This is a genomic window from Streptomyces sp. WI03-4A, assembly GCF_033792105.1.
GTDB lineage: Bacteria > Actinomycetota > Actinomycetes > Streptomycetales > Streptomycetaceae > Streptomyces > Streptomyces collinus_A.
This window is the reverse complement of record NZ_JARAUO010000022.1, coordinates 65688-122521: the sequence shown is the minus strand read 5'-3', so window position 1 is coordinate 122521 and position 56834 is coordinate 65688. Positions and strand designations below refer to the sequence as shown.

Genomic DNA, 56834 nt, shown 5'->3' with positions numbered 1-56834 from the left:
GTCAGCGACTTCGACTACGAACTCCAGATGGCCCAGATGAACAACGGCCTCACCGGCGTCGAGACGCTGTTCGTGCCGACCAACCCGACGTACAGCTTCCTGTCCTCCTCGCTCGTCAAGGAGGTCGCGGCCTGGGGCGGCGACGTCTCCCACCTCGTGCCCGCGCCCGTCCTCGAGGCCCTCAACGGGCGTCTGCGCAAGGACTGAACGGGCTACAGTCGTCCCGTCCGTCTCCAACACAGCGGTAGAGAGTGGCGAGCACAGGTGGACGTCCAGAAGAAGCTCGACGAGATCGTCTCCACGGTCTCCGGCGCCCGGTCCATGCCGATGTCGGCCTCGTGCGTGGTCAACCGCGCCGAACTGCTCGCGTTGCTCGAAGAGGTGCGCCAGGCGCTGCCGGGTTCCCTCGCGCAGGCGCAGGAGCTGATCGGCGACCGCGAGCAGATGGTCGAGCAGGCCCGCATGGAGGCCGGCCGGATCATCGAGAGCGCGCACGCGGAGCGCGGCTCGCTGATCTCCGACACCGAGATCGCGCGCCGCTCCCAGGCCGAGGCGGACCGGATCCTCGACGAGGCCCGCCGGGAGGCCGAGGAGGTCCGCGCCGACGCCGACGACTACGTCGACTCCAAGCTCGCCAACTTCGAGGTCGTGCTCACCAAGACCCTCGGCTCGGTCGGCCGCGGCCGCGAGAAGCTGCTCGGCACGGGCCCCGGTCTCGACGAGAACGGCTACGAGGACGAGGACGCCCCCGAGCGCAGCCAGGACCCGGAGACCCTGCGCCACAACGCCGACGCGTACGTCGACGCCAAGCTGGGCGCCTTCGAGGCGGTCCTCGCCAAGACCCTGGAGGCGGTGGGCCGCGGCCGGCAGAAGCTGCACGGCCGGATCGCCACCGACGACCTGGGCGCCCTCGCCGACGACACCACGACCTTCCAGCACTCCAGCGACGCGGACTACCTCGCCGACCTCGCGTCCCTCGCGGACACCCCGGCCGAGCGCCCGGCACCGGCCCAGCAGCCGAGCCGGCCCGAACCGCCGGCGCAGCCGTCGTACGAGCCGCAGCCCGCCTACTCCTCCACCTTCGACTACGCTCCGGCGGGAGGTGCCCCCCTCCAGCAGCCCGACCCGTACGCGGGCTTCCCGCAGCAGCCGGACTACGCCCAGCAGGACCCGTACGGCTACCAGCAGGCCGACCCCTACGCGGCCGGCTACGCGCAGGCCGCCGACGGCTCCTTCCAGGGGTACGACCAGCAGCAGGCGGCCTACGACCCGCAGCAGGCGCAGCAGCAGCCGGCGCACCAGTCCGCGCCGGGCTACGCCCTCGACGAGACCAGCCTGTTCGACACCAGCATGATCAGCGCGGAGCAGCTGCGCGCGTACGAACAGGGCCGGGGACTGTAGCCGCGACGGCGGGACGACCACCGGATTGGGCCCTGAGCGAAAGGTCCAGTATCCTGGCTGTTCGGTCGCGCCTACGTCCGCGATCACCGCTGCCCGGACACCGCGGGCGGCGGCCCTCCGAGTTCGAAGATCGAAAGCAGGAATGGCTTCCCACGCTCGCCTCGACCACCGCAACCCCCTCGTGTTCGACACACACGAGCTGGGTCGGCGTCCTGGCGCGCTGCAGCGCCTGAACCGCACGATCGACGCTCCCGCCGATCTCGGCATCCAGGGGGTCATCGGAGTGCCGGAAGGCGCGCCGGTGGAGCTCGAACTCCGGCTCGAGTCGGTCATGGAAGGGGTGCTCGTCACAGGCACCGCCCGTGCACAGGCCGAGGGGGAGTGCGTAAGGTGTCTGGAGCCGGTCGGGCTGGAGCTCGAAGCGGACTTCCAGGAGCTGTTCTCGTACCCTGACGCCGACGACCGGGGCCGCGTGATCGCGGAACCGGGCGACGACGCCGAGGACGACGAGGACAGGTTCCACCTCGAGGACGGCTTGTTCGACCTCGAACCTCTGCTGCGCGATGCGGTGGTGCTCGCACTGCCGATGCAGCCGGTGTGCCAGGAAGACTGCCCGGGCCTGTGCTCCGAGTGCGGAGCGCGGCTCGCGGACGACCGGGACCACCATCACGACGCCGTCGACATTCGTTGGGCGGCTTTGCAGGGACTCGCCGGTTCACTCGAAGACGGCGAGAAGGACGAGATGAGCGGCGCTGACGCGGAAGCGGGCGTCGACGAGAAGCAGGAGAAGTAGCCGTGGCTGTTCCGAAGCGGAAGATGTCGCGCAGCAACACGCGCCACCGCCGGTCGCAGTGGAAGGCTGCGGTCCCCACCCTGGTTGCGTGCGAGCGCTGCCACGAGCCCAAGCTGCAGCACATCGCGTGCCCGTCTTGCGGCACCTACAACAAGCGCCAGGTCCTCGAAGTCTGAGCGGGCTGGTGAGAGGCACTGTGTCCAGTCCCAAGAAGGCGGAAGACGCCCCGGCGGACGCACCCGCCAAGAAGAAATTGGACAACCAGGCCTCGTCCCACACGCTTCTGGAAGGGCGGCTCGGCTACCACGTCGAGTCCGCCCTTCTGGTGCGTGCGCTGACCCACCGTTCCTACGCGTACGAGAACGGCGGTCTGCCGACGAACGAGCGGCTGGAGTTCCTGGGTGACTCCGTCCTCGGTCTCGTCGTCACGGACACGCTGTACCGCACCCACCCCGATCTCCCCGAGGGCCAGCTGGCCAAGCTTCGGGCCGCGGTGGTCAACTCGCGTGCGCTGGCGGAAGTGGGTCGCGGTCTCGACCTGGGCGCCTTCATCCGGCTCGGCCGGGGTGAAGAGGGCACGGGCGGCCGGGACAAGGCGTCCATCCTTGCCGACACCCTAGAAGCGGTGATCGGCGCGGTCTATCTCGATCAGGGCCTCGACGCGGCCTCCGAACTGGTGCACCGCCTGTTCGACCCGCTGATCGAGAAGTCCTCGAACCTCGGAGCCGGCCTGGACTGGAAGACCAGTCTCCAGGAGCTCACCGCGATCGAGGGGCTCGGCGTGCCCGAGTACCTGGTCACGGAGACCGGCCCCGACCACGAGAAGATCTTCACTGCTGCCGCCCGCGTCGGAGGCGTCTCGTACGGCACCGGCACCGGCCGCAGCAAGAAAGAGGCGGAGCAGCAGGCCGCCGAGTCCGCGTGGCGGTCCATCCGGGCCGCGGCGGACGAGCGGGCCAAGGCGGCCAAGGAGGCCGCCGAGGACGACACGTCGTCCGCGCCCGCCTGATCCGAGCACCACCCGAGCGCCCGCCCGGAGTCTCCACTCCGGGCGGGCGCTCGGTTCGTCCCACCGGTCCGTACGGGGGTTGTCGATGCCTGAGTTGCCCGAGGTCGAGGTCGTCCGGCGCGGCCTGGAGCGGTGGGTCGCCCACCGCACGGTCGCGGACGTCGAGGTGCTGCACCCGCGCGCCGTGCGCCGGCACGTCGCGGGCGCCGACGACTTCGCGCACCGCCTCAAGGGCCACCACATCGGCACGCCCAGCCGGCGCGGCAAGTACCTGTGGCTGCCGCTGGAGGAGACCAACCAGTCCGTCCTGGCCCACCTCGGCATGAGCGGCCAGCTGCTGGTGCAGCAGCATCAGGCGCCGGACGAGAAGCACCTGCGCATCCGGGTCCGGTTCGCCGACGGCCTCGGCACCGAACTGCGCTTCGTGGACCAGCGCACCTTCGGCGGTCTGTCGCTGCACGACAACACCCCCGAGGGCCTGCCCGACGTCATCGCGCACATCGCCCGCGACCCCCTCGACCCGCTGTTCGACGACGAGGCGTTCGCCGTCGCGCTGCGCCGCAAGCGGACCACCGTCAAGCGGGCCCTGCTCGACCAGTCGCTGATCAGCGGGGTCGGCAACATCTACGCGGACGAGGCGCTGTGGCGGGCGCGCATCCACTACGAACGCCCGACGGCGAACCTCACCCGCCCGGTCACGGCCGGGCTGCTCGGTCACGTCCGGGACGTGATGAACGCGGCGCTGGCCGTCGGCGGCACCAGCTTCGACAGCCTGTACGTCAACGTCAACGGGGAGTCGGGCTACTTCGACCGGTCCCTGGACGCGTACGGGCGTGAGGGCCTGCCCTGCAAGCGGTGCGGCACGCCGATGCGGCGCCGGCCCTGGATGAACCGGTCCAGCTACTTCTGCCCGAAGTGTCAGAGGCCGCCGCGCGTCCCGTCGTAACGGACGCGGGCCGCGAGCACGTCGTCCATGGAGCCCTCCACGCAGTGGATGAGGGCGAGCAGCCGCTCGGCGACCTGGCGGCCCAGGGGGGTCAGTTCGTAGTCGACACGGGGCGGGTTGGTCGGCTGCGCCTCGCGGTGCACCAGACCGTCGCGCTCCAGCGCGTGCAGGGTCTGCGACAGCATCTTCTCGCTCACGCCGTCGATCCGGCGGCGCAGCTCGTTGAAGCGCAGTGAGCCCTCGTACAGCGCGCCGAGCGTCAGTCCGCCCCAGCGGCCCGTGACGTGCTCCAGTGTGCCGCGCGACGGGCAGGCCTTCGCGAACACGTTGTACGCGAGGTCGTCCTGCTCCGGCTGCTCCTCGGTGATCCCGCTCATAGCACAAGCGTACGCGAGCGCAGCGCTGACCGACAGGTTGCACTAACCAGAAGTTAGTGCTTTCCTTTTGTCAGTGCCTTTGAGCTGCCCATCCGGGCGGCCTCAGTGCCACGTTCCGTCTTCCGTGCGTTCGAGGAGCCTCATCGTGACCACCCCTGTCGTGTCCATCGCCTACCACTCCGGTTACGGCCACACCGCCGTGCTCGCCGAGGCCGTGCGCGCGGGCGCCGCCGACGCCGGTGCCGAGGTGCACCTGATCGACGTCGCCGAGATCACCGACGAGCAGTGGGAGACGCTCGACCGCTCCGACGCGATCGTCTTCGGCTCGCCCACCTACATGGGCACCGCGTCCGGCGCCTTCCACGTCTTCGCCGAGGCCTCCTCCAAGCGCTGGTTCGGCCAGGACTGGAAGGACAAGCTGGCCGCCGGCTTCACCAACTCCGGCTCCAAGAGCGGCGACAAGCTGCACACCCTGCAGTTCTTCCAGATCCTCGCGGGCCAGCACGGCATGCACTGGATCAACCTCGGCCTGCACCCCGGCTGGAACAGCAGCGAGGCGTCCGAGCACGACCTCAACCGCCTCGGCGTCTTCGCCGGCGCCGCCGCCCAGACCAACGTCGACGAGGGCCCGGACGCCGTCCACAAGGCGGACATCGCCACCGCCGAACACCTCGGCCGCCGGGTCACCGAAACGGCCCGCACCTTCACCCGGGGCCGCGCCGCCGCGTAACGCGCGGGCAGGAGCGGGGCCGGGCGGAGGCGCCCGCCCTCAGGCGTCGGCGATCCGCAGTTCACACCCCGCGACACCGTCCGACGCGAAGAGCAGGAGCCGTTCCCCCTCCTCCTCGAGTTCGGCGCGACGGCGCCCGCTCACCGGTTGGAAAAGCTGGACGTCGAGCGTCGTGGCCCCGCGTGCCCCCTCGGTCCGCCACATCCCGGCGACGAACCCGTCGACGAGGATCGTCCCGGGAATCAGGCCGTTCTTCGTGGCGATGGCCTTGCGGTGCTCGTCGCTGATGATCCGGGTACGGTCCGCGTGGGACAGGATCGCGTTGTCGTAGGGGGCCAGGTACCGCACCGGCGCGGGCGTGCCGGCGTCCGGCCGCGGTGCGCCGGGCGGATCCCACAGCTCCCGTCCGTCCTCGTCGCGGAAGGAGACCAGGCGCGGGCGCAGGCGCTCGATCACCGCGCGCAGCCGGGTGAGCCCGGACCACGCCTGGACGTCCTTGACGGTGGCGGGGCCGAACGCCGTCAGGTAACGCAGGACCAGGGAGTCCAGGTCTGGCTCGGGGTCGAGTGGGGCGCCGAGCCAGTCCTCCGCCGTGGCGTACGTCGTCTGCCCGCTCAGGCCCCACACGCCGCGGGGCGGTGTCTGGACGACCGGCAGCAGATTGCGTACGACGTTGCCCAGCGCGGCGGCGGGACGGTCGGGCCAGGTCTCCCGCAGGGCGGCGCTCAGGTCGCCGACGGTCAGCGGGGACCGTTCCAGGAGCACCCGCCCGGCCGCCGCGACCTCGGCCGGATCCAGCCCGTCGAGATCCCTGCCGAAGGTGGTGGCCAGACTCCGTTCCATGAACGGCTGGAGACAGGGCCGGAGCCGGCGGCAGTCGGCGGCGGTGACCAGATGGATGGTGCCCCGCATCAGCGCGATCCGCACGGCCCGCCGCTCGGTGAGCAGACCGGCCAGCTCCGCGGGACGAAAGTCCGCCAGCCGGGTCCACAGGCCGAAGTACGGCGGCATGGGCGCCTGCGCCTGCAGCCCCACGAGCCGCTCCAGCGCCTCCTCCACCGGCATCGCCCGCCGCGCCAGCAGCGACTGACGCGCCAGAAAGGCCCGGTTGAGAGCCCGCCGATCGAGCACACCGGCGGGCGGGGGTGAAGTGACTGCCATCTGACCTCTCACTCCAGGAGAACGGACAGCGCGCACGCGCTACGGCACTTCTACCCGTCCGCTCCCCGGGAGGCGGGGGAGAGCGTCAAGTCTTCGGGCGAGGCCCCAGGACGGCCCGAGCGGCGCCGTAGGGGCTGACCTGCGGGAATCTCAGTAACCGAAGTCCTGGGTCCACCAAGGGCCGCCGGCGCCGAAGTGGACGCCGACTCCCAGGGTCTTGAAGTCGCAGTTCAGTATGTTGGCGCGGTGGCCGGGGCTGTTCATCCACGCGGCCATCACGGCCGCCGCGTCCGCCTGGCCGCGGGCTATGTTCTCGCCGCCGAGGTCGGTGACGCCGGCCTTCGCCGCCCGGTCCCACGGGGAGGCCCCGTCGGGGTCGGTGTGGTCGAAGAAGTCCCGCGCGGCCATGTCGCCACTGAAGGTCTCGGCCAGCTTGGACAGCGAGGAGTTCGCCGCCAGCGCGCTGCACCCGACCTTGGCCCGCTCCTCGTTGACGAGCTTCAGCACCTCCGCCTCGGCGGCGTTCTCGCGCGAGACCGTCACCGGGGGCGTGCTCGCCGTGGGCGCCTTGCTCGCCGTACGGGAGGGTGCGGGCGCGGCCGCCGTGCCGGCCGGAGCCGGCCTCCTGGAGGCCGGCCTCGACGGCGCCTCGGTGGGCGTCTTCGTCGGTGTCTTGGTGGCCGTCTTCGTCGGGGAGGGGGACGTCGAGGCGGACCTGGAGGCGGAGGCGGACCTGGAGGCGGAGGCCGACGGCTTCGGCGTCGCGGACGGCGAGGCCGGGTGGCGGGTGGCGCCGCTGGTGGCCGAGCCGCCGGTCGGCCCGGTCGCGGTGCCGGAAGTGCCGCCTTGCTCGGCGGCCGTGTTGCTGGGGGAGGCCCCGGCCGGTATCCGGTCGCCGCCCGTGGTGTGGGTGGCGCCGCCGAGCTGGTAGTTCTGCAGGCCGGGCACCATGCCGGTGGCCACCGCGGCCGTACCCGCGAGCGCCACGGCGGCGGATATCCCGAGCAGGCTGCTGCGCACCGGCCTCGCGGCCTTCTTGCGGCGCCCGTGACCGTCGGACGGGTCGCCGTCCGACGCGAAGTCGTTCCAGTCGGAGGGGTCGCCGTGCGGCGCGAAACCGAACGTCCGGGAGTCGTCCGTCCCGAAACCGTCCGTGGCGGATTCGTTCGCCCTGAAGGCGCTCGCCCCGAAGTGGTCGCCGTCCGGTGCGAAGTCGTCTCCGGCGGGGCGGCCGTCGGGCGGCGTGACGCCGTTCCCGTCGGGGGACGGCGACGGCTCGTCGCCGGTCGCGTACAGGTACGCCGTGCTCGCGGCGTTGGTCTCGGCGTACGCCTCCGGGTTCAGGTACGGCGCGATGCCCCTGGGCCGCTCACCCGCGGAGGAGTCCAGTGGGTGCTCGCCGCCCGTGACCGAGTCGTACGTGTGCGTGACCCCCGTGGCGCGGCCCTTGGCGGCGCGGCCGGCGGCGGAGCGTCGGTGGCGTCCCATGCCCTTGCCCTCTTCCTCGTCCGCGGTCGACCCGGTGCCCTTGTGGCGGTGACTCCCTCTGGCCAACCGAACTCACTCGATCGAGCGAGTTTCATATGAGATTCATTGGTTTTGGACGGTACCGCATCGCCCTGAGGCGGGATGTGTCCCAGACGACACCGGCCGGTTAGGTTGCACCCATGAGCGAGGATGTTCGACTGGTCGCCTGGGTGCGTGGACGCGTCCAAGGTGTAGGTTTCCGCTGGTTCACGCGGGCCAAGGCGCTGGAGATCGGCGGCTTGAGTGGTTTTGCTCTCAATTTGGGCGACGGCCGCGTGCAGGTGGTCGCCGAGGGCGCGCGGCACGGCTGCGAGGGACTGCTCGACTGGCTCCAGGGCGACGACACGCCCGGACACGTAGACGGAGTCACCGAGATCTGGGACACACCCCGCGGCGGCTACGAAGGCTTCGCCATCCGCTGAACCGATTCTGTAAATCCCCGCAGGCCCGCCCGGCGCAAGGTGTCAAGGGCATATGCCTCGCGCAGAAATGACCTGGTGGTTGCCAAGAAGGGCGTGGCGTGGCAGGCTCCGCTGGAAGAGCTGATCGTCACGCCCTGAGGGCCCCGCAGAAGCAGCAGCGCCGCCGTCGTCCGGCCGCGCGCGCCGGGTTCGCCCGCCAATACAGGGCGTGATCGTGTTGACCGTCAAACTTTTTGGTGAGACGCTGAAAGCCCCGCGCACCTTAGCTGTTTGGCATGTAAGAACTGCAGAGCACCACTCGAGTGTGCCAAGCACCGCGGGTGCGAATCCCTCACGACCCAACCGCATCGGTCGGTCACTCATTGTGGAGGACCATCCATCATGGCAAAGGCGCTTCTCGGTTACGTCGGCGGCTCCGACCCGCGACTCCTCGCCGAGATGCGACGGCTCCAGCAGCGCGTACAGGACCTGGAATCCGAACTCGGACGCATCCAGGCGGAGAACGAGGCGCTGACGGCTGCCGCTTCTCACGACAGGATCATGGAGAGCATCGACGCACACCAGGCGGAGCCTGCGCTCACCTGATCGCTGCATCGCTCCACGACAGCACACGCAGCGGTTGGGGTGCCCGTATCAACCGCACAGTGTCAGACAATCGCAACCCGGTTGTCAGAGTTGCAAGGGACGCTTCGGCGTCCCTTCTTTCTTTCCCCCGCGCATCCTTTCACTGTCTTAACGTCTGGTGTGCCCTGTCTGTTCAATGGCGAAACCGTGCGGTTGCGAGTGTTCGTGGAGTGGGATAGCGGCGCCGGGTAGAGTCCAGCGCCGTGCACCTCAAGGCCCTGACCCTCCGCGGATTCAAGTCGTTCGCCTCCGCGACCACGCTCCGGTTCGAGCCGGGGATCACCTGCGTGGTCGGCCCGAACGGCTCGGGCAAGTCCAACGTCGTGGACGCGCTGAGCTGGGTCATGGGCGAGCAGGGCGCCAAGTCGCTGCGCGGCGGCAAGATGGAGGACGTCATCTTCGCCGGCACCACCGGGCGGCCGCCGCTCGGCCGCGCCGAGGTGTCCCTGACCATCGACAACTCCGACGGGGCGCTGCCCATCGAGTACGCCGAGGTCACCATCACGCGGATCATGTTCCGCAACGGCGGCAGCGAGTACCAGATCAACGGCGACACCTGCCGGCTGCTCGACATCCAGGAACTGCTCTCCGACTCCGGCATCGGCCGCGAGATGCACGTCATCGTCGGCCAGGGCCAGCTCGACTCCGTTCTGCACGCCGATCCGATGGGCCGCCGCGCCTTCATCGAGGAGGCGGCCGGTGTCCTCAAGCACCGCAAGCGCAAGGAGAAGGCGCTCAGGAAACTGGACGCGATGAAGGCCAACCTCGCACGCGTGCAGGACCTCACCGACGAGCTGCGCCGCCAGCTCAAGCCGCTCGGCCGGCAGGCGGCGGTCGCCCGCCGGGCCGCCGTCATCCAGGCCGACCTGCGCGACGCCCGGCTGCGGCTGCTCGCCGACGACCTCGTACGGCTGCGCGAGGCGCTGACGGCCGAGATCGCCGACGAGGCGGCGCTGAAGGAGCGCAAGGAGGCCGCCGAGCAGGAGCTGCGCAAGGCGCTCCAGCGGGAGGCCCTGCTGGAGGACGAGGTGCGCCGGCTCAGTCCGCGCCTGCAACGGGCCCAGCAGACCTGGTACGAGCTGTCCCAGCTGGCCGAACGGGTGCGCGGCACCATCTCGCTCGCGGACGCCCGGGTCAAGAGCGCCACCTCCGTGCCCCCCGAGGAGCGGCGCGGCCGCGACCCCGAGGACATGGAGCGCGAGGCCGCCCGCATCCGTGAGCAGGAGGCCGAGCTGGAAGCGGCCCTGGAGGCGGCCCAGCGGGCGCTCGACGACACCGTCGCCCACCGCGCCGAACTGGAGCGCGCACTCGCGGCCGAGGAGCGCCGGCTGAAGGACGTCGCGCGCGCCATCGCCGACCGCCGCGAGGGCCTGGCCCGCCTCTCCGGCCAGGTCAACGCGGCCCGCTCACGCGCCGCGTCCGCCCAGGCCGAGATCGACCGGCTGGCGGCGGCCCGGGACGAGGCCCAGGAACGCGCGGTCCGCGCCCAGGAGGAGTACGAGACGCTCAAGGCCGAGGTCGACGGCCTCGACGCCGACGACGTGGAACTGGCCGAGCGGCACGAGACGGCCAAGCGGCGGCTCGCCGAGGCCGAGTCGGCGCTGAGCGAGGCCCGCGAGGCGGCCACCGCGGCCGAACGCCGGCGCGCGGCGACCCAGGCCCGCCACGAGGCACTCGCCCTGGGCCTGCGCCGCAAGGACGGCACCGGGATACTGCTCGGCGCCCGGGACCGGCTCACCGGAGTCCTCGGACCGGCGGCCGAGCTGCTGACGGTGACCCCCGGCCACGAGGCCGCCCTGGCCGCCGCCTTCGGCGCCGCGGCGGACGCGATCGCCGTGACGACCCCGGCCTCGGCGGTCGAGGCGATCAGACTCCTGCGCAAACAGGACGGCGGCCGCGCGGCCCTGCTCCTGTGGGCACCCCCGAAGCCCACCGACGCCTCGGCGACGGAAACACTCGCCCCGGGCGCCCCGGCCGCCCCGCGCATCCCCGGAGCACCGGACACCCCTGCCGCCGGTGCGGGCAGGGCCGGCCACCCGAGGGACACGATCAGCTTCCCCGCCCAGCCGGGCGCCGCCGACGACCCGGACCGGCCGGGTGCCGAGGGCGGCGCGAGCGGGACGGCGGCCGGGGACGGCGTGCCGGGCGGCTCGGCCGTCGGCCGCCCTGACGGCGTGTTCCGGGCCGGCCGCCCAGGCGGTACGCCCGGCGGACCAGGCGCCCCCGGCCTCGCGGGCCGGCCGGACACCGTCGGCGGCACGGCTGGGTGGCCGTCCGCGAACGGCCCCGTGAGCGGCGCGGCGCTCACCCCCGGCACCCCGGCCGCCCCTGCCATCCCCACCCAGTCGGGCGCCGAAGGCGCGGAAGGCACCGAAGGCGCCACCGGCGCACGCCCCGCGCACGAGGGTTTCCCCGATGCCGTCCTGCCCGGCGACGGCCTTCCCGGCAACGGTTCCCCCGAAGCCGCCCTGTCCGGCAACAGCTCACTCGCCGACGGCCTCACCCCCCGCCCCGGCGGGACGCCCTTCGCCGCTGATCTCGTTCGTGGGCCCGCCGGGCTCATGCCCGCCGTGCGGCGGCTGCTGCGCGGGATCGTCGTCGTGGGGACCCTGGAGGACGCCGAGGACCTGGTCCAGGCCCACCCCGAGCTGACCGCCGTCACCGCCGAGGGCGATCTGCTGGGCGCGCACTTCGCGCACGGCGGGTCGGCCGGGGCGCCCAGCCTGCTGGAGGTGCAGGCCTCCGTGGACGAGGCCGCGGCCGAGCTGGCCGAGCTGGCCGTCCGGTGCGAGGAGCTGGCCGAGGCGCAGCGGGCGGCGGCCGAGGGGCGCCGGGAGAGCGCCGCGCTCGTGGAGGAGCTGGGGGAGCGGCGCCGGGCCGCCGACCGGGAGAAGTCGTCCGTGGCCCAGCAGCTCGGCCGGCTCGCCGGACAGGCGCGGGGCGCGGCGGGGGAGGCCGAGCGGTCCGCCGCGGCCGCCGCCCGCGCGCAGGAGGCGCTGGAGAAGGCCGTGGGGGAGGCCGAGGAGCTGGCCGAGCGGCTGGCCGTGGCCGAGGAGATGCCGGTCGAGGAGGAGCCGGACACCTCGATGCGCGACCGGCTCGCCGCCGACGGCGCCAACGCGCGGCAGACCGAGATGGAGGCCCGGCTCCAGGCGCGGACCCACGAGGAGCGGGTCAAGGGGCTCGCCGGGCGCGCCGACTCCCTCGACCGCGCGGCCCGCGCGGAGCGCGAGGCACGCGCGCGTGCCGAACAGCGGCGGGCCCGGCTGCGGCACGAGGCCGCCGTCGCCGAGGCCGTCGCGCTCGGTGCCCGGCAGCTGCTGGCCCATGTCGAGGTGTCCCTGGAGCGGGCCGAGCGGGAGCGGGCCGCCGCCGAGGCCGCCAAGGCCCTGCGGGAGCAGGAGCTGACCGCCGCCCGGGGCGCGGGGCGCGACCTCAAGGCCGAGCTCGACAAGTTGAAGGATTCAGTTCACCGGGGCGAGGTACTCGGAGCGGAGAAGCGGCTGCGTATCGAGCAGCTGGAGACCAAGGCGCTGGAGGAGCTCGGTGTCGAACCGGCGGGGCTCGTCGCGGAGTACGGCCCACGCGAGCTCGTGCCGCCCTCGCCCGCCGCCGAGGGCGAGGAGCTGCCCGAGGACCCCGAGCACCCGCGCAACCGGCCCCGGCCCTTCGTCCGGGCCGAGCAGGAGAAGCGGCTCAAGGCCGCCGAACGGGCCTACCAGCAACTGGGCAAGGTCAACCCGCTGGCGCTGGAGGAGTTCGCGGCGCTGGAGGAGCGGCACAAGTTCCTCAGCGAACAGCTGGAGGACCTGAAGAAGACCCGCGCCGATCTGCTCCAGGTGGTGAAGGAGGTGGACGAACGCGTCGAGCAGGTGTTCACCGAGGCCTACCGGGACACGGCCCGCGAGTTCGAGGGCGTCTTCGGCCGGCTCTTCCCGGGCGGCGAGGGCCGTCTCGTGCTGACCGACCCCGACAACATGCTCACCACGGGCGTGGATGTCGAGGCCCGCCCGCCGGGCAAGAAGGTCAAGCGGCTCTCCCTGCTCTCGGGCGGCGAACGGTCGCTGACCGCGGTGGCACTGCTGGTGTCGATCTTCAAGGCCCGGCCGAGCCCGTTCTACGTGATGGACGAGGTCGAGGCGGCGCTGGACGACACCAACCTCCAGCGGCTGATCCGGATCATGCAGGAGCTGCAGGAGGCCTCGCAGCTCATCGTGATCACGCATCAGAAGCGCACCATGGAGGTCGCCGACGCGCTCTACGGCGTGTCCATGCAGGGCGACGGTGTGTCGAAGGTCATCTCGCAGCGGCTCCGCTGACAGGTGCTCTCTACACCTACCTTCACCTGCTCTCCTCCCTGATTTCACTTCTTGAAGTCAAGGCGCCATGCCGTCTCATCAATGTCACAGGACTGAAGGTATTGACTTCGAAACTTGAAGGAATAGTCTCTGCAACGTTGCTTTTACCTTCAGGTCTCACCTGCAAGGGCTTACCCCCACGTCGGCAGCGCTGCCGACGGCCCGAGGAGTTGTACACGTGACCAGCACAGCGCAGGCACCTCAGCCAGGAGCCGGGACGGCTCACCCCGAACATCTCGGGCACGTCATCTTCATCGCGGCGGCGGCCGCCATGGGCGGTTTCCTCTTCGGCTACGACAGCTCGGTGATCAACGGCGCCGTCGAGGCCATCCGCGACCGCTACGACATCGGTCCCGCCGCTCTGGCCCAGGTCATCGCCATCGCCCTGATCGGCTGTGCCATCGGCGCCGCCACGGCCGGCCGCATCGCCGACCGGATCGGTCGCATCCGCTGCATGCAGATCGCCTCGGTCCTGTTCGCGATCAGCGCGGTCGGCTCGGCGCTGCCCTTCGCGCTGTGGGACCTCGCCTTCTGGCGCATCGTCGGCGGCTTCGCCATCGGCATGGCCTCCGTCATCGGCCCGGCCTACATCGCCGAGGTCGCCCCGCCCGCCTACCGCGGCCGTCTCGGTTCCTTCCAGCAGGCCGCGATCGTCATCGGCATCGCCATCTCCCAGCTGGTCAACTGGGGCCTGCTCAACGCGGCCGGTGGCAACCAGCGCGGTCAGCTCATGGGCCTGGAGGCCTGGCAGGTCATGCTCGGCGTGATGGTGATCCCGGCCGTCCTGTACGGCATGCTCTCCTTCGCGATCCCGGAGTCCCCGCGCTTCCTGCTCTCCGTCGGCAAGCGTGAGCGGGCCAAGGCGATCCTCGCCGACGTCGAGGGCAAGGGCGTCGACCTGGACGCGCGCGTCGCCGAGATCGAGCACGCGATGCGCAGCGAGCACAAGTCCACCTTCAAGGACCTGCTCGGCGGCGGCTTCTTCTTCAAGCCGATCGTCTGGGTCGGCATCGGCCTGTCGGTCTTCCAGCAGTTCGTCGGCATCAACGTCGCGTTCTACTACTCCTCGACGCTGTGGCAGTCGGTCGGCGTCGACCCGACGCAGTCGTTCTTCTACTCCTTCACGACGTCGATCATCAACATCATCGGCACCGTGATCGCGATGATCTTCGTGGACCGCATCGGCCGCAAGCCGCTCGCGCTCATCGGCTCGGCCGGCATGGTCGTCGGCCTGGCGCTGGAGGCCTGGGCGTTCTCCTACGACCTGGTCGACGGCAAGCTCCCCGCCACCCAGGGCTGGGTCGCCCTGGTCGCCGCCCACGTGTTCGTCCTCTTCTTCGCCCTGTCCTGGGGTGTGGTGGTCTGGGTCTTCCTCGGCGAGATGTTCCCGAACCGGATCCGCGCCGCCGCCCTGGGCGTGGCCGCCTCCGCGCAGTGGATCGCCAACTGGGCCATCACCGCGAGCTTCCCGTCGCTGGCCAGCTGGAACCTGTCCGCCACGTACATCATCTACACCGTCTTCGCGGCGCTCTCCATCCCGTTCGTCCTCAAGTTCGTCAAGGAGACGAAGGGCAAGACCCTGGAGGAGATGGGCTGAGCCGCCCCGTGAACTCGGGGAGAAGGGCCAAGTCCCCGCTGCCCCTCTCCTCGTACTCGCCGCCGTCCCCGGCCCGGCCACTGCCCGGACCGGGGACGACGGTCTTTCCTGTGTCTCACCGGCAGGTACGTGTCTCACCGGCCGGCACGCACCGCTCACCGGCAGGCCGCCGGGCCGCCGGTCAGCCCCCCAGCGCGGGTAGCACCCGCTCGGCGAAGAGCCGCAGGCTCCGCCACCCCTCCTCCACCGGCATACCGCCCGCCAGCGGATGCAGCACGAGACTGTCCGCGCCCAGCGCCACGCACTCGTCCGGGGTGAGGATCCGGTACACGCCCTCGGCGCGCAGCTCCGCCACCGACGTGGCCGCTGAGCGCACCGCGGAGCGGATCTGCCCGGACTGCCAGGAGGCGTACGTCCGCGCCTCGTGCAGGAAGTGCCCGCCGTACTCGGCCCACGCCCGGTCCGGGTCCTCGGCGAGGTGCAGCAGCGGGGTCTCGGCGGCCGGCATCATCGTCCAGCCCTCGGTGCCGTACTCCGCGAGCCGCTCCTTGTAGTAGGCCTCCAGCTCCGGCAGGTGCGCGCTCGGGAAGAACGGCAGGCCGAGCCGGGCGGCCCGGCGGGCGGCCGCCTCCGAGGAGCCGCCCACCAGCAGCAGCGGATGCGGGTCGGTGTACGGGCGCGGGGTGAGCCGTACCGTACGGCCCCGGTACTCGAACTCCTCGCCGGTCCACGCCTTCAGCAGGGTCTCCAGCAACTCGTCCTGCAGCCGGCCCCGCCGCTTCCAGTCCACGCCGAACAGGGCGTACTCCTCCGGCCGGTAGCCGATCCCGGCGACGGTCACCAGCCGCCCGCCGCTCAGCAGGTCCAGCACGGCGATCTCCTCGGCCAGCCGCAGCGGGTCGTGCAGCGGGCCGATGACGGCCGACACCGTGACCGCGATGTTCCGGGTCGCCCCGAACACCGCGCCCGCGAAGGCGAACGGCGACGGCAGCCAGTTGTTGTCGGCGCCGTGGTGCTCCTCGGTCTGCACGGTGGTGATCCCGTGCTCGTCCGCGTACGCGGCCATGTCCAGGGCGGCCCGGTAGCGGGCGGCGAGCGAGGCGCGGCCGGCACCGGGTTCGACGAGGTTGAAACGTACGACCGTGACGGGCATGGGAAGTCCCCCTCCGGTGCGGCGGTTGGAGGGGGACGGTAGCTGACGTGTCGTCAGATTGCCAGGAACGGGACGGGCCGGCCGGCGTCAGACACCGGCCGTCGCGGGCTCCCCGGCGGTCTCGGCCGCGGAAGCGGCGTTCCCGGTGGCCGGCACCACCGCCGGCTTCGGCAGCACCAGGTAGAGCAGGCCCGAGATGACGATCGTCGCCACCCAGCCGAGGCCGTACTCGCCGATGACGTTGTTCTTCGCCAGCGGTCCCGTGAACCAGTCCGAGGTGGTGAACATCAGCCCGGCGGTCAGGCCGATCGCCCAGGCCGCCACCGCGGCGGGGGAGAAGCCGCCCCGGTACCAGTAGGCGCTGGTGCGGGTGGTGTCCGTCATGGCCCGCCCGTCGTACTCGGTGCGGCGCAGCATGTCCGCGCCGAACACGCCGACCCAGGCGGAGAAGGCCACCGCCAGCAGGGAGAGGAAGGCGATGAAGGAGCCCAGGAAGCTCGTCGCCACCAGCATCAGCACCCCGCCGAAGACCAGCGAGATCGCGGCGTTGACCGAGACCGCCCAGTGCCGCGGTACCCGGAAGCCCAGGGTCTGCGCGGTGAAGCCCGCCGAGTACATGGACATCGAGTTGATCAGCAGCATGCCGATCAGCGCGATCAGCAGGTACGGCACGGCGAGCCAGGTCGGCAGGATCTCACCGACGAAGGAGACCGGGTCGGAGGCCGAGGCCAGGTCGGGGGTGGAGACCGCCATCACCGCGCCCATGAGCACCATCGGCAGCACCACGATCCCGGCGCCGCCCACCGCCGTGCCCACGATGGCCTTCGAGGAGGCCGTGCGCGGCAGGTAGCGGGTGAAGTCGGGCGCCGACGGGATCCAGCTGACCCCGCCCGCCGCGATCATGCCGACACCGGTGATGACCGCGGCGGTGGAGCCGGCGCCCTGGTGGGTCACCTTCGACCAGTCGGTGTGCACGGCCAGGTACACCAGCACCAGCACCGAGAAGACGCCGAAGAAGTAGGTGGCGTACTTGTTGCACTTCTGCACGGCGTTGATGCCCAGGCCGGAGATCGCGAAGGTCGCCACCACGAAGACCAGCAGCATCACCATGTCCAGCACGCTGTCGGCCCGGACGCCGAGCACGATGTCCAGGATGGTGAGCATGGCGTAGGCGCCGGTCACCGCGTTGATCGTCTCCCAGCCCCAGCGCGCGACCCAGATCAGCGCACCGGGCAGCAGGTTGCCGCGCTGCCCGAACACCGCGCGCGACAGCGCCATGCCGGGCGCCCCGCCCCGCTTGCCCGCGATCCCGATCAGTCCGACCAGGCCGTACGACACGACCGGCGCGGCGACCGCGACGACCAGGGCCTGCCAGATGTTCAGGTGGTACGCCACCACCAGGCTCGCGCCCATGGTCAGCAGCAGCACGCTGATGTTGGCGCCGACCCAGGTGGGGAACAGTCCCCGGGTGCGCGCGGTGCGCTCGTGGTCGGGCACCTGCTCGATGCCGCGGGTCTCGAGGGCGCCGTCGGTCTCGGCTGTCTTGCGCATGCGGAGAGTGCCTCGGGGTGGGGGAGAGGGGACGGGTGGACTCTACGCGCGTCGACGGAGCCCCCGCCATCGTACTTTGCGCCGAGTCATCCCCCAAGGTGTGCTTTGTCCCTCGGAGGAAGCCACAAGCGGGGTCACGCGGAACCCATGGCTGATACTGGACGGGTTATGGAAACCATCATCCTTGCTGTAGTCATCGCCGTGGTCGTGCTCGGCGCGCTCGGCGGGCTCATCGTCGGCAGCCGGCGCAAGAAGCCGCTGCCCCCGCCGCCGCCCGCCGCGCCCGACATCACCGCGCCCCCGGCCGAGCCGCACGTCGGCGACGAGGCCGAGACGCCGCGCGACGAACCGCGCCGGACGATCGAGGAGGTGGATCTCCCGGGCGGCCCGCCGGTCGTCGTGGAGGAGCCCCCCGTTGGCCCCGGCCTCGAAGCTCCGGAGATCGAGATCCCGGAGCCCACCGCAGGCCGGCTGGTCCGTCTGCGCGCCCGACTGTCCCGCTCGCAGAACGCCCTGGGCAAGGGTCTGCTGACCCTGCTGTCCCGCGAGCACCTCGACGACGACACATGGGAGGAGATCGAGGACACGCTGCTCACCGCCGACGTCGGCGTGCAGCCCACTCAGGAACTGGTCGAGCGGCTGCGTGAGCGGGTCAAGGTGCTCGGCACCCGCACCCCCGTGGAGCTGCGCGGCCTGCTGCGCGACGAGCTGCTCAAGCTGGTCGGCACCGACGTCGACCGCACCGTGAAGACCGAGCCCGAGGACCGCAAGCCGGGCATCGTGATGGTCGTCGGGGTCAACGGCACCGGCAAGACCACCACCACCGGCAAGCTGGCCCGGGTCCTGGTCGCCGACGGCCGTACCGTCGTGCTCGGCGCCGCCGACACCTTCCGTGCCGCCGCCGCCGACCAGCTCCAGACCTGGGGCGAGCGGGTGGGCGCCTACACCGTGCGCGGCCCCGAGGCCGGCGACCCTGCCTCCGTCGCGTTCGACGCGGTCAAGGAGGGCAAGGAGATGGGGGTCGACGTCGTCCTCATCGACACCGCCGGCCGCCTGCACACCAAGACCGGCCTGATGGACGAGCTGGGCAAGGTCAAGCGGGTCGTGGAGAAGCACGCGCCGCTGGACGAGGTGCTGCTCGTCCTGGACGCCACCACCGGTCAGAACGGCCTGGTGCAGGCCCGGGTCTTCGCCGAGGTCGTGGACATCACCGGCATCGTGCTGACCAAGCTCGACGGCACCGCGAAGGGCGGCATCGTCGTCGCGGTCCAGCGGGAGCTGGGCGTGCCGGTCAAGCTGATCGGGCTCGGCGAGGGCGCGGACGACCTGGCGCCGTTCGAGCCGGAGGCGTTCGTGGACGCGCTGATCGGTGAGTGAACCCACCTGGCCCTGAACCCGCCGGTTCGAAGAAGCGCCCGCCCCCAAGGTGCAGTTGGGGACGGGCGCTTCGTCCTGTACGGCGCTCCGCCTCGATCAGCGCTTCGCCCTGTGCGGTGCCTCGTGGGGTGCGGCGGCCGCGGTCAGGCCCGTGACCGCGACCGGTGGGCCACGTACGCCAGGGTGCCCAGCAGCAGCCGGGCCGCCGGCGGCCGGGTCGCCGAGTCCAGGGCGGGCGGGCGCAGCCAACGCACCGGGCCGAGGCCGCCCCGGTCGGAGGGCGGGGCGGTGACGTACGCGCCCGGGCCGAGGCCGCGCAGGTCCAGGGCGGTGGGATCGTCCCAGCCCATGCGGTAGAGCAGCCTCGGCAGCTCGGCGGCGGCTCCGGGGGCGACGAAGAAATGGACGCGGCCGTCCGGGGTCGCGGTGACCGGGCCGAGCGGGAGCCCCATGCGCTCCAGCCGGACCAGGGCGCGGCGGCCGGCGGGCGCGGCGACCTCGATGACGTCGAAGGCGCGGCCGACGGGCAGCATCACGGAGGCGCCCGGGTACTCGGACCAGGCCCTGGTCACCTCGTCCAGCGTCGCCCCGGCCGGCACCGGCGCCGCGAAGCCCAGCGGATGCGCGCCCGGCTCCGGGCAGTCCGCGCGTCCGCAGGAGCAGCTACCCGCCGCGGCCCGCGCGCCCGGCACCACGTCCCAGGCCCACAGGCCGGTGAACTCGGCGACGGCGGTGCACTCCGACGTACGGCCGCGCCGACGCGTGCCGGAGCGGATCTCGCGGATGCCGCCGATCGTGAAGCCCATGCCCCCTCCAACGGGTCCAGCGCGCCGGTGGTTACGAAACGGAGCGAGACGGAAGCGGAACGTGACGCTACGGCTTCGACTTCCCCGCTCGCGCGAGGCCAAGGCGGCGCCTTGCGGTACTTCGGGTCGCGCGCCGGAGCTCGCGCGCCCATGCGCGCTTCTCTCCGCCTACTTCCGGCCGTCCTATGTCAAGTGAATCGCGAGAGGGCAACCGTGAGTTCATTCGATGGGGTGGCGAATGGTGGCGTTTCAAGGATCGCCATGGCTGGAGCAGTGATCGTAGGATTACTGTGAGTGTGCGAGGCCTTAAGGCACATGCACCCGTGGGTATGCCGGTGGCAGAGTCGTCGGCTCGTTCGAAGGGTGAGAACCGGCGGACGGGAGGCCGTATTTACCGGCATTCTGATAGGGCTTGGCGCATTCGGCGACAAGTGGTCTCAGGGATGGGGGCGTTCCAGTGGGCGGCAACGGCGGTATCGGCACGAACGCTGACAAGCGCCCCAACGAGCTGCTCGGCTCGTGGTTCGTGCGCAGCGGCTGGTCCAAGGGCGAGCTGGCCCGCCAGGTGAACCGCAGGGCCCGCCAGCTCGGCGCCAACCACATCTCCACCGACACCTCCCGGGTGCGCCGCTGGCTGGACGGGGAGAACCCGCGCGAGCCGATCCCGCGGATCCTCTCCGAGCTGTTCTCCGAGCGCTTCGGCTGTGTGGTCTCCGTGGAGGACCTGGGCCTGCGCGCCACGCGCCAGTCACCCTCCGCGTCCGGCGTCGACCTGCCCTGGACGGGCCCGCAGGCGGTGGCCCTGCTCAGCGAGTTCTCGCGCAGCGACCTGATGCTGGCGCGGCGTGGCTTCCTCGGAACGTCGCTGGCCCTGTCGGCGGGCCCGTCCCTCATCGAGCCCATGCAGCGCTGGCTGGTGCCGACGCCGTCCGCGCCGGTCCCGTCCGAGCCCGAGTCGCCCCTGGAGTCCCGCAGGCCCGGCCGGCTGTCCAAGCCCGAGCTCGACCTGCTGGAGTCCACCACCCGGATGTTCCGGCAGTGGGACGCCCAGTGCGGCGGTGGCCTGCGCCGCAAGGCCGTCGTCGGGCAACTCCACGAGGTCACCGACCTCCTCCAGGAGCCGCAGCCCGCGGCCACCACCGGCAAACTCTTCAAGGTCGCCGCCGAGCTGGCCGAACTCGCGGGCTGGATGTCGTACGACGTCGGGCTCCAGCCCACCGCGCAGAAGTACTTCGTGCTCGCCCTGCACGCCGCCAAGGAGGCCGGGGACAAACCGCTCGGCTCGTACATCCTCTCCAGCATGAGCCGCCAGATGATCCACCTCGGCCGGCCCGACGACGCCCTGGAGCTGATCCACCTCGCGCAGTACGGCAGCCGCGACTGCGCCAGCCCGCGCACCCAGTCCATGCTGTATGCGATGGAGGCCCGCGCGTACGCGAACATGGGCCAGCCCGGCAAGTGCAAGCGGGCCGTGCGGATGGCCGAGGACACCTTCGCGGAGGCCGACGAGTGGGACGAGCCGGATCCCGACTGGATCCGTTTCTTCTCCGAGGCCGAGCTGTACGGGGAGAACTCCCACTCCTTCCGTGACCTCGCCTACGTCGCCGGCCGCAGCCCCGCCTACGCCTCACTGGCCGAGCCGCTGATGCAGCGGGCGGTGGAGCTGTTCGCCAAGGACGCCGAGCACCAGCGGTCGTACGCGCTCAACCTGATCGGCATGGCCACCGTGCACCTGCTCCAACGCGAGCCCGAGCGCAGCACCGACTTCGCCTCACAGGCCATGGAGATCGCCAGGAAGGTCCGCTCCGAGCGTGTGAACACTCGTATCCGAAAGACGGTCGACACCGCGGTGCGCGATTTCGGCGACCTGGCCGCCGTGGCCGATCTCACCGACCAGCTCGCCGTCGACCTCCCGGAGGCCGCGGAAGCGGTCTGACCACGCGGGACCCATAGGCCCCGGCCGCGGCCGGTCCTCCCGAACTGCCCGACTCGGCTCCCCCATGCCAGGTCATCGAGAGGCCCGCCGCGGCCGGTTTCCGCTGTCCGGGGACGTCGCCCCAGGACGACGATCCCGCGGACCGGCACCCCGCGATTCACCGACGCGTAACACACAGGGCGTCTTCGTCACCCCGGCGAAACAACGAGGGGCTTCCACCGAAACCGCGCTGCGCCAGTCTCATGGCGCATAACCGGCCAGCCCCTCATCCGACCGGACCGCCCAGGCACCGCCCGCACGGGGCCGCACAACCGACGAGGAGACGCCGATGGCACCAGCCATCACGCTTGCCGCGGAGGCACCCAGACTGTCTGCCGCGAACACAGGCTTCATGCTCATCTGCTCCGCCCTGGTGCTGCTCATGACCCCGGGCCTGGCCTTCTTCTACGGAGGCATGGTCCGCGTCAAGAGCACCCTCAACATGTTGATGATGAGCTTCGTCAGCATGGGCATCGTCACCATCCTCTGGGTGCTCTACGGCTTCTCGCTCGCCTTCGGCACGAGCAACGGCCTCATCGGCTTCAACTCCCACTGGCTCGGGCTCAGCGACATCGGGCTCACCGAACTGTGGGACGGCTACACCATCCCGGTCTTCGTCTTCATGGTCTTCCAGCTCATGTTCGCGATCATCACCCCGGCCCTGATCAGCGGTGCCCTCGCGGACCGCGTGAAGTTCTCGGCGTGGTCGCTGTTCGTCGTGCTGTGGGTCACGATCGTCTACGTGCCCGTCGCCCACTGGGTCTGGGGCGCCGACGGCTGGGCATACAAACTCGGCGTGATCGACTTCGCCGGCGGCACGGCGGTCCACATCAACGCGGGCGCGGCGGCCCTCGGCGTCATCCTCGTCATCGGCAAGCGCGTCGGCTTCAAGAAGGACCCGATGCGCCCGCACAGCCTCCCGCTGGTCATGCTCGGCGCGGGTCTGCTGTGGTTCGGCTGGTTCGGTTTCAACGCCGGTTCATGGCTCGGCAACGACGACGGCGTGGGCGCGCTGATGTTCGTCAACACGCAGGTCGCCACCGCCGCCGCCATGCTCGCCTGGCTCGCCTACGAGAAGATCCGGCACGGCGCGTTCACCACGCTGGGCGCCGCCTCCGGCGCGGTCGCCGGCCTGGTCGCGATCACCCCGTCCGGCGGCGCGGTCTCCCCGCTCGGCGCGATCGCCGTCGGCGCCATCGCCGGTGTCGCCTGCGCCGCGGCCGTGGGCCTGAAGTTCCGGTTCGGCTACGACGACTCGCTCGACGTCGTCGGCGTCCACATGGTCGGCGGCATCATCGGCTCCCTGCTCATCGGCTTCTTCGCCACCGGCAAGGGCCAGTCCGCCGCGACCGGCGTCCTCTACGGCGACCACAGCTGGACCCAGCTCTGGAAGCAGTGCGCCGGCGTCGGCGCCGTCCTCGCCTACTCCCTGGTCGTCTCCGCGGTCCTCGCCTTCCTCCTCGACAAGACCATCGGGATGCGGGTCACCGAGGACGAGGAGATCTCGGGCATCGACCAGGCGGAGCACGCCGAGACCGCGTACGACTTCAGCGGCGCGGGCGGTGGCGTCATCGGCTCCGTCGCCGCCTCCCCGGCCGCGCAGACCAAGCAGACCAAGAGGGTGGACGCATGAAGCTCATCACCGCCGTCGTCAAGCCGCACCGGCTCGACGAGATCAAGGAGGCCCTTCAGGCCTTCGGCGTCCACGGACTGACGGTCACCGAGGCCAGCGGCTACGGTCGTCAGCGGGGCCACACCGAGGTCTACCGCGGTGCCGAGTACACCGTCGACCTCGTCCCCAAGATCCGTATCGAGGTGCTGGCCGAGGACGACGACGCCGAGCAGCTGATCGAGGTCGTCGTCAAAGCGGCCCGGACCGGCAAGATCGGTGACGGCAAGGTCTGGTCGCTGCCGGTCGAGACCGCCGTCCGGGTCCGCACCGGCGAGCGCGGCCCCGACGCGCTCTGACACGACGGAAGAACGGGAGTCGCCGGGTGACGGGTACGAATGTGCGGAACGAAGCGGATGACTCGGGACCCAGCGGCTACGCGGCGGCCCGGCTGCGCCTCCTCGGTGAGGAGGCGCGGTCCGGGCCGCCGCGCCGTGCCGCCCTGGCCGGGCTGACCGACGACTGGCTCGCCGGGCTGTTCACCGCCGCGGCCCCGGACCTCAGGGGCGTCTCGCTCGTCGCGGTCGGCGGCTACGGCCGCGGCGAGCTGTCCCCGCGCAGCGACCTGGACCTGCTGCTGCTCCACGACGGGAACGCCCCCGACGCGGTCGCCGCCCTGGCCGACCGCCTCTGGTACCCCGTCTGGGACCTCGGCCTCGCCCTCGACCACTCCGTGCGCACCCTGGCCGAGGCCCGCAGGACGGCCGGCGAGGACCTGAAGGCCCACCTCGGCCTCCTCGACGCCCGCCACCTCGCCGGCGACCTCGGCCTCACCGCGGCCCTGCGCACCACCGTCCTCGCCGACTGGCGCAACCAGGCGCCCAAACGCCTCCCCGAACTGCGGGACCTGTGCGCCGAGCGCGCCGAACGCCAGGGCGAGCTCCAGTACCTCCTGGAACCCGACCTCAAGGAGGCCCGCGGCGGCCTACGGGACGCCACCGCCCTGCGCGCGGTCGCCGCCTCCTGGCTGGCCGACGCCCCGCGCGAGGGCCTCGCCGACGCCCGCCGGCGCCTCCTGGACGCCCGGGACGCCCTGCACCTGGCGACCGGCCGGGCCACCGACCGGCTGGCGCTGCAGGAACAGGACCAGGTGGCGGCCGAGCTGGGCCTGCTGGACGCCGACACGCTGCTGCGGCAGGTCTACGAAGCGGCCCGCGTGATCTCGTACGCCAGCGACGTCACCTGGCGCGAGGTGGGCCGCGTACTGCGGTCGCGGTCCGTCCGCCCGCGCCTGCGCGCCATGCTGGGCGGCGGCAGGCCGGTCGCCGAACGCTCACCGCTGGCCGAGGGCGTGGTGGAGCAGGACGGCGAGGCGGTGCTCGCCCGCTCCGCACGCCCCGAACGCGACCCCGTGCTCCCGCTGCGCGCCGCGGCCGCCGCCGCACAGGCCGGACTCCCGCTCTCCCTGCACGCCGTACGGCGCCTGGCCGCCCTCGCCCGGCCGCTGCCCACGCCCTGGCCCGCCGAGGCGCGCGAACAACTGGTGACCCTGCTCGGTTCCGGCCGCCCCACCGTCGACGTCTGGGAGGCACTGGAGGCGGAGGGCCTGATCAGCCGGCTGCTGCCCGACTGGGAACGGGTCCGCTGCCGCCCGCAGCGCAACGCCGTCCACATCTGGACCGTGGACCGGCACCTGATCGAGACCGCGGTCCGCGCCTCCGAGCTGACCCGCCGGGTCGGCCGCCCGGACCTGCTGCTGGTCTCCGCGCTGCTGCACGACATCGGCAAGGGCTGGCCCGGCGACCACTCCGTGGCCGGCGAGATCATCGCCAAGGACGTGGCCGCGCGGATCGGCTTCGACCCCGCCGACGCCACCGTCCTGTCCACCCTCGTACGCCACCACCTGCTGCTCGTCGAGACGGCCACCCGGCGCGACCTGGAGGACCCGGCGACGGTCCGCGCGGTCGCCGACGCCGTCGGCACCCAGAGCACCCTGGAACTGCTGCACGCCCTCACCGAGGCGGACGCCCTCGCCACCGGCCCCGCCGCCTGGTCCTCCTGGCGCGGCTCCCTCGTCGCCGACCTGGTCCGGCGCGTCGGCGCCGTCCTGGCCGGGGACGGCCCCGACGAACCCGAGCCCGCCGCCCCCACGGCCGAGCAGGAGCGGCTGGCCGTCGAGGCCTTCCGCACCGGCAGCCCGGTCCTCGCGCTGCGCGCCCAGCCCGAACCGGCCGGCGAGGAGGAGACCCCCGGCGCGCCCGAGCCGCTCGGCGTGGAACTGCTCATCGCCGTCCCGGACCAGCCGGCCGTGCTGCCCGCCGTCGCCGGCGTCCTCGCCGTGCACCGCCTCACCGTCCGCACCGCCGGGCTGCGCGTCCTGCGCCTGCCCGACGACGTCGACGACGGCGCGGTCCTGCTGCTGGACTGGCGGGTGGCCGCTGAGTTCGGCTCCCTGCCCCAGGCGGCCCGGCTGCGCGCCGACCTGGTCCGCGCCCTGGACGGCTCCCTCGACATCGCCGGCCGCCTCGCCGAGCGGGACGCGGCCTACCCGCGCCGCCGCGGCTGGGTGGCACCGCCCCCGCGCGTGACGGTGGCCTCGGCCGCCTCCCACCACGCCACGGTGATCGAGGTGCGCACCCAGGACGCGCCCGGCCTGCTGTTCCGCATCGGCATGGCCCTGGAGAAGGCCGGGGTCCAGGTGCGCAGCATGCACGTCAGCACCCTCGGCGCCAACGCCGTCGACGCCTTCTACGTCACCACCGGCACCGGCGCGCCGCTGCCGGACGGGGACGCGGCATCGCTGGCGCGTGTGCTCGAGGAGACCCTGCGGGGATGACCCTGCCCCGGTGCGTTCGGCGCCGGGATACCCTGGAGGGCGATTCCGAAGCCATCACCGACCCCGAGGACCGCGAGCGCCGTGTTCGACACTCTCTCCGATCGCCTGTCAGCGACTTTCAAGAACCTGCGCGGCAAGGGACGGCTCTCCGAGGCGGATGTCGACGCCACGGCACGTGAGATCCGTATCGCGCTCCTCGAAGCGGACGTGGCGCTGCCCGTCGTGCGTTCCTTCATCAAGAACCTGAAGGAGCGCGCGCTCGGCGCCGAGGTCTCCCGGGCGCTGAACCCGGCCCAGCAGGTCCTGAAGATCGTCAACGAGGAACTGGTCACCATCCTCGGCGGCGAGACCCGGCGGCTGCGCTTCGCCAAGCAGCCCCCCACCGTCATCATGCTGGCGGGTCTCCAGGGTGCCGGTAAGACCACCCTGGCGGGCAAGCTCGGCAAGTGGCTCAAGGACCAGGGCCACTCGCCGCTGCTGGTCGCCGCCGACCTCCAGCGCCCGAACGCCGTCAACCAGCTCAGTGTCGTCGCCGACCGCGCCGGCGTCGCCGTCTACGCCCCGGAGCCGGGCAACGGCGTGGGCGACCCGGTCAAGGTCGCCAAGGACTCCATCGAGTTCGCGAAGTCCAAGGTCCACGACATCGTGATCGTGGACACCGCCGGCCGTCTCGGCATCGACCAGGAGATGATGCAGCAGGCCGCGGACATCCGCGACGCCGTCTCCCCGGACGAGATCCTGTTCGTCGTCGACGCGATGATCGGTCAGGATGCCGTCAACACCGCCGAGGCCTTCCGCGACGGCGTCGGCTTCGACGGCGTGGTCCTCTCCAAGCTCGACGGTGACGCGCGCGGTGGTGCGGCGCTCTCGATCCGCCAGATCACCGGCAAGCCGATCATGTTCGCGTCGAACGGCGAGAAGCTGGACGACTTCGACGCGTTCCACCCGGACCGGATGGCCTCCCGCATCCTCGACATGGGTGACCTGCTCACCCTGATCGAGCAGGCGGAGAAGACCTTCAGCCAGGAAGAGGCCGCCCAGATGGCCTCGAAGCTGGCGTCCAAGAAGGGCCAGGACTTCACCCTGGACGACTTCCTGGCCCAGATGGAGCAGGTCCGCAAGATGGGCTCCATCTCCAAGCTGCTCGGCATGCTGCCGGGCATGGGCCAGATCAAGGACCAGATCCAGAACATCGACGAGCGCGACGTCGACCGCACCGCCGCGATCATCAAGTCGATGACCCCGGTCGAGCGCCAGGACCCGACGATCATCAACGGCTCCCGCCGCGCCCGTATCGCCAAGGGCTCGGGCGTCGAGGTCAGCGCGGTGAAGAACCTGGTCGAGCGGTTCTTCGAGGCCCGCAAGATGATGTCCCGGATGGCCCAGGGCGGCGGCATGCCCGGCATGCCGGGGATCCCCGGCATGGGCGGCGGCCCCGGCCGGACCAAGAAGCAGCCGAAGAAGGCCAAGGGCAAGCAGCGCTCCGGCAACCCGATGAAGCGCAAGCAGCAGGAGCTTGAGGACGCACAGCGTCGCGAGGCGGCGGCCCAGGGCGGCGCCTTCGGCCTGCCGCAGCAGGGCGGTCAGGACTTCGAACTGCCGGACGAGTTCAAGAAGTTCATGGGCTGATCCGGCCCCGCACCACACGCCGCTGAGGGCGCTTCCCGGACCCGGGGGGCGCCCTCAGCGCGTGCCGTGGTCCGCCATGTGCCGTAACGTCCTGGTATGAGCAATGCCGCGCCACCACGCCAGGCTCCTGACCAGCCGTGGCGCGCCGAGGGCACCCCGGACGAGCCGCCGAGGCGGACCGGCGGCCCGCGACTGCGCGGCGGCCGGTGGTGGGGCCTGCTCGTCACCGCGGTGATCGTCTTCCTGCTCGCCTACTTCGGCCTGAACTACCTCGGCCAGGGCAACGAGCCGACGATCTCGTACACCGAGTTCAGCCGGGAGGTCGGCGACGGCAACGTCGCCAAGATCTACTCCAAGGGCGACGCGATCCAGGGGCAGCTCAAGACCCCCCGCGCCGATCCCGAAGGCGGCGGCACCTACAGCAAGTTCAGGACGCAACGGCCGGCCTTCGCGACCGACAAGCTGTGGCAGGAACTGAGCAGCCACGGCGTCACGGTGACCGCGCGACCGGTGGTGCAGGAGCGCAGCTTCCTGTCCAACCTGCTGATCTCCCTCATCCCCATCGTGATCCTCGCCGCGATCTGGATCTTCTTCGCCCGGCGGATCGGAGCGGGACTGGGCGGGGCCGGCGGCATGTTCGGCCGGAAACCACCGCCCAAACCGGTCGGGCCCCGCCCCGACAGCAAGCGCACCACCTTCGCGGACGTGGCCGGGATCGACGAGGTCAAGGGCGAACTGGACGACGTCGTCGACTTCCTCGAGCACCCCGACGCCTACCGCAGGATGGGCGCCAAACTGCCCCGCGGCGTGCTCCTCGCGGGCCAGCCCGGCACCGGCAAGACCCTGCTGGCCCGCGCGGTCGCCGGCGAGGCCGGAGTGCCGTTCTTCTCCGCCTCGGCGTCCGAGTTCATCGAGATGATCGTCGGCGTCGGCGCGTCCCGGGTCCGCGAGCTGTTCGCCGAGGCCCGCAAGGTGGCGCCGTCCATCATCTTCATCGACGAGATCGACACCATCGGCCGGGCGCGCGGCAGCGGCGCCTCGATGAGCGGCCACGACGAGCGCGAGCAGACGCTCAACCAGATCCTCACGGAGATGGACGGCTTCTCGGGCTCCGAGGGCGTCATCGTCATCGCCGCGACCAACCGAGCGGACATCCTCGACCCGGCACTGACCCGGCCCGGCCGTTTCGACCGGGTCGTCAACGTGGCCCCGCCGGACCGCGGCGGACGCGAGGCGATCCTGCGGATCCACACCCGGGACATCCCGCTCGCCCCCGACGTGGACCTGCCCCAGATGGCACGGGTGACCCCCGGTATGACAGGTGCGGATCTGGCCAATCTCGCCAACGAGGCCGCCCTGCTCGCGGTCAAGCGCAAGCAGGACCAGGTGACCGCCGGCGACCTGTCCGAGGCGCTGGAGAAGGTGCAGCTCGGCGCCGAACGCACCCTCGTGATGCCCGAGGAGGACCGCCGCCGCACCGCCTACCACGAGAGCGGCCACGCCCTCCTCGGCATGCTCCAGCCGGGCGCCGACCCCGTCCGAAAGATCACCATCGTGCCGCGCGGCCGTGCCCTCGGCGTGACGATGTCGACCCCCGAGGTGGAGCGCTACGCGCACTCGGAGGAGTACCTGCGCGGCCGCATCATCGGCGCCCTCGGCGGGATGGCCGCGGAGGACGTCGTCTACGGCGTCGTCACCACGGGCGCCGAGAACGACCTCGAACAGGTCACCAACATCGCGCGCGGGATGGTGGCCCGCTGGGGCATGAGCGAGCGCGTCGGGCGCCTGTCCGCCCTCCCGAGCGACGCCCAGCAGGCGTACGGCCTCGCGGCCGCCCCGCACACCCTCGACGTGATCGACGGGGAGATGCGCCGGATCGTCGACGAGTGCTACGAGGAGGCCCGCCACAAGCTCCGCGAGCACCGCGGCCGGCTCGACGCCCTGGCCGAGGCGCTCCTGGAGAGCGAGACGCTGGAGGAGGCGGAGGCGTACCGGATCGCCGGGATCCCGCGCCTGGCCAAGGAGTCCGAGACGGCGTAGGCCGCGCGGCCGCCGCCGGACGCCCCAGGTCGGCTGCGCCGCTCTCTACGGCACGCGCGCGATGAGGTAGCGGAACACGTTGGGCATCCACACCGTGCCGTCCTCGCGCCGGTACGGGTGCAGCGCCTCGGTCAGCTCCTTGTCCACCTGCCTGCGGTCGGTCGCCGCGATCGCCGCGTCGAACAGGCCCGTCGACAGCAGCCCGCGCGCGGCGCTGTCGGTGTCGGCGTACCCGAACGGGCAGGACACCCGCCCCGAGCCGTCCGGCTTCAGGCCGGCCCGGTGGGCGACCTCCTCCAGGTCGTCACGGCGGGCGGGACGCCACCGGCCCGCGCCGCGCAGCGGATCGGCCAGCTTCGTCGCCACCCGCAGCACCGAGGAGGTCGCGCAGCGCTCCGGCGGGCCCCAGCCGGCCAGCACCACGGCCGCGCCGTGCCCCGCCTGCGGCAGCGCCGCCGCCAGCAGCTCGCCCAGCCCCTCGGCGTCGCCCGCCCGGCAGCCGATCGGCTCGAAGACGGTCACCACGGTGTACGGGGGTGTCCGGGCGCCGGCCGCGTCCCCGGGGGAGCCCGCCACGAGCCGCACACCGGCACGCGTGCGCGAGCCGCGCGGCCCGGCCGGCAGCAGGCGCTCGCGCGCCAGGGCGAGCCGTTCGGGGCAGGAGTCGACACCGGTGACCGCGGCCCCTCGGGAGAGGGCCATCAGCAGGGCGAGCCCGGAGCCGCAGCGCAGGCCCAGGAGCCTGGTGCCCGGGCCCACTTCAAGTCGCTCGTGGACGGTCTCGTAGAGCGGCACCAGCATCCGCTCCTGGATCTCGGACCAGTCACGCGCGCGTGCGCACAGGTCCACGCGGGGTGGTGCGGAAGCCGCGTGTGACAGGTGTTCCCGCACGAGCGTAGGTGTCATAGGTAAGCGCCCCATTCCGCCGACAGTTCGTCGCAGTGCCCGATTGCGTGGCCCCCGTGCCGTGCGCTCGCACTATCCACGTATGCCAGGTAACTCCCGGCTCGCGGTGCCGTCCAGGGGTCGTGGGGCCCCGCTTGGGCCCGGTGTGCCTGTGTGGCGAGATTTCACGTCCGCGCAACCTGCGTGACCCGCCGGATGCCGGGGCGGGCGCGGTCCCGGGGTAACGTCGCGGGCGTCGCGGGCGCTGAGTGAGACAACGACCCGTACGCGAGAGCGGCCGAAACGCCCCTTGCGCATCCCCCGATCCCAGCCGCACCGAGGCGTACACGCTGGGGCGTACGTCAGGCTACGCACCGGCTTGGTATGAGCTGTGAGGCTTCTCCGCAGATCAGCGCACCCGCCCTCGTCAGGACACATCAGCGGCAACTGACGGGTAAGTGCAAATTATTTGGGATGGCCCGGAATAGGAACACAGGGGCACCCACGCTCGTTGTCATTACGTGAGCACGACACAGACACCACCTGTTCTCGCCGCAGAGCTGGCGCAGGCGTGGGCCGATATTCAGCGGTACCACCCCGAGCTGCCTGACCTTGCCGCGCCAGAGTCCCTGATCGGGGAGTCGTCGTCCGCGTGCGGGCACGAACTCTCCTTCGAGCGACTGCTTCACGAGGCAGTCCACGGCATCGCCGCCGCCCGCGGGGTCCGCGACACCTCCCGCGCCGGCCGCTACCACAACCGCCGATTCCTCGCCATCGCCGAGGAGCTGGGCCTGGACCACCCCGAGGAACCGCACCCCAGCAGCGGCTTCTCGCTGGTCACGCTCAACCCCGAGGCGAAGCGCCGCTACCGCCCCACCATGGAGCGGCTCCAGCGCGCCCTGAAGGCCCACACGGCGGCCACCTCCGCCGACACCTCCCGTACGTTCCGCGGCCCGGCCGCCCGGCACGGCTCCTCCGGTGGCGGGGTCCGCGTCAAGGCGGTCTGCGACTGCGGGCGCAACGTCCGGGTGGTCCCCTCGGTCCTGGCCCAGGCCCCCATCGTGTGCGGCGGCTGCGGCAAGCCGTTCCGCATCCCGGAGGTCGTGGGAGCGGCGGCGAGCTAGGGGTACGGCTGCTCGTGGCAGCCGTACCCGGCCCACCCGCCGGGGCTCGCGCACCCGACGTGACTCACCTCCACGCCGGGTGCCTCCCCGGCATGCCCTGACGGGGCCCCGTACCGCCGCCGGCGCCCTCGCCCGCACCCTCCGCCAGAAGCGACCCCCCGGGTATGGCACAATGGCTAGCTGTACTCGACAGTCGCACAGGACCCCTCTCTCCTCCGGCTGACGCGTCCATCGGGCACTCGGGTACCGCAACCCCACGCGGCAGTCTCGCCGTGCCCAACCACGTCAATTCCAGGAGAATCCACTCCCGTGGCAGTCAAGATCAAGCTGAAGCGTCTGGGCAAGATCCGTTCGCCTCACTACCGCATCGTCGTCGCCGACTCCCGCACCCGCCGTGACGGCCGTGCGATCGAGGAGATCGGCAAGTACCACCCGACCTACAACCCGTCGGTCATCGAGGTGGACGCCGACCGCGTCGCGTACTGGCTGGGTGTCGGCGCGCAGCCGACCGAGCCCGTCCTCGCCATCCTGAAGAAGACCGGCGACTGGCAGAAGTTCAAGGGCGAGCCCGCCCCGGCGCCGCTGCTCGTCGCCGAGCCGAAGGCCACCCGCCCGTCGTTCGAGGCGCTCGGCGGTGACGACGAGGGCAAGGGTGAGGCCATCACCCAGAAGAAGAAGGCTGAGAAGAAGGACGAGGCCGCGGCTGAGTCCGAGTCGACCGAGGCCTGAGCAGCATGCTCGAAGAGGCGCTTGAGCACCTCGTGAAGGGCATCGTCGACAACCCTGACGATGTGCAGGTCGCCTCGCGCGACCTGCGCCGCGGGCGCGTGCTGGAGGTCCGGGTGCACCCCGACGACCTCGGCAAGGTGATCGGCCGCAACGGCCGCACCGCGCGTGCTCTGCGCACCGTCGTGGGTGCCATCGGCGGGCGTGGTGTCCGTGTCGACCTCGTCGACGTGGACCAAGTCCGCTGACGCTTTCGCAGCACCGGCTCGGGCCGGGGAGGGCCACTGGGCCGTCCCCGGCCCGTAGTCGTATGACAGGAGAACAAGCACAGTGCAGCTGGTAGTCGCACGGATCGGCCGTGCCCATGGCATCAAGGGCGAGGTCACCGTCGAGGTGCGCACCGACGAGCCCGAACTCCGGCTCGCGCCCGGCGCCGTACTCGCCACCGACCCCGCCTCCGCGGGACCGCTCACCATCGAGACCGGCCGGGTGCACAGCGGCCGGCTGCTCCTGCGCTTCGCGGGCGTGAGCGACCGCACCGGCGCCGAGGCCCTCCGCAACATCCTCCTGATCGCCGAGATCGACCCGGAGGAGCTGCCCGAGGGCGAGGACGAGTACTACGACCACCAGCTCATGGACCTCGACGTGGTGACCGAGGACGGCACCGAGGTCGGCCGGATCACGGAGATCTCCCATCTGCCCTCCCAGGACCTGTTCATCGTCGAACGCCCGGACGGCAGCGAAGTCATGATCCCGTTCGTGGAGGAGATCGTCACCGAGATCGACCTGGAGGAGCAGCGGGCCGTCATCGCCCCGCCCCCGGGCCTGATCGACGACCGAGCCGAGGTCGCGTCCTCCCGCGACGACGATGAGTCCTCCCGCGACGAGGACGGGTCCTGATGCGGCTCGACGTCGTCACGATCTTCCCCGAGTACCTGGAACCGCTGAACGTCTCCCTCGTCGGCAAGGCACGCGCGCGTGGCCGGCTGAACGTGCACGTGCACGACCTGCGGGAGTGGACGTACGACCGCCACAACACGGTCGACGACACCCCCTACGGGGGCGGTCCGGGCATGGTCATGAAGACCGACCCCTGGGGCGACGCCCTGGACACGGTCCTCGCCGACGGCTATGAGTCCGGCGCCCAGGCCCCCGCGCTGATCGTCCCCACCCCGAGCGGCCGCCCCTTCACCCAGGAACTCGCCGTCGAGCTCTCCGAGCACCCCTGGCTGATCTTCACGCCGGCCCGCTACGAGGGCATCGACCGGCGGGTCATGGACGAGTACGCGACCCGGATGCCGGTCCACGAGGTCTCCATCGGCGACTACGTGCTCGCCGGCGGCGAGGCGGCCGTCCTGGTGATCACCGAGGCCGTGGCCAGGCTGCTGCCCGGTGTCCTCGGCAACGCCGAGTCCCACCGGGACGACTCCTTCGCGCCCGGCGCGATGGCGAGTCTCCTGGAGGGCCCCGTCTACACCAAGCCGCCCGTCTGGCGCGGCCGGGACATCCCGGACGTGCTGCTCAGCGGCCACCACGGGAAGATCGCCCGCTGGCGCCGCGACGAGGCGCTCAGGCGCACCACGGCAAACCGGCCCGACCTGATCGAGCACTGCGACCCCAAGGCCTTCGACAAGAAGGACCGCGAGATGCTCTCCATCCTGGGCTGGGCCCCGGACCCGGAGGGTGAGCCGTACGGTCGATTTTGGCGCAGGACCGGGGCCGTGGAAGAATAGACCGCTGTTGTGCGCCCGTCCGGCGTGCGCCCCTGCCACAGGGGGACACGACGCCCGTCCCGACCCGCACGGCAGACCTCTTGTACACCTAGTTCCCGTTGATGACCTGTGGCATCAGCGAAGAAAGCAGACGAAATGTCTCACCTGCTCGACACCGTCGACGCCGCGTCGCTGCGCAGCGACATCCCGGCCTTCCGCCCGGGTGACACCGTCAACGTGCACGTCCGCGTCATCGAGGGCAACCGCTCCCGTGTGCAGCAGTTCAAGGGCGTGGTGATCCGTCGCCAGGGCGCCGGTGTCCGCGAGACCTTCACGGTCCGCAAGGTCTCGTTCTCCGTCGGCGTCGAGCGCACCTTCCCGGTGCACACCCCGATCGTCGAGAAGATCGAGCTGGTCACCCGTGGTGACGTGCGCCGCGCCAAGCTGTACTACCTCCGTGAGCTGCGCGGCAAGGCCGCGAAGATCAAGGAGAAGCGCGACAGCTGAGCGCTTTTCGGGGGTCACGGCGGAGCCGGATAGCATCTGGCTCCGATGGACACCGAAGCACAGCCGAGGGAACGCGACCGTTCCTCCCTTCCCGGTACACCGGGATCGGAGGGCCGGTCGCGTTTCGCGTTGGTGGCGTGGGCCGCCGACCGGCTGCCGGGCGGCAGGATCAGCCTCACCCTCCTCGCCTGCCTGGGGTTTTTGCTGCTCCTCAACGCTTTCGTGGTGCAACCGTTCCAGATTCCGAGCGGATCCATGGAACAGGGATTGAGGATCGGCGACCGCGTCCTCGTAAATAAGTTGGCGTACCGTTTCGGTGCCCAGCCGCGCCGCGGCGACGTGGTTGTCTTCGACGGGACCGGGTATTTCGGGGACGCCGACTACATCAAACGCGTTGTCGGGGTGGGGGGAGACCATGTGGTGTGCTGCGACGAGAAGGGGAGGATCGAGGTGAACGGCCGACCGGTCGACGAGACGGCGTTCCTCTATCCCGGGGACACCCCGTCCACCGTCCCCTTCGACGTCGTCGTGCCCGCGGGCCGCCTGTTCCTCCTCGGGGACCACCGCGGCGACTCCAGCGACTCCCGCGACCACCTCGGCTCACCCGGCGGCGGCATGGTGCCGGTCGGCGACGTCATCGGCCGGGCCGACTGGATCGTCTGGCCGTACGACCGGCTGACCCGGCTGCACCGTCCGTCCGCGTACGCGCGTGTGCCCGCCGCGGAGGGCGCGCATGGGTAACCGCGGCAGGCCACGTGGGGTGTCCAGCACGCCGGCCGACAACCTGCTGCCCACCGGGACGCGCCGCACCTCGGCGGCCGGCCCCGGCCGCAGCCGCGCCGAGCGGCGCAAGCTCCAGCGCAAGGTGAAGCGCAAGCGCAGGCGTTCGGCCGTTCGGGAGATCCCCCTTCTGGTCGGTGTCGCCGTCCTGATAGCGCTGGTCCTCAAGACCTTCCTCGTCCAGGCGTTCGTGATCCCGTCCGGCTCGATGGAGCAGACGATCCGGATCGGCGACCGCGTCCTGGTCGACAAGTTCACCCCGTGGTTCGGCTCCAAGCCCCAGCGTGGGGACGTCGTGGTGTTCCACGACCCGGGCGGCTGGCTGGCCGACGAGCAGACCGCCAAGAAGCACGACCCCATCGTCGTCAAACAGGTCAAGGAAGGCCTCACCTTCATCGGCCTGCTGCCCTCGGACAACGAGAAGGACCTGATCAAACGGGTGATCGGGGTCGGCGGCGACCACGTCAAGTGCTGCGACGCGCAGGGCCGGGTCACCGTCAACGGCGTCCCCCTGACCGAGGGCCCCTACCTGTATCCCGGCAGCGCCCCGTCCGCCACGCCCTTCGACATCACCGTGCCCGAGGGGCGCCTGTGGGTGATGGGCGACCACCGGGACAACTCCGCGGATTCCCGCGCCCACCAGAACACGCCGTACGGCGGCACGGTCTCCGAGAACTCGGTGGTCGGCCGCGCCATGGTGATCGGCTGGCCCGTCGGCCACTGGACCCGCCTCGACGAACCTAAAACCTTCGCAAGCGTTGTGAACTCCGTGTCGGGGTCGACCGTGGCCCCTGCGCTGTCGCATAGGGTTGCCTCCGACGATCCGAACGCAATCACCCAGCTCCCGACCCCTGCGGAACTCCCGCTCGTTATGGGAGTGGTGGGCCTGCACCGTGCATGGGGCAGGCGGCGGCACAGAGTAAGGAGTTGGCGTGGGGGATGTGGCGGTTGGCGCACGGTCGGGACACGACGGCGAGGAGCACCGCGGGCACCCCGTGGAGGCGAACGTCCCCGGTCCGGACGGCGCCATGACCTCCGGGAACTCGGAGTTCTCGGCGACGGGAGACGACACGCCGGAGGGACAGCGGCCCGGGGCCCAGAGCGACGGCACGGACGAGGGCGCACGCCCGCCGAAGAAGCCCCGCTCGTTCTGGAAGGAACTGCCGATCCTCATCGGCATCGCGCTGGTCCTCGCCCTGCTGATCAAGACGTTCCTGGTCCAGGCGTTCTCGATCCCGTCGGACTCGATGCAGAACACCCTCCAGCAGGGTGACCGCGTCCTGGTCGACAAGCTCACCCCGTGGTTCGGCTCCAAGCCCGAGCGCGGCGAGGTCGTCGTCTTCCACGACCCGGACAACTGGCTGGCCGGCGAGCCGACGCCCAACCCGAACCCGGTGCAGAAGGTGCTCAGCTGGATCGGCCTGATGCCGTCCGCCGAGGAGAAGGACCTGATCAAGCGGGTGATCGGCGTCGGCGGTGACACCGTCGAGTGCAAGGGCACCGGCCCGCTCGTGGTCAACGGCAAGGCGCTGAACGAGCCCTACGTCTACCCGGGCAACACCCCGTGCAGCCAGGACGACCAGGGCGGCCAGTTCAAGGTCAAGGTCCCCAAGGGCTACATCTGGGTGATGGGCGACCACCGCCAGAACTCCCGCGACTCGCGGTACAACCAGTCCGACAAGCACCACGGCATGGTCCCCGTCGACAAGGTCGTCGGCCGCGCCATCGTCAAGGCCTGGCCGATCAACCGCTGGGGCACCCTGCCCGTCCCGGACACCTTCGACCAGCCCGGCCTCAACCACCAGTCCTCGGCCGCGGCCTCCCTCTCGGTGGCCCCGGAGGGCGTCGCCGTGGCGGCGGTGCTGCCGGTGGCGCTGTGGCGGCGCAGGCGGACCGAGCCGGTGGAGGCCGGGAAGCGCTGACGACGCCGGTCGTGAACATGCCGGTCGGGAATGTGCGGGCCGCGAAAGAGGGGCTGCCCCTGCTCGGTACTGCCGGGTAGGGTGCGGGCCATGGGTGGCGAGAGCACGACGCGTACGGCCCCGCGCAGCGGGAGCACAGGCACGGCACAGGCCGGCGGCAGCCGGCTCGGGCAACGGCTGTCCGGGCTGGCCGTGGCGCTGGGTCTGGTCATGTTCCTCGGCGGATTCGTCTGGGGAGCCCTGATCTACCGGCCGTACACCGTGCCCACCAGTTCGATGACCCCGACGATCGACATCGGCGACCGGGTGCTGGCCGAGAAGGTCGACGGCGGCGAGGTCAAGCGCGGCGACGTCGTCGTCTTCCGCGACAAGGACTGGGTCGCCAACGCCAAGGTGGTCAAGCGGGTCGTCGCGGTCGGCGGCGACACCGTCTCCTGCTGCACCGACGGCAAGCTCACCGTCAACGGCAAGCAGATCGACGAGCCGTACCTGCCCGAGGGCAGCCTGGCCGAGATCAAGAACTTCCCGACGGTCACCGTCCCCGAGGGCCGCCTCTTCCTGCTCGGCGACGAGCGCCAGGGCTCCCTGGACTCCACCGCCCACCTCACCGACGCCGCCCGGGGCACGGTGGCCCGCGACGCCGTCTCCGCCCGCGTCGACGCCGTCGTCTGGCCCATGAAGGGCATGCTCAAGCGGCCCACCGGCTTCGAAACGCTGGGCACCCTCTCCCAGCCGGGCCCACTGCGGACCATCGAACTGCTGATCGTCGTCGGTGCCGTCCTGGTCCTCGGCGGCGGCGCCTACGGCCCGATCGCCAAGCGGCTGGGCCGCTCCCGCGCCCGTGGCTGAGTCCACCGGACCCACGCAGGCCGGCGGGGACACCTACCGGGGCGGTCTGCGCAAGGTCGCCCGGGTGATCCTGCTCGACCCCCGCGACCGCATCCTCCTGCTGCACGGTCACGAGCCGGACGACCCGGCCGACGACTGGTGGTTCACCCCCGGCGGCGGAGTGGAGGGCGACGAGACGCGCGAAGAGGCCGCTCTCAGGGAACTCGCCGAGGAGACCGGTATCACCGACGTCCGGCTCGGTCCCGTGCTGTGGCGCCGGCGGTGCTCCTTCCCGTTCGCCGGCCGCCGTTGGGACCAGGACGAGTGGTACTACCTGGCCCGCACCACCCAGACGGCCACCGCGGCGCTGGGCCTGACCGAGCTGGAGCGGCGCAGTGTCGCCGGAGCGCGCTGGTGGACGTGTCAGGAACTGACCCGGTCACATGAGACGGTGTATCCGACCAGACTCGCCGGGCTGCTGCGCACGCTGCTCGACGAAGGTCCCCCGGCCAGGCCCGTGACCCTCGACACGGAAATCGTCTGAGGGTCCGTCGGACTGGCGCACAATGGGTGGGATCGCACGGCTGAAGGGGAACATGCCATGAGCGCCGAGGACCTCGAGAAGTACGAGACCGAGATGGAGCTGAAGCTCTACCGGGAGTACCGAGATGTCGTCGGTCTGTTCAAATACGTGATCGAGACAGAGCGGCGTTTCTATCTCACCAACGACTACGAGATGCAGGTGCACTCGGTACAGGGTGAGGTGTTCTTCGAGGTCTCCATGGCCGACGCCTGGGTCTGGGACATGTACAGGCCGGCTCGCTTCGTGAAGCAGGTCCGCGTCCTGACGTTCAAGGACGTGAATATCGAGGAGCTCAACAAGAGCGACCTCGAACTTCCGGGCGGCTGACACGCCCGCGACTTCCTCGTTCGGGTGACGGGGTTGTCCACAACCGCCGGGTACTCCACCAAGATCCACTTCTGGGCCCGTGATGCGTGACGGTGGGCGCCGGAGGTGGTGCCGACATGAGCAGGGCACGCAGGGGACTCGGCAGGTACGGCGAGGATCTGGCCGCGCGGCGGCTGACCGAGGCCGGTATGACGATCGTGGAGCGCAACTGGCGCTGCGGACGGTCCGGCGAGATCGACATCGTGGCCCGGGACGGGAGCACGCTTGTCGTCTGCGAGGTGAAGACCCGCAGGTCAGGGACGTTCCAGCATCCGATGGCCGCGGTGACGCCCGCGAAGGCGCGACGGCTGAGGGACCTCGCCGAACGCTGGATCCAGAGCCACGGCGGAGCCCCGCCGGGAGGCGTCCGCATCGATCTGGTCGGCGTCCTCCTGCCCCGCCGGGGCGCCGCGACCGTCGAGCACGCGCGGGGGGTGTCCTGACATGGGATTCGCCCGTACGTGCTCGGTGGCCCTGGTGGGCGTCGAGGGAGTGGTCGTCGAGGTCCAGGCCGACCTGGAACCCGGCGTGGCGGCCTTCACCCTGGTGGGCCTCCCCGACAAGAGCCTGACGGAGAGCCGCGACCGGGTCCGCGCGGCGGTGGTGAACTCGGGCGGCGAATGGCCGCAGAAGAAGCTCACCGTCGGGCTCAGCCCGGCCTCCGTGCCGAAGGCCGGCTCCGGGTTCGACCTGGCCGTCGCCTGCGCGGTGCTAGGCGCCGCCGAACGCGTCGACCCGAGGGTCCTCGCCGACCTCGTCATGATCGGGGAACTGGGCCTGGACGGCCGGGTGCGGCCGGTGCGCGGCATCCTGCCCGCCGTCCTCGCGGCCGCCGAAGCGGGCTACGAGCAGGTGGTCGTCCCCGAGTGCGCCGCCGCCGAGGCATCCCTGGTCCCCGGCGTGTCCGTGCTCGGCATCCGCAACCTGCGCCAGCTGATCGCCGTCCTCACCGACGCACCCGTGCCCGAGGAGGAACCCGACGACCAGGGACGACCCGACCCCCTGCTGGCCGGCCTGCGGGTGCCGGGCACCGGAGCGGCCACCGGCATGCACAGCGCCGGTGCCGCGCAGTACGACCAGGGCCACGACCTGGCCGACGTCGTGGGCCAGACCTCGGCCCGCACGGCCGTGGAGGTGGCCGCGGCCGGCGGACACCACCTGTTCCTGGAAGGACCTCCGGGAGCGGGCAAGACCATGCTCGCCGAGCGGCTGCCCGCCGTGCTGCCCCGGCTCACCCGCGAGGAGTCGCTGGAGGTCACGGCGGTGCACTCGGTGGCCGGGCTGCTGCCCCCGGGAAAGCCGCTCATCGACGTCGCGCCCTACTGCGCCCCGCACCACTCGGCCACGATGCAGTCGCTCGTCGGCGGCGGCCCGGGCGTCGCCCGCCCCGGCGCCGTCTCCCTCGCCCACCGGGGCGTGCTGTTCCTCGACGAGGCGCCCGAGTTCCACGGCCAGACCCTGGACGCCCTGCGGCAGCCCCTGGAGTCCGGGCACGTGGTGATCGCGCGCAGCGCCGGCGTGGTCCGGTTCCCCGCCCGGTTCCTGATGATCCTGGCGGCCAACCCCTGTCCCTGCGGACGCTTCTCGCAGCGGGACGCCCTGTGCGACTGCCCGCCGTCGGCGATCCGCCGCTACCAGGCCCGGCTCTCCGGCCCCCTGCTGGACCGGGTCGACCTGCGGGTCGAGGTCGACCCGGTCACCCGCGCCCAGCTCACCGACCCCGGCGCCCGGGGCGAGTCCACCGCCACCGTGGCCGAGCGGGTCGGGGCGGCCCGGGAGCGGGCGGCCGCCCGGCTCACCGGGACCCCGTGGCGCACCAACGGCGAAGTGCCCGGACGGGAACTGCGCGGCCGTTTCCACGCCGCCGCCGGAGCGATGGACGAGGCCGAGCGCAACCTCGAACGCGGTGTGCTCACGGCCCGCGGCATCGACCGGGTGCTGCGCGTCGCCTGGACGGTCGCGGACCTCGTCGGCCACGACCGCCCGGACGCCGGCGACGTCGGTCTCGCCCTGCACCTGCGCACCGGAGTGCCGCGGGGCGTGCCCATGGCCATCGGGGCCCTGACATGACCGGGAGCCCGGCACGGCGGCGGCACCGGCACGACGGGGCACCTGGCACGGCGGGGGCACCGGCATGACCGCGGGCGACCGGGAGCGGAAGGGGCAGCGGGAACTGCTGGACCGGGTCTTCCTCACCCGGGTCGTCGAGCCGGGCGACGAGGTCGCGGGCCGGTGGCTGCGGAGGTACGGGCCGGGGGAGACGGCGCGGCGGCTGCGGGACGGCGGGGAGCCGCTGCCGGGCGTGAGCGCGACACGGTGGGGCGGCCTGGTCGCCCGGGCACGGCGGGCCGATCCGGAACGGGACCTCGACGAGGCGCACCGGGCCGGCGTGCGGTTCGTGGGCCCGGGGGACACGGAATGGCCCGGCCAGCTCGACGACCTCGGGGACGCACGGCCCCTGGGACTGTGGGTCCGGGGGCGCCCCGGGCTGCGGATGTGGGCCCTGAGATCCGTCGCCGTGGTCGGAGCCCGCGCCTGCACCGAGTACGGCATCCATGTCGCCGGTTCGCTTGCCGCGGAGCTCGCCGAGCGGGGCTGGGTCGTCGTCTCGGGCGGTGCCTACGGGATCGACGGGGCCGCCCACCGCGGCGCCCTCGCCGCGGGCGGAGCCACCGTCGCCGTACTGGCCTGCGGGGTCGACCGCCCCTACCCGCGCGGCCACACCGCCCTGATCGACCGGATCGCCGAACAGGGACTGGTGATCGGTGAGTTGCCGCCCGGAGAGCATCCGACGCCGAGCCGCTTCGTGCTCCGCAACCGGGTGATCGCGGCCCTGACCAGGGGAACCGTCGTCGTGGAGGCCGCCTGCCGCAGCGGCTCGCTGGTCACCGCCCGGGCGGCGGCGCGTCTGGGCAGGCTCACCATGGGCGTGCCGGGGCCCGTCACCAGCGGGCTCTCCGCCGGCGTGCACGACATGCTGCGCGGCGAGGCGGTCCTGGTCACCGACGCGGCCGAGGTGGTCGAAGTCGTGGGCGACATGGGTGAGCTGGCTCCGCCCCGGCGGGGGCCGGTCCTCCCGCGTGACCTGCTGGAGCCGGCCGCCCGCGCCGTGCTGGCCGCCCTGCCGGGGGATCGCGCGGCCCCCGTGGGCGAGATCGCGTGCGACGCGGGCACCACCGCGGACGACGTGATCGCGAGACTGTACGAACTCCGAGCACTTGGTTACGTCGAACGACACGGCGACGGCTGGAAGTTGACACGCCAGGCGATGATCTCCGCCCGGACCGGCCGGGAGGGATGTTGACCGAGCGTGTTCGGCCGTCCGGGGGAACCCCCTACATCCTTGGGAATTCCCGGAGTTGGCACCCGCGTCCGATCACGCAGAGCGAGCCGCGCGGTGCGACGGAAGACCCGGTGGGGGAGGTTCGCGCAGGGGTGGTGCCTCGCCGTTCGCACACCGCGACTCCTCAGTCACGCTACGCTCACGAAGTCCGGGCGCAGAACGCGCCATCTCGACATCAGGCCGACAGCTCACCCAGGTGCCCCACAGCGGTGCACGACCCCCAGGGCACCCCACCCACCCCACCACATCCCACCTCCGGTCACTTCCCCCGCTCCACGGCAGAACACGGCACTTCACGGCAGAACGGCACAAGGCGACGAATGCCCCAGCACACCTCCGGGTCAGACCGGGCGGCGATCCCCCCAGCCGCCCGCGACGGTGGCAGCGTGCGGCCGCCCGCTCCCTCGACGCTCGACGAGCTGTGGCGGTCGTACAAGGCGACGGGGGACGACCGGCTGCGGGAGCAGCTGATCCTGCACTACTCGCCGCTCGTCAAATACGTGGCGGGCCGGGTCAGCGTCGGTCTGCCGCCCAATGTGGAGCAGGCCGACTTCGTCTCCTCGGGCGTGTTCGGGCTGATCGACGCGATCGAGAAGTTCGACGTCGACCGGGAGATCAAGTTCGAGACCTACGCGATCACCCGGATCCGGGGCGCGATGATCGACGAACTGCGGGCGCTGGACTGGATCCCCCGGTCCGTCCGGCAGAAGGCGCGCAACGTCGAACGGGCGTACGCGACGCTGGAGGCGCGGCTGAGGCGTACCCCCACGGAAGGGGAGGTCGCCGCCGAGCTCGGCATGGAGGTGGACGACCTCCACGCCGTGTTCAGCCAGTTGTCGCTGGCCAACGTCGTGGCCCTGGAGGAGCTGCTGCACGTCGGCGGCGAGGACGGGGACGGGCTCAGCTTCATGGACACGCTGGAGGACACCGCCGCCGACAACCCGGTGGAGGTGGCCGAGGACCGGGAGCTGAGACGGTTCCTGGCCCGGGCGATCAACACCCTGCCCGACCGCGAGAAGACCGTGGTCACGCTCTACTACTACGAGGGCCTGACCCTCGCGGAGATCGGGAACGTGCTCGGGGTCACCGAGAGCCGGGTCAGCCAGATCCACACCAAGTCGGTGCTCCAGCTGCGGGCCAAGCTGGCGGCCTTCGGGCGCTGACTCCTCCCTTCCGGGGTGGCGGGTCCGTAAAGTGGTTGACGTGCCAAGGATTCGAGCGGCCTCCGTGGCCGAGCACCGGTCGATGCAGCGAGCCGCCCTGCTGGACGCGGCTCGGTCCCTGCTGTCCGAGGGCGGGACGGAGGCGCTGACCTTCCCCGCCCTGGCCGAGCGCACGGGGCTGGCGCGCTCGTCCGTGTACGAGTACTTCCGCTCGCGGGCCGCGGTGGTCGAGGAACTGTGCGAGGTCGACTTCCCCGTATGGGCGGCCGAGGTCGCGGCGGCCATGGAGCGTGCGGCGACGGCCGAGGACAAGGTCGAGGCGTATGTGCGGCAGCAGCTCGCGCTGGTCGGGGACCGGCGGCACCGGGCCGTCGTGGCGATCTCGGCGAGCGAGCTGGACGCGGGCGCGCGCGAGAAGATCCGGGCGGCGCACGGGGAACTGGTCGCGATGGTCGTGGAGGCCCTCGGCGAGATGGGCCACGAGCAGCCCCGGCTCGCCGCGATGCTCCTCCAGGGCGTCGTGGACGCGGCCGTCCGCCGCATCGAACTGATCGCCGCGGAGGACCCCTCGACGGTGACGGACGCGGCGGTGAGCATGGCCCTGCGCGGGGTAGGGGGCTGACCCCACCACTCCCACCAGATCCCCCGGCCCGGCACGCCCGGCGCCCGGCTGTGACGTCCCCGGCCCTCGGCCCCGCCGCGCACGGAGGCCGTCACCCCGGCAGCGGCACCCCCAGGACCGGCAGCAGGCGGGAAGGGCCGTTGCGGAGCAGCCAGGGTGGGAGCAGGGACAGGGGGTTCAGGTAGGTCTCGCCGCGCAGCAGGCCCCAGTGGACGCAGGTCGTGGGGCAGTGCGGTGCCGGGGTCTCGACCGTGCCGACCACCTCGCCCGCCCGCACTACGTCCCCCTTGCGCACCGACGCGCGTACCGGCTCGTAGGTGGTCCGGAGGTCCGTGCCCGTCAGCTCCACCGACACCACGCCGCGTCCGGCCACCCGGCCCGCGAAGGACACACGGCCGGCGGCGACCGCCCGGACCGGGGCTCCGGGCGCCGCGCCCAGGTCGACACCACGGTGCCCGGGGCCGTACACCGTCGCCGGCGGCTCCCAGCCGCGCAGCAGCACCGGCCGTACCCCGACCGGCCAGGCGCGCCCGATGGCCGGAACCCCACCCCCGGCCGGCGGCGCGGGTGCCGGGACCGGGACGTCCGCACGGGCCGGGGGAGTCGGCGCGGACACCGCGCAGACCAGCGGCAGACCCGCCCACAGGGCCACGTATCGCATCGCTCGTCGCATGCGAGAACCCTCCACCGGACGAACCGATCATGGCCGGGATCTGTGGACAACCCGCCGGTTGTGGACAGCGGCGTCACCCGCCGCCTCGCCGGTCCCGTACACTTCTTCTGGCGATCCGGGTCACCGGGTCGACTTCGCACGCCCCGGTACGGCATCCGGAAACGGTTCGTACCAAGCGCCCCTCGGTCCCTAGCGGCACGGCGCATCGCGGGCGTCAGGCGCGGCCGCCGTCCGGCGGGCGCGGCACAACCGAGAAATTCAAGGAGATACGGCCATGGCCGTCGTCACGATGCGGGAGCTGCTGGAGAGCGGCGTCCACTTCGGTCACCAGACCCGTCGCTGGAACCCGAAGATGAAGCGCTTCATCTTCACCGAGCGCAACGGCATCTACATCATCGACCTGCTCCAGTCGCTGTCGTACATCGACCGCGCCTACGAGTTCGTCAAGGAGACCGTCGCCCACGGCGGCACGGTCATGTTCGTCGGCACGAAGAAGCAGGCGCAGGAGGCCATCGCCGAGCAGGCCACCCGCGTCGGCATGCCCTACGTCAACCAGCGCTGGCTGGGCGGCATGCTCACCAACTTCTCCACCGTCTACAAGCGTCTGCAGCGCCTCAAGGAGCTCGAGCAGATCGACTTCGAGGACGTCGCCGCGTCGGGTCTGACCAAGAAGGAGCTTCTCGTGCTCTCGCGCGAGAAGGCCAAGCTGGAGAAGACCCTCGGCGGTATCCGCGAGATGCAGAAGGTGCCCAGCGCCGTCTGGATCGTGGACACCAAGAAGGAGCACATCGCGGTCGGTGAGGCCCGGAAGCTCAACATCCCGGTCGTCGCGATCCTCGACACCAACTGCGACCCCGACGAGGTCGACTACAAGATCCCGGGCAACGACGACGCGATCCGCTCCGTCACCCTGCTCACCCGCGTGATCGCCGACGCCGTCGCCGAGGGCCTCATCTCCCGCTCGCGCGTCGCCACCGGCGACAAGGGCGAGAAGGCCGCCGGCGAGCCGCTCGCCGAGTGGGAGCGCGACCTCCTCGAGGGCGAGAAGAAGGCCGACGAGGCCGCTCCGGCCGCCGAGGCCGCCCCCGCCGCCGAGGCCGAGAAGCCGGCCGAGGCCCCCGCCGCCGAGGCCCCCGCCGCCGAGGCCGAGAAGCCGGCCGAGGCTCCCGCCGCCGAGGCCGCCCCGGCCGCCGAGGGCGAGCAGGCCTGACGTCAGCGTTGACGGCGGGGGCGGCACCAGCAGCGCCTCCGGCGCGGTGAAGTCCGCCCCCGCCGTTCACCCGCAGGTCGGCACGCCGTCCGTTGTCCGCGATCACATGTGGACCGGAGCGTGCCGCTCTCCGATCTCCCAAGACTTCGAGAAAGACTCACAGACTCATGGCGAACTACACCGCCGCCGACGTCAAGAAGCTCCGTGAGCTCACCGGCGCCGGCATGATGGACTGCAAGAAGGCGCTGGACGAGGCCGAGGGCAACGTCGACAAGGCCGTCGAGGCGCTGCGCATCAAGGGCCAGAAGGGCGTCGCCAAGCGCGAGGGCCGCTCCGCCGAGAACGGCGCCGTGGTCTCCATCATCGCCGACGACAACTCCTCCGGCGTCCTCGTCGAGCTGAAGTGCGAGACGGACTTCGTCGCCAAGGGTGACAAGTTCCAGGCCGTGGCCAAGGCCATCGCCGAGCACGTCGCCAAGACGAACCCGGCCGACCTGGAGGCCCTGCTCGCCTCCGAGATCGAGGCCGGCAAGACCGTCCAGGCGTTCGTGGACGAGGCCAACGCCAACCTCGGCGAGAAGATCGTCCTGGACCGCTTCGCGCAGTTCACCGACGGCTACGTCACCGCCTACATGCACCGCACCATGCCCGACCTGCCCCCGCAGATCGGTGTCCTGGTCGAGCTCGACAAGCCGAACGCCGAGATCGCCAAGGGCGTCGCCCAGCACATCGCGGCCTTCGCGCCGAAGTACCTCGCCAAGGACGACGTCCCGGCCGAGGTCGTCGAGTCCGAGCGCCGCATCGCCGAGGAGACCACCCGCGCCGAGGGCAAGCCCGAGGCCGCGATCGCCAAGATCGTCGAGGGTCGTCTGAACGGCTTCTTCAAGGACGCCACGCTGCTCGGCCAGCCGTACGCGCTCGACAACAAGAAGTCGGTCCAGAAGGTGCTGGACGAGGCCGGTGTCACCCTGAAGCGCTTCACGCGCATCAAGGTCGGCATCTGAGTCCGTACCGCGATCGACGCGCGACCCCTATAGGGTCGACAGCAGTCGTCCGGGCACACCGCCACACCCAGGCACGTGGCGGACGGCAGCAGATCTGACGAGGAGGCCATTGCCGCGCATGGGAGCGAAAAGCGAACCCATCGGCAATGGCCTTCTTCGTATGTGCAACACGTGAAAGAGGCGGGATCTCCATGACCACCAAGGCCCAGAAGAGCGACGACGGCAAAGTACGCGGCCGGTTTCTGCTGAAGCTGTCCGGAGAAGCCTTCTCCGGAGGCGGGGGCCTGGGCGTGGACCCGGACGTGGTGCACAAGATCGCCCGTGAGATCGGTGCCGTCGTCCGCGACGGCGCCGAGATCGCCGTCGTCATCGGCGGCGGCAACTTCTTCCGCGGCGCCGAACTCCAGCAGCGCGGCATGGACCGGGCGCGCTCCGACTACATGGGCATGCTCGGCACCGTGATGAACTGCCTCGCCCTCCAGGACTTCCTGGAGAAGGAGGGCATCGACAGCCGGGTGCAGACCGCCATCACCATGGGCCAGGTCGCCGAGCCGTACATCCCGCTGCGCGCCGTGCGCCACCTGGAGAAGGGCCGCGTGGTCATCTTCGGCGCCGGTATGGGCATGCCCTACTTCTCCACCGACACCACCGCCGCCCAGCGCGCCCTGGAGATCGACGCCGAGGCGCTGCTCATGGGCAAGAACGGTGTGGACGGGGTCTACGACTCCGACCCCAAGACCAACCCCGACGCCGTCAAGTTCGACGCCCTCGGCTACGGCGAGGTCATCACCCGCGAGCTCAAGGTCGCCGACGCCACCGCGGTCACCCTCTGCCGTGACAACAAGCTGCCGATCCTCGTGTTCGAGCTCCTGGCGGAGGGCAATATCGCGCGGGCCGTCAAGGGTGAGAAGATCGGCACGCTGGTGGGTGACCACGACAGCCGGAACTGACCGGCACGCCCCGTCGCCCGGGGTACGACACCTGTCCGGGGGACGGACGGGACGCACCCTGGCCGGGGGATGGACAATGTCCTGCCGGTCGGGAACCGTGCAGGAAGAAGACGCGACGCAGCCGGCCGCCGCCCCTACGAGGAACCGCAGCCGGGCCTTACTCAAGACACGCAGGAGCAAGTGGTGATCGAAGAGACCCTCCTCGAAGCCGAGGAGAAGATGGAGAAGGCCGTCGTGGTCGCCAAGGAGGACTTCGCCGCGATCCGCACCGGCCGTGCGCACCCGGCGATGTTCAACAAGATCGTTGCCGACTACTACGGCGCCCTGACGCCGATCAACCAGCTGGCCTCGTTCTCCGTGCCGGAGCCGCGGATGGCCGTCGTGACGCCGTTCGACAAGAGCGCGCTGCGCAACATCGAGCAGGCGATCCGCGACTCCGACCTGGGCGTCAACCCCAGCAACGACGGCAACATCATCCGTGTGGTGTTCCCCGAGCTGACCGAGGAGCGCCGCCGCGACTACATCAAGGTCGCCAAAAGCAAGGCGGAGGACTCCCGGGTGTCGATCCGCTCCGTGCGCCGCAAGGCCAAGGACGCCATCGACAAGCTGATCAAGGACGGCGAGGTCGGCGAGGACGAGGGCCGCCGCGCCGAGAAGGAGCTGGACGACACCACGGCGAAGTACGTCGCCCAGGTGGACGAGCTCCTGAAGCACAAGGAAGCGGAGCTGCTCGAAGTCTGATGAGCGACTCTTCCTGGGGGGCACCGCCGGCGGCGGGGCAGGCCGGGTACTGGGGGCCCACCGCGGGTGGGCCTGTCCAGGGGGCTGCCCCGGCGGGTCCCGCGTACGATGCGCCTCAGGCGCAGCAGACTCGCCCCATGCCCATCGTGCCCGACGACCCCGCCCACGGCGGGGCCCAGGACGACGACCGGGGGGCCGCTCGGCTGAGCGGTCCCTTGTTCCGAGACGAGACGCAGGGTTTCACCCACGGTCAGGCCGGGCCGACGCACGACCCGACGCCGTACTCCACGCAGAGTCCGGCGCAGTACCCCGCACAGAGTCAGACGCAGTACCCCATGCAGAGTCAGACGCACAGTCCGACGCGGAATCCGGAGCCCATGTCCCACGCCCCGCAGCCGGCGCCAGCGCCGCAGAAGAAGAGCGCGGGCCGTGACCTGAGCGCGGCCATAGGGGTCGGCGTGGGCCTCGGTGTGCTGATCATCGCCTCCCTGTTCATCGTCAAGGCCGTGTTCGTCGGTGTCGTCGCGGTCGCCGTGGTGGTGGGTCTGTGGGAGCTGACCAGCAGACTGCAGGAGCGCAAGGAGATCAAGGCGCCGCTGGTGCCGCTCGCGGTCGGCGGCGCGGCGATGGTGGTCGCCGGCTATGTGCGGGGTGCAGAGGGCGCGTGGGTGGCCATGGCGCTGACGGCCCTCGCCGTGCTGGTCTGGCGCATGACCGAGCCACCCGAGGGCTACCTCAAGGACGTCACGGCGGGCGTCTTCGCCGCGTTCTACGTGCCGTTCCTGGCCACCTTCGTCGCGATGATGCTCACCGCCGATGACGGCTCCTGGCGGGTCCTCACCTTCCTGCTGCTGACGGTCGTCAGCGACACGGGCGCGTACGCGGTCGGCTGGCGCTTCGGCAAGCACAAGCTCGCCCCGCGCATCAGCCCCGGCAAGACCCGCGAGGGCCTGCTCGGCGCGGTGCTGTTCGCCATGGTCGCGGGCGCGCTGTGCATGCAGTTCCTGATCGACGGAGGCAGGTGGTGGCAGGGCCTGTTGCTGGGCCTCGCGGTCGCCGCCAGCGCCACGCTGGGCGACCTCGGCGAGTCCATGATCAAGCGGGACCTGGGCATCAAGGACATGGGCACCCTGCTCCCCGGGCACGGCGGCATCATGGACCGGCTGGACTCCCTGCTGCCGACCGCTCCGGTGGTGTGGCTGCTGATGGTGGTGTTCGTCGGCTCGGCGTGACCGAACCGGTTCCCCGGCCGTGGGGCTCACGGCTTTGCGGGCCTCGTCCTGGAACACGGGACGGGGCCCGTCGGTGCACCTAGGGCGTGTATCGAAAGCGCGGACAGGCCGGGCGGGGTGATGCCCCGGCCCGGCCTGTCCGCTCTCTGCTAGAGGTCGAGCTGATGCTGGTGTGTCGTGTGCGTGGGTGTGTAGCCGAGACCGTCGTTAATTCGTCGCATGTGCGCGTTGCTGTCGGCGGTGTCGGTCAGGAGGCCACCGAGGTCCGGATAGTCCCTGTGGGCCTGCCGGATCGACTCGGCCTTCATCCATCGGCCGAGGCCGTGACCACGGTGCTCGGGCAGCACGCCCGTGCCGTAGTGCTGGCCGTCACCTGCGCCGTTGCCGGGGATGACGAGTTCGGTGAAGGCGGCGATCGAGCCGTTGGAGGCGTCGATGGCGACAACGGTGTGCAGGTGGTCGCCTCGCTGTTCGACGGCCTTCGCCGCGGCCCGCACGCGGTCCACGTCCCAGGCCACGGTGCCGTACTCGGCGTCGTCCATGGGCATGTCGTCCATGGCGCGGCGTGAGGCGGCGAACGTCTGGGCGAGGTCGTCGGGGACGGTTCCCTGCCATGACGTCAGCCGGTAGCCGGGATGAGGACGCTCGACGATCCCAGCCAGGACGGTGGTGTCCACCTCGGCCATTGCGAGGCGGGTATACCTGAAGGTGAGGACCTTCCGGAAGCCGCGCGCTGCCAGGAAGTGGTCGCCGGGCGATCCGGCTTCTGCCTGCGCGACGACCCGGCGCCGGGCGTTGTCCCGGGCGGTGGCCACGGCGGTGTTGAGGAGCCGGGAGCCGATGCCCTTGCGGCGCTCCGCAGGATGAACGCGGAGGTCGAGCTCGGCCAGATGCTCTTGTCCGCCGTCGAGCAGGCGCAGGAAGGCGGTCCCGGCAGGGATGGAGTCCGCGTCCGACGCCAGCCAGGCAAGACGCCGGCCGTGTGGCCCGCAGGCGGGGTCGGTCAGTGGGGTGATGCGAAGGGACAAGGTGTCTCCGTCGTGAGGAGGTGGCACAGGTCAGTACGCGAGCTCAACTCCTGGGCACTCGTGCGCATGTGCACCACACCTCCTCATCGACAGCGTCGGCCTGCACCGATGCGGGCGGCCTGGGTGAACCTAGCTGGCCGACGGACCTCTGGGCAACGGATTAACGAAGAGGCGGTATGCGTGTGTGGTCACAGCCACTCGTTGATGGCCGCGACGAGGACGGTCGCCTCATAGCGGACCGCGAGTTTGTCGTATCTCATGGCGACAGCCCGGTTCCCTTGAGTCGGTTGATCCCGCACTCGACCGCATGGCGCTTGCGGTAGTCAACCGGGTCAAAACGCGGCGGCCGGCCGCCGCGAGAGCCCAGCTTCTGACGGTTGCGGGCCTGGTCTGCCTTGTCCGGGATGGTGCAGCGGATCCCACGTCGGCGCAGGTATGCGCGGTTTCTGCGGGAGGCGTACGCCTTGTCAGCCCGAACTCGATCGGGACGAACACGTGGCCTGCCCCGCCCGATGCGGGGCACGCGAACCTTCTCCAGCACAGGTTCGAACTGCGGCGAGTCTCCACGCTGCCCTGCCGTCACCACGATCGACATGGGCTTCTGCCCCTGCTCGACGGCCAGGTGCAGCTTGGTGGTGAACCCACCGCGCGACCGCCCCAACCCGTGATCACCAGGCTCGGTGAAGACACCACCCGGTGACTCCTTCTGCAGGTCACCCCGCTTCCGGGCCCCGGCCGCATGCTGATGGGCACGGCATACCGTGGAGTCGACGCTCAGGTCCCACGTGATCGCACCCTTCACATCGGCCAGGGACTGGAGCTGGGTGAGGACCCGGTGCCAGGTGCCGTCTCGTTGCCACCGGCGGAACAGGTCGTAGATCCGGCCCCACGGCCCGTACTCGACGGGCACGTCCCGCCACGGAACATCGGTACGGACCCGGAACCGTATGCCGTCGATCAACTGCCGCCGAGACCAGACAGGCGGTCGCCCCGCCTTCGCCCCCTTCGGCAACAGCGTCTCCAGCACCGCCCACTGCTCGTCCGTGAGATCTCCCCGACCCATAAACAGTGATCATTCACAGGCCAAGATCCACTTTCGATACACGACCTAGTCGGTCTTGAGCTCGGCCTGGGGGTCGTCCTCGTCCTCGCCCGCGTCCCAGTCGGCCAGCGGCGCACCGCTCACGGTGGTGATCTCCAGCACGGTGCACCCCATGAGCCGTACGGCGGCGAAGAGCCGGTCACGGGCCGCGATGCGGTCACCGGGCGGGAAGGCGACGCGTATCTGGTGCGGGTGCGAGCGGTCGTAGGTGAGCTGCCAGTCCGTGTCGGCGGTCGCGAAGTGGTCCTGGCCGTGGGCACCGTCCCCGGACTCCCACGAGCCCCGGTCCAGGGTCGGCGCGAGCACGTCCCGCAGGATGCGCAGCCGCTCGGCGTACGGCCGGGAGCCCTCCGACAGCCGCAGGCACCGGTGCGTCCGGCGCCGGAACGGGTTGAACCAGGGTGCGAGGTCCGGCTCCATGTCCTCCAGGACGGTGGAGCGCAGACGCCCGGTCACCCACTCCTCGATGAAGCGGGACGTGGTCAGGGCGTGCTCCTCGCGCCCGGTGCCCCGCCCGTTGATCACCACCGGCCACGCGTCGGGGTCGCCCTCGGGGCGCCAGCAGAGCCGGTCGGCGTCCATGGTGCCGCCCCACACGAGCAGCCCGTCGCAGAGCTCCAGACCGCTGTGCCGGTTCGTCCCGAACGGGGTGCGCAGGTACAGGTAGTCGCAGAACTCGCCCCAGCCGTACGTCTCGGCCAGCAGCCGGTAGTCCGCGGGAAGCCGCACCCCGAGCCGTGCCTCGGCCCCGGCCCAGTCCCCGTGCCCGTCCACCGGGTCGGCCGGCGGGGCCACGATCCGGGTGAGCGCTTCCAAGCCGGTCACGGCAGCTCGGCCCGGGCCAGCGCACGGGCGGCCGGCTCCCCGCTGCGGCGGGCGTAGGACAGCCGCTCCTTCACCTCGCGCAGCGAGCGCGGCCGGAATCCGGGGCCGCCGCAGCAGGTCTTGTGGAAGCCCAGTCCCGCGTGGAGCAGCACCGTGAGCGTCCGCCAGGCCGCCCGGTCCCGCTTCGGTGGCGCGGCGAAGGCCGAGCCGGCGTACATCAGGGCACCGGCGCAGCGCGGGCAGACGCGCTCGCGCCACGGGTCGTACGGCTGCTTGTAGGACACCCGGCAGGACAGGCACACGTACGACGTCTTGGCGGCAGGCATGGCCTCAGCGTAGGGAGCCGCGGGGTGCCGGCCAAGCAGGTTTCCAGGTGACCCGGAAGTCGGCCCCGCCGCTCAGGGGGTGACCGAGCTGCGGATGGCGGCGATGTCGAACTGGAGGCGCACCTTGTCGCTCACCATGGCCCCGCCCTGGGCCAGCCGGGCGTCGTAGGTCAGGCCCCAGTCGGACCGGTTGATGGTCGTGGTGCCGTCGAAGCCGACGCGCTCGTAGCCGAAGGGGTCGGTCACATGGCCGATGTACGTCAGTTCGAGAACGACGGGGCGGCTGGTGTCCTTGATGGTGAGGTCGCCGGTCATGCGGTACACGTCGGGGCCGGCGAGCTGCACGGCGGAGCTGGTGAACGTCATCCGGGGGTACGCGGCGGCGTCCAGGAACTGGCGGCCGACCAGGTGCGCGTCGCGCTGCTCGACACCGGTGTCGACGCTGGCGGTGTACAGCACGAGGTCGGCCCGGGACCGGTCCGGATCGCGGCCGTCGAAGTAGAGACGGCTCTCGTACTCGGTGAAGGAACCGCGCACCGTCGTCACCATCGCGTGCCGCACGGAGAACCCGATCCTGCTGTGCGCCGGGTCGATCATCCACTCGCCGGTGAGGGAGGCGAGGCCGGGATCGGGCAGGACGGCGGTACCACGGGAGGCCGGGGCGGCGGTCGCCACCGATGTCGCGGACGGCTCCGGGCGCCGGGGGTGAGAGTTGCGGCCGAAAAGGTTCATAGAGCACCTTGTTACGTCAGCCCGAAGCCCCCGACAAGCCCCGACCAGGAAACCCTCCCGTTCACCGGCAGAACTTCACAAGAGGGCGGGGCGTCTCCTCGGCAAAGCCCGTGCGTCATCCGCACGGCCGACGCTACGGTGCCCTCATGACCGCCAACCGAAAGGGCAATGCCGCGTAGGCGCCCCTCCGCCGTACGGGACACCCTTCCCGCACGCCGCTCCAGGTACTCGTACCGCCGGCCGTATCCGCCGATCAACGGGCTGTCCGGGGCGTGCACCGCCCATATCCGCAGACTCGAACACCTGCGCTTCCATCCGGGCGAGACGGACCGGGCCTTCTGGCACTGGGCCGCCCTGGCCCACGGCCCGCTGAGGGCGATCGCCGACCCCTTCACCTCGACCCGGTGCGGAATACCGGAGTGCGGCTGCGATCCCGGCTACTTCCGCGACCACCTCGAAGAGGTTCTGCACGCCCTGCCCAGGAAGTCGGCACGGGAACTGCGGGCGCTCGTGTGGGCCCTCGACTCCAAGATCCTCGAACGAGCCGAGGTCGTACGCGCTGACTCTCCTGGACTTCCGTGGTGGCGAGATCAGCTCTGAGCCCGGACTTCGCCGCCCCGCTGCCGCTGTTCAGGGAAGGTCCGTCAGCTCCTCCGCGAAGATCTGGGACAGGGGCTGCGGTCCGACGTACTGCTGGCAGTTGCACTGGCCGGCCTCGAAACGCAGGGGCTTCTTGTTCTCGTCCCAGGCCGTGGGCACCTCGACGCGTTCATGGCACCGGCCCTGCTTGTCGTGCTTGGCGAGGTGGTGGGTGCAGCCGCACACCGGCTCCGGCGACTTGTGCGCCGCCTCGACGGCCAGGCGCTCCTGCTTCGCCGCCTCCAGCAACTGCATCTTGCGCTCATGCCGGTTGCGCAGCGCGGTGCGGACGTTGTCGGCCACCCACGCGAAACCACCCGTCCAGAAGATGATCAGAACCCACCAGAACCAGTCCATCGACCGCCCCTTCCCCCGTATCCGGCGTGCCCGGCTGCAAGCCAGCCTAGAGGGGGCTCGGGGCATCTTGAACTCCGTGCGCGAACACCCGTCCTGACTGATGCGGGCGGGCGCTCCCGACGGGGAGCGACGCAACGACTGTTGCCCCGGACCGGGGTGTCACTCCCCGCACCCAGTTCCCCGAACGGGGTGCCGGGTGGCCCGGGGCGCGGTCAACTCCCAGCAGGTGACCCGGCGCGTGCGCTCCCGTGCCAGAACGGACAGGGAGTCACGCGGAACCGGGGGGCGAGGGGCGACTTCCATCCGATCTGATCAGGCCGGCGATCCCAAGGTCACGCCCGTTCTCGCCCCACCTCGCTGAGAAAGCGGTGGCCGACGGTAATCACGCTGGTCATGATGGCGTCGAGGCCGGGCAGCACCACGGGTGAGTGGTGTGTTTCGACGACGGTGCGCGCCTAGGAGGCGGGCGAGGGGGAGGGGACGGCCAATGTCGGGAGAGGTACGTGACTTTTTGTGCTGGCGAGGGCCGGTCTCGGTGAACGTATTCGTCATCGGCTCCGGCAACACCCCGTTGCCGGAGGAGGCCTTCCACCTCGCCGGGCTGGTCCCTGACGCCCTCCTGCCGTTCCCTCTGCTTGAGCAACCCGAAGCCGTCGAGCGGCTCGGTCTGGTGTCATACGACATCGACTTCGACGACGTCTCGCTAGATCTGCGGCAGTACACGCGAGCAGTACTTCAGCGTGTCTGTGCAGGCACGCGCGCAGTGGCTTGGGCAGCTTTCGAGGGGTCGTTCGACTACGACGAACTCCTCACCGACCAGGTGGCCCACCAGGTCTACGGCTACTGCATCACCGGTGCCGAACCAGTGGTCGAGTGGAGCACCGCAGCCCTGCGAAGCGAACAGTGGCGCCGCCGAATCGCCGAGGCCCGAGAGGCTTTGGGCGCCTTGCTGTCCGCTTCGGAGACAGGAGGCAGGAAGAGCCGCGCCGACTGAGTGTCTGACTGGGTGACGACGCCGACGAGCAGCGGCGAACACTCGCGAACGTCTACGGACCGTCAGCCCAGGTGAACACCCCGCCGACCTAAGGAGGCGCCCGTACCCGACTTCCTTCGGGACGAAGCAGCCACGTTCGGCGGCTTACTCCGTCAATCTTCAGAACTGCAGGTGCCCCCAAACCCAGCCGCTGCCACCGGGGACGTTGCCTCCGGCGACCTGGCACCAGGATTCCCGCTCACAGCGTCCCACGAGCTCGACTTGTTGGCCGACGCGCAGGATGCCGATCACCCGCCCGGCACCGTCCGGCTCGTTCTTGACGTTGTAAACGTCTACATCCTCACCAACCACCGTCGCCATTCGTCCTGCAGGGGACGGTGCTTGTCCGAACTGCAGGTGCCCCCAAACCCAGCCGTTGCCACCGGGGACGTTGCCTGCGGCGACCTGGCACCAGGATTCCCGCTCACAGCGTCCCACGAGCTCGACTTGTTGGCCGACGCGCAGGATGCCGATCACCCGCCCGGCACCGTCCGGCTCGT

56 protein-coding genes and 1 pseudogene (1 of these 57 only partly in view) are annotated in these 56834 nt (G+C 71.2%); 42 read left to right on the top strand and 15 right to left on the bottom strand.

Annotation, left to right across the window (positions count from 1 at the left end):
* From coaD to mutM, 6 genes are all read left to right on the top strand, one after another.
* Positions 1-207, top strand: the 3' portion of a protein-coding gene (coaD, locus tag PV343_RS22575; RefSeq protein WP_317447965.1) for a pantetheine-phosphate adenylyltransferase. It extends 273 nt beyond the left edge of the window; the window shows 207 of its 480 coding nt (coding positions 274-480); its start codon lies beyond the left edge, outside the window; the stop codon is at positions 205-207.
* A 57-nt stretch (positions 208-264) separates the two neighbouring features.
* On the top strand, positions 265-1401 hold the full coding sequence (locus tag PV343_RS22570) for an ATP synthase F0 subunit B (RefSeq protein ID WP_319148769.1): 1137 nt from the start codon (positions 265-267) through the stop codon (positions 1399-1401).
* A gap of 142 nt (positions 1402-1543) precedes the next feature.
* Positions 1544-2194, top strand: coding sequence for a YceD family protein (locus tag PV343_RS22565; RefSeq protein ID WP_319148768.1), 651 nt, complete (start codon positions 1544-1546; stop codon positions 2192-2194).
* A 2-nt stretch (positions 2195-2196) separates the two neighbouring features.
* A complete protein-coding gene (gene rpmF / locus PV343_RS22560; RefSeq protein WP_007493396.1) occupies positions 2197-2370 on the top strand; it encodes a 50S ribosomal protein L32 in 174 nt (57 codons plus the stop codon).
* 8 nt (positions 2371-2378) lie between these two features.
* Positions 2379-3203: a ribonuclease III gene (gene rnc, locus PV343_RS22555; RefSeq protein ID WP_193384500.1), complete on the top strand. Its 825-nt coding sequence runs from the start codon at positions 2379-2381 to the stop codon at positions 3201-3203.
* A gap of 85 nt (positions 3204-3288) precedes the next feature.
* Positions 3289-4149, top strand: coding sequence for a bifunctional DNA-formamidopyrimidine glycosylase/DNA-(apurinic or apyrimidinic site) lyase (gene mutM, locus PV343_RS22550; RefSeq protein ID WP_319148767.1), 861 nt, complete (start codon positions 3289-3291; stop codon positions 4147-4149).
* Here mutM and PV343_RS22545 read toward each other — a convergent pair.
* Positions 4122-4526: a winged helix-turn-helix transcriptional regulator gene (locus tag PV343_RS22545; RefSeq protein WP_319148766.1), complete on the bottom strand. Its 405-nt coding sequence runs from the start codon at positions 4524-4526 to the stop codon at positions 4122-4124. The genes mutM and PV343_RS22545 overlap by 28 nt on opposite strands.
* Before the next feature lie 145 nt (positions 4527-4671).
* Here PV343_RS22545 and PV343_RS22540 point away from each other — a divergent pair, with 145 nt between their 5' ends.
* Positions 4672-5256, top strand: a complete 585-nt coding sequence (locus tag PV343_RS22540) for a flavodoxin family protein (protein WP_319148765.1) — start codon at positions 4672-4674, stop codon at positions 5254-5256.
* A gap of 39 nt (positions 5257-5295) precedes the next feature.
* Here the strand turns inward: PV343_RS22540 and PV343_RS22535 are convergent, their stop codons facing one another.
* A complete protein-coding gene (locus tag PV343_RS22535; protein WP_319148764.1) occupies positions 5296-6417 on the bottom strand; it encodes a winged helix DNA-binding domain-containing protein in 1122 nt (373 codons plus the stop codon).
* Between the two features lie 150 nt (positions 6418-6567).
* Positions 6568-7905 carry a CAP domain-containing protein gene (locus PV343_RS22530; protein ID WP_319148763.1) on the bottom strand — a complete coding sequence of 446 codons (1338 nt, stop codon included), beginning with the start codon at positions 7903-7905 and terminating at the stop codon, positions 6568-6570.
* Between the two features lie 179 nt (positions 7906-8084).
* On the opposite strand from PV343_RS22530, the gene PV343_RS22525 reads away from it, so the two are divergent.
* The 4 genes from PV343_RS22525 to PV343_RS22510 all read left to right on the top strand — a co-directional run bounded on the left by PV343_RS22525 (position 8085) and on the right by PV343_RS22510 (position 14945).
* On the top strand, positions 8085-8366 hold the full coding sequence (locus PV343_RS22525) for an acylphosphatase (protein ID WP_319148762.1): 282 nt from the start codon (positions 8085-8087) through the stop codon (positions 8364-8366).
* Positions 8367-8747: 381 nt separating this feature from the next.
* Complete coding sequence (locus PV343_RS22520; protein ID WP_020942469.1) at positions 8748-8951, top strand: hypothetical protein; 204 nt, start codon at positions 8748-8750, stop codon at positions 8949-8951.
* A gap of 242 nt (positions 8952-9193) precedes the next feature.
* Entirely contained in the window at positions 9194-13309 is a 4116-nt protein-coding gene (locus PV343_RS22515; protein ID WP_319148761.1) for an AAA family ATPase, read from the top strand.
* Between the two features lie 217 nt (positions 13310-13526).
* The gene (locus PV343_RS22510; RefSeq protein WP_319148760.1) at positions 13527-14945 is read left to right on the top strand and encodes a sugar porter family MFS transporter; all 1419 of its coding nucleotides are present in this window, start codon (positions 13527-13529) and stop codon (positions 14943-14945) included.
* A gap of 181 nt (positions 14946-15126) precedes the next feature.
* On the opposite strand, the gene PV343_RS22505 is transcribed toward PV343_RS22510, so the two are convergent.
* Positions 15127-16098: an LLM class flavin-dependent oxidoreductase gene (locus PV343_RS22505; protein WP_319148759.1), complete on the bottom strand. Its 972-nt coding sequence runs from the start codon at positions 16096-16098 to the stop codon at positions 15127-15129.
* Between the two features lie 87 nt (positions 16099-16185).
* On the bottom strand, positions 16186-17649 hold the full coding sequence (locus tag PV343_RS22500; protein WP_319148758.1) for a cytosine permease: 1464 nt from the start codon (positions 17647-17649) through the stop codon (positions 16186-16188).
* A 168-nt stretch (positions 17650-17817) separates the two neighbouring features.
* Between PV343_RS22500 and ftsY the strand changes: the two genes are divergently transcribed.
* Positions 17818-19026: a signal recognition particle-docking protein FtsY gene (ftsY, locus tag PV343_RS22495; RefSeq protein ID WP_133923564.1), complete on the top strand. Its 1209-nt coding sequence runs from the start codon at positions 17818-17820 to the stop codon at positions 19024-19026.
* Between the two features lie 143 nt (positions 19027-19169).
* On the opposite strand, the gene PV343_RS22490 is transcribed toward ftsY, so the two are convergent.
* On the bottom strand, positions 19170-19832 hold the full coding sequence (locus tag PV343_RS22490) for a bifunctional DNA primase/polymerase (protein ID WP_319148757.1): 663 nt from the start codon (positions 19830-19832) through the stop codon (positions 19170-19172).
* 457 nt (positions 19833-20289) lie between these two features.
* Here PV343_RS22490 and PV343_RS22485 point away from each other — a divergent pair, with 457 nt between their 5' ends.
* The 6 genes from PV343_RS22485 (at position 20290) to ftsH (ending at position 29921) form a co-directional block, all read left to right on the top strand.
* A complete protein-coding gene (locus PV343_RS22485; protein ID WP_319148756.1) occupies positions 20290-21768 on the top strand; it encodes a hypothetical protein in 1479 nt (492 codons plus the stop codon).
* Positions 21769-22096: 328 nt separating this feature from the next.
* Complete coding sequence (locus PV343_RS22480) at positions 22097-23440, top strand: ammonium transporter (protein WP_319148755.1); 1344 nt, start codon at positions 22097-22099, stop codon at positions 23438-23440.
* The gene (locus PV343_RS22475; protein ID WP_039656487.1) at positions 23437-23775 is read left to right on the top strand and encodes a P-II family nitrogen regulator; all 339 of its coding nucleotides are present in this window, start codon (positions 23437-23439) and stop codon (positions 23773-23775) included. Before PV343_RS22480 ends, PV343_RS22475 begins: the two co-directional genes overlap by 4 nt.
* Before the next feature lie 26 nt (positions 23776-23801).
* On the top strand, positions 23802-26252 hold the full coding sequence (locus PV343_RS22470; RefSeq protein ID WP_319148754.1) for a [protein-PII] uridylyltransferase: 2451 nt from the start codon (positions 23802-23804) through the stop codon (positions 26250-26252).
* Positions 26253-26333: 81 nt separating this feature from the next.
* Positions 26334-27881, top strand: coding sequence for a signal recognition particle protein (gene ffh, locus PV343_RS22465; protein ID WP_319148753.1), 1548 nt, complete (start codon positions 26334-26336; stop codon positions 27879-27881).
* A gap of 96 nt (positions 27882-27977) precedes the next feature.
* Entirely contained in the window at positions 27978-29921 is a 1944-nt protein-coding gene (ftsH, locus tag PV343_RS22460; protein ID WP_319148752.1) for an ATP-dependent zinc metalloprotease FtsH, read from the top strand.
* A 45-nt stretch (positions 29922-29966) separates the two neighbouring features.
* Here ftsH and PV343_RS22455 read toward each other — a convergent pair whose 3' ends face one another.
* Complete coding sequence (locus tag PV343_RS22455; RefSeq protein ID WP_319148751.1) at positions 29967-30827, bottom strand: SAM-dependent methyltransferase; 861 nt, start codon at positions 30825-30827, stop codon at positions 29967-29969.
* Positions 30828-31327: 500 nt separating this feature from the next.
* Here PV343_RS22455 and PV343_RS22450 point away from each other — a divergent pair, with 500 nt between their 5' ends.
* The 17 genes and pseudogenes from PV343_RS22450 (at position 31328) to PV343_RS22370 (ending at position 44482) form a co-directional block, all read left to right on the top strand.
* Positions 31328-31930, top strand: a complete 603-nt coding sequence (locus PV343_RS22450) for a hypothetical protein (RefSeq protein WP_020942483.1) — start codon at positions 31328-31330, stop codon at positions 31928-31930.
* 309 nt (positions 31931-32239) lie between these two features.
* Complete coding sequence (rpsP, locus tag PV343_RS22445; RefSeq protein WP_020942484.1) at positions 32240-32659, top strand: 30S ribosomal protein S16; 420 nt, start codon at positions 32240-32242, stop codon at positions 32657-32659.
* A gap of 5 nt (positions 32660-32664) precedes the next feature.
* On the top strand, positions 32665-32904 hold the full coding sequence (locus PV343_RS22440; protein ID WP_033321114.1) for an RNA-binding protein: 240 nt from the start codon (positions 32665-32667) through the stop codon (positions 32902-32904).
* An 82-nt stretch (positions 32905-32986) separates the two neighbouring features.
* The gene (rimM, locus tag PV343_RS22435) at positions 32987-33556 is read left to right on the top strand and encodes a ribosome maturation factor RimM (protein ID WP_319148750.1); all 570 of its coding nucleotides are present in this window, start codon (positions 32987-32989) and stop codon (positions 33554-33556) included.
* Complete coding sequence (gene trmD / locus PV343_RS22430) at positions 33556-34389, top strand: tRNA (guanosine(37)-N1)-methyltransferase TrmD (RefSeq protein WP_319148748.1); 834 nt, start codon at positions 33556-33558, stop codon at positions 34387-34389. Before rimM ends, trmD begins: the two co-directional genes overlap by 1 nt.
* A gap of 135 nt (positions 34390-34524) precedes the next feature.
* On the top strand, positions 34525-34875 hold the full coding sequence (gene rplS / locus PV343_RS22425) for a 50S ribosomal protein L19 (RefSeq protein ID WP_319148747.1): 351 nt from the start codon (positions 34525-34527) through the stop codon (positions 34873-34875).
* A 45-nt stretch (positions 34876-34920) separates the two neighbouring features.
* A complete protein-coding gene (gene lepB / locus PV343_RS22420; RefSeq protein WP_319148746.1) occupies positions 34921-35616 on the top strand; it encodes a signal peptidase I in 696 nt (231 codons plus the stop codon).
* Positions 35609-36697 (top strand): annotated as a pseudogene (lepB, locus tag PV343_RS22415) (signal peptidase I); the annotation flags it as partial. The gene lepB (PV343_RS22420) and the pseudogene lepB (PV343_RS22415), both read left to right, overlap by 8 nt.
* Positions 36588-37577 carry a signal peptidase I gene (gene lepB, locus PV343_RS22410; RefSeq protein ID WP_319148745.1) on the top strand — a complete coding sequence of 330 codons (990 nt, stop codon included), beginning with the start codon at positions 36588-36590 and terminating at the stop codon, positions 37575-37577. The pseudogene lepB (PV343_RS22415) and the gene lepB (PV343_RS22410), both read left to right, overlap by 110 nt.
* A 90-nt stretch (positions 37578-37667) precedes the next feature.
* On the top strand, positions 37668-38426 hold the full coding sequence (gene lepB, locus PV343_RS22405) for a signal peptidase I (RefSeq protein WP_319148744.1): 759 nt from the start codon (positions 37668-37670) through the stop codon (positions 38424-38426).
* Positions 38419-38949 (top strand): NUDIX hydrolase, encoded by a 531-nt coding sequence (locus PV343_RS22400; RefSeq protein ID WP_319148743.1) that lies wholly within the window; start codon positions 38419-38421, stop codon positions 38947-38949. Before lepB (PV343_RS22405) ends, PV343_RS22400 begins: the two co-directional genes overlap by 8 nt.
* A gap of 57 nt (positions 38950-39006) precedes the next feature.
* Positions 39007-39315: a DUF2469 domain-containing protein gene (locus PV343_RS22395; protein ID WP_003965949.1), complete on the top strand. Its 309-nt coding sequence runs from the start codon at positions 39007-39009 to the stop codon at positions 39313-39315.
* Between the two features lie 86 nt (positions 39316-39401).
* Complete coding sequence (locus PV343_RS22390; RefSeq protein ID WP_319148742.1) at positions 39402-39797, top strand: YraN family protein; 396 nt, start codon at positions 39402-39404, stop codon at positions 39795-39797.
* 1 nt (position 39798) lies between these two features.
* Positions 39799-41424, top strand: a complete 1626-nt coding sequence (locus PV343_RS22385) for a YifB family Mg chelatase-like AAA ATPase (RefSeq protein WP_319148741.1) — start codon at positions 39799-39801, stop codon at positions 41422-41424.
* 64 nt (positions 41425-41488) lie between these two features.
* Positions 41489-42658: a DNA-processing protein DprA gene (gene dprA, locus PV343_RS22380; protein WP_319148740.1), complete on the top strand. Its 1170-nt coding sequence runs from the start codon at positions 41489-41491 to the stop codon at positions 42656-42658.
* Positions 42659-43017: 359 nt separating this feature from the next.
* Positions 43018-43860 carry an RNA polymerase sigma factor WhiG gene (gene whiG / locus PV343_RS22375; protein ID WP_020942497.1) on the top strand — a complete coding sequence of 281 codons (843 nt, stop codon included), beginning with the start codon at positions 43018-43020 and terminating at the stop codon, positions 43858-43860.
* 64 nt (positions 43861-43924) lie between these two features.
* A complete protein-coding gene (locus PV343_RS22370; protein ID WP_319148775.1) occupies positions 43925-44482 on the top strand; it encodes a TetR/AcrR family transcriptional regulator in 558 nt (185 codons plus the stop codon).
* Positions 44483-44573: 91 nt separating this feature from the next.
* Here the strand turns inward: PV343_RS22370 and PV343_RS22365 are convergent, their stop codons facing one another.
* Positions 44574-45155 (bottom strand): murein hydrolase activator EnvC family protein, encoded by a 582-nt coding sequence (locus PV343_RS22365; RefSeq protein WP_319148739.1) that lies wholly within the window; start codon positions 45153-45155, stop codon positions 44574-44576.
* A gap of 274 nt (positions 45156-45429) precedes the next feature.
* Between PV343_RS22365 and rpsB the strand changes: the two genes are divergently transcribed.
* The 5 genes from rpsB to PV343_RS22340 all read left to right on the top strand — a co-directional run bounded on the left by rpsB (position 45430) and on the right by PV343_RS22340 (position 50292).
* Positions 45430-46365: a 30S ribosomal protein S2 gene (gene rpsB / locus PV343_RS22360; RefSeq protein ID WP_319148738.1), complete on the top strand. Its 936-nt coding sequence runs from the start codon at positions 45430-45432 to the stop codon at positions 46363-46365.
* A 167-nt stretch (positions 46366-46532) separates the two neighbouring features.
* Positions 46533-47369: a translation elongation factor Ts gene (tsf, locus tag PV343_RS22355; protein ID WP_319148737.1), complete on the top strand. Its 837-nt coding sequence runs from the start codon at positions 46533-46535 to the stop codon at positions 47367-47369.
* Between the two features lie 191 nt (positions 47370-47560).
* Positions 47561-48319 (top strand): UMP kinase, encoded by a 759-nt coding sequence (gene pyrH / locus PV343_RS22350; protein WP_319148736.1) that lies wholly within the window; start codon positions 47561-47563, stop codon positions 48317-48319.
* Positions 48320-48502: 183 nt separating this feature from the next.
* Complete coding sequence (frr, locus tag PV343_RS22345) at positions 48503-49060, top strand: ribosome recycling factor (RefSeq protein WP_317445634.1); 558 nt, start codon at positions 48503-48505, stop codon at positions 49058-49060.
* On the top strand, positions 49060-50292 hold the full coding sequence (locus PV343_RS22340; RefSeq protein WP_319148735.1) for a phosphatidate cytidylyltransferase: 1233 nt from the start codon (positions 49060-49062) through the stop codon (positions 50290-50292). The genes frr and PV343_RS22340 overlap by 1 nt, the downstream gene beginning before the upstream one ends.
* A 149-nt stretch (positions 50293-50441) precedes the next feature.
* Here PV343_RS22340 and PV343_RS22335 read toward each other — a convergent pair whose 3' ends face one another.
* The 5 genes from PV343_RS22335 to PV343_RS22315 form a co-directional block, all read right to left on the bottom strand.
* On the bottom strand, positions 50442-51320 hold the full coding sequence (locus PV343_RS22335) for a GNAT family N-acetyltransferase (protein WP_319148734.1): 879 nt from the start codon (positions 51318-51320) through the stop codon (positions 50442-50444).
* 188 nt (positions 51321-51508) lie between these two features.
* Positions 51509-52383 (bottom strand): IS5 family transposase gene (locus tag PV343_RS22330; RefSeq protein WP_319148733.1). Its coding sequence is split into 2 segments (ribosomal slippage): positions 51509-51594 and positions 51594-52383, totalling 876 coding nucleotides; the frame shifts between segments, so codons are not numbered across the junction.
* Between the two features lie 45 nt (positions 52384-52428).
* The gene (locus PV343_RS22325; RefSeq protein ID WP_319148732.1) at positions 52429-53247 is read right to left on the bottom strand and encodes a hypothetical protein; all 819 of its coding nucleotides are present in this window, start codon (positions 53245-53247) and stop codon (positions 52429-52431) included.
* Positions 53244-53573 (bottom strand): deoxyxylulose-5-phosphate synthase, encoded by a 330-nt coding sequence (locus PV343_RS22320; protein ID WP_319148731.1) that lies wholly within the window; start codon positions 53571-53573, stop codon positions 53244-53246. The genes PV343_RS22325 and PV343_RS22320 overlap by 4 nt, the downstream gene beginning before the upstream one ends.
* A 72-nt stretch (positions 53574-53645) precedes the next feature.
* A complete protein-coding gene (locus PV343_RS22315; protein WP_319148730.1) occupies positions 53646-54305 on the bottom strand; it encodes a YceI family protein in 660 nt (219 codons plus the stop codon).
* Positions 54306-54473: 168 nt separating this feature from the next.
* Between PV343_RS22315 and PV343_RS22310 the strand changes: the two genes are divergently transcribed.
* Positions 54474-54905, top strand: coding sequence for a hypothetical protein (locus PV343_RS22310; protein ID WP_319148729.1), 432 nt, complete (start codon positions 54474-54476; stop codon positions 54903-54905).
* A gap of 30 nt (positions 54906-54935) precedes the next feature.
* On the opposite strand, the gene PV343_RS22305 is transcribed toward PV343_RS22310, so the two are convergent.
* Positions 54936-55301, bottom strand: a complete 366-nt coding sequence (locus tag PV343_RS22305) for a hypothetical protein (protein WP_319148728.1) — start codon at positions 55299-55301, stop codon at positions 54936-54938.
* A gap of 535 nt (positions 55302-55836) precedes the next feature.
* On the opposite strand from PV343_RS22305, the gene PV343_RS22300 reads away from it, so the two are divergent.
* Entirely contained in the window at positions 55837-56295 is a 459-nt protein-coding gene (locus PV343_RS22300; RefSeq protein ID WP_319148727.1) for a hypothetical protein, read from the top strand.
* 159 nt (positions 56296-56454) lie between these two features.
* Here PV343_RS22300 and PV343_RS22295 read toward each other — a convergent pair.
* The coding region (locus PV343_RS22295) for an SH3 domain-containing protein (RefSeq protein ID WP_319148726.1) at positions 56455-56834 on the bottom strand (380 nt) is incomplete at its 5' end.

What these genes read in the sequence shown, in the direction of transcription:
- PV343_RS22530 (WP_319148763.1), bottom strand. Translation starts at nt 7,905, where the DNA reads ATGGGACGCCACCGACGCTCCGCCGCCGGCCGCGCCGCCAAGGGCCGC.
- ftsY (WP_133923564.1), top strand. Translation starts at nt 17,818, where the DNA reads ATGGAAACCATCATCCTTGCTGTAGTCATCGCCGTGGTCGTGCTCGGC.
- PV343_RS22545 (WP_319148766.1), bottom strand. Translation starts at nt 4,526, where the DNA reads ATGAGCGGGATCACCGAGGAGCAGCCGGAGCAGGACGACCTCGCGTAC.
- PV343_RS22320 (WP_319148731.1), bottom strand. Translation starts at nt 53,573, where the DNA reads ATGCCTGCCGCCAAGACGTCGTACGTGTGCCTGTCCTGCCGGGTGTCC.
- PV343_RS22505 (WP_319148759.1), bottom strand. Translation starts at nt 16,098, where the DNA reads ATGCCCGTCACGGTCGTACGTTTCAACCTCGTCGAACCCGGTGCCGGC.
- PV343_RS22490 (WP_319148757.1), bottom strand. Translation starts at nt 19,832, where the DNA reads ATGGGCTTCACGATCGGCGGCATCCGCGAGATCCGCTCCGGCACGCGT.
- PV343_RS22365 (WP_319148739.1), bottom strand. Translation starts at nt 45,155, where the DNA reads ATGCGACGAGCGATGCGATACGTGGCCCTGTGGGCGGGTCTGCCGCTG.
- PV343_RS22395 (WP_003965949.1), top strand. Translation starts at nt 39,007, where the DNA reads ATGAGCGCCGAGGACCTCGAGAAGTACGAGACCGAGATGGAGCTGAAG.
- tsf (WP_319148737.1), top strand. Translation starts at nt 46,533, where the DNA reads ATGGCGAACTACACCGCCGCCGACGTCAAGAAGCTCCGTGAGCTCACC.
- PV343_RS22500 (WP_319148758.1), bottom strand. Translation starts at nt 17,649, where the DNA reads ATGCGCAAGACAGCCGAGACCGACGGCGCCCTCGAGACCCGCGGCATC.
- PV343_RS22475 (WP_039656487.1), top strand. Translation starts at nt 23,437, where the DNA reads ATGAAGCTCATCACCGCCGTCGTCAAGCCGCACCGGCTCGACGAGATC.
- mutM (WP_319148767.1), top strand. Translation starts at nt 3,289, where the DNA reads ATGCCTGAGTTGCCCGAGGTCGAGGTCGTCCGGCGCGGCCTGGAGCGG.
- PV343_RS22520 (WP_020942469.1), top strand. Translation starts at nt 8,748, where the DNA reads ATGGCAAAGGCGCTTCTCGGTTACGTCGGCGGCTCCGACCCGCGACTC.
- PV343_RS22480 (WP_319148755.1), top strand. Translation starts at nt 22,097, where the DNA reads ATGGCACCAGCCATCACGCTTGCCGCGGAGGCACCCAGACTGTCTGCC.
- rplS (WP_319148747.1), top strand. Translation starts at nt 34,525, where the DNA reads ATGTCTCACCTGCTCGACACCGTCGACGCCGCGTCGCTGCGCAGCGAC.
- whiG (WP_020942497.1), top strand. Translation starts at nt 43,018, where the DNA reads ATGCCCCAGCACACCTCCGGGTCAGACCGGGCGGCGATCCCCCCAGCC.
- PV343_RS22455 (WP_319148751.1), bottom strand. Translation starts at nt 30,827, where the DNA reads ATGACACCTACGCTCGTGCGGGAACACCTGTCACACGCGGCTTCCGCA.
- lepB (WP_319148744.1), top strand. Translation starts at nt 37,668, where the DNA reads ATGGGTGGCGAGAGCACGACGCGTACGGCCCCGCGCAGCGGGAGCACA.
- ftsH (WP_319148752.1), top strand. Translation starts at nt 27,978, where the DNA reads ATGAGCAATGCCGCGCCACCACGCCAGGCTCCTGACCAGCCGTGGCGC.
- lepB (WP_319148746.1), top strand. Translation starts at nt 34,921, where the DNA reads ATGGACACCGAAGCACAGCCGAGGGAACGCGACCGTTCCTCCCTTCCC.
- PV343_RS22315 (WP_319148730.1), bottom strand. Translation starts at nt 54,305, where the DNA reads ATGAACCTTTTCGGCCGCAACTCTCACCCCCGGCGCCCGGAGCCGTCC.
- PV343_RS22565 (WP_319148768.1), top strand. Translation starts at nt 1,544, where the DNA reads ATGGCTTCCCACGCTCGCCTCGACCACCGCAACCCCCTCGTGTTCGAC.
- PV343_RS22305 (WP_319148728.1), bottom strand. Translation starts at nt 55,301, where the DNA reads ATGGACTGGTTCTGGTGGGTTCTGATCATCTTCTGGACGGGTGGTTTC.
- dprA (WP_319148740.1), top strand. Translation starts at nt 41,489, where the DNA reads ATGACCGCGGGCGACCGGGAGCGGAAGGGGCAGCGGGAACTGCTGGAC.
- PV343_RS22535 (WP_319148764.1), bottom strand. Translation starts at nt 6,417, where the DNA reads ATGGCAGTCACTTCACCCCCGCCCGCCGGTGTGCTCGATCGGCGGGCT.
- rpsB (WP_319148738.1), top strand. Translation starts at nt 45,430, where the DNA reads ATGGCCGTCGTCACGATGCGGGAGCTGCTGGAGAGCGGCGTCCACTTC.
- trmD (WP_319148748.1), top strand. Translation starts at nt 33,556, where the DNA reads ATGCGGCTCGACGTCGTCACGATCTTCCCCGAGTACCTGGAACCGCTG.
- PV343_RS22525 (WP_319148762.1), top strand. Translation starts at nt 8,085, where the DNA reads ATGAGCGAGGATGTTCGACTGGTCGCCTGGGTGCGTGGACGCGTCCAA.
- pyrH (WP_319148736.1), top strand. Translation starts at nt 47,561, where the DNA reads ATGACCACCAAGGCCCAGAAGAGCGACGACGGCAAAGTACGCGGCCGG.
- PV343_RS22385 (WP_319148741.1), top strand. Translation starts at nt 39,799, where the DNA reads ATGGGATTCGCCCGTACGTGCTCGGTGGCCCTGGTGGGCGTCGAGGGA.
- PV343_RS22440 (WP_033321114.1), top strand. Translation starts at nt 32,665, where the DNA reads ATGCTCGAAGAGGCGCTTGAGCACCTCGTGAAGGGCATCGTCGACAAC.
- PV343_RS22310 (WP_319148729.1), top strand. Translation starts at nt 54,474, where the DNA reads ATGCCGCGTAGGCGCCCCTCCGCCGTACGGGACACCCTTCCCGCACGC.
- PV343_RS22340 (WP_319148735.1), top strand. Translation starts at nt 49,060, where the DNA reads ATGAGCGACTCTTCCTGGGGGGCACCGCCGGCGGCGGGGCAGGCCGGG.